Annotated in this window: 53 protein-coding genes (2 of these 53 cut by a window edge); 43 read left to right on the top strand and 10 right to left on the bottom strand. The window is 72.5% G+C overall.

Annotation, left to right across the window (positions count from 1 at the left end; genetic code table 11):
- The 3 genes from ispG to ACFE7W_RS00780 form a co-directional block, all read left to right on the top strand.
- Positions 1-77, top strand: partial view of a flavodoxin-dependent (E)-4-hydroxy-3-methylbut-2-enyl-diphosphate synthase gene (gene ispG / locus ACFE7W_RS00790; protein ID WP_375422866.1) — the final stretch only. 1,081 nt of this gene lie to the left of the window's left edge; the window shows 77 of its 1,158 coding nt (coding positions 1,082-1,158); its start codon lies beyond the left edge, outside the window; the stop codon is at positions 75-77.
- A gap of 23 nt (positions 78-100) precedes the next feature.
- Entirely contained in the window at positions 101-988 is an 888-nt protein-coding gene (locus ACFE7W_RS00785) for a GNAT family N-acetyltransferase (RefSeq protein WP_375422865.1), read from the top strand.
- 109 nt (positions 989-1,097) lie between these two features.
- Positions 1,098-3,731, top strand: coding sequence for a PEP/pyruvate-binding domain-containing protein (locus ACFE7W_RS00780; RefSeq protein ID WP_375422864.1), 2,634 nt, complete (start codon positions 1,098-1,100; stop codon positions 3,729-3,731).
- Here ACFE7W_RS00780 and ACFE7W_RS00775 read toward each other — a convergent pair.
- Together ACFE7W_RS00775 and ACFE7W_RS00770 are read right to left on the bottom strand one after the other, a co-directional pair.
- Complete coding sequence (locus tag ACFE7W_RS00775) at positions 3,655-4,413, bottom strand: VC0807 family protein (protein WP_375422863.1); 759 nt, start codon at positions 4,411-4,413, stop codon at positions 3,655-3,657. The genes ACFE7W_RS00780 and ACFE7W_RS00775 overlap by 77 nt on opposite strands.
- Positions 4,410-5,765, bottom strand: coding sequence for a carotenoid oxygenase family protein (locus ACFE7W_RS00770; protein ID WP_375422862.1), 1,356 nt, complete (start codon positions 5,763-5,765; stop codon positions 4,410-4,412). The genes ACFE7W_RS00775 and ACFE7W_RS00770 overlap by 4 nt, the downstream gene beginning before the upstream one ends.
- Positions 5,766-5,854: 89 nt before the next feature.
- On the opposite strand from ACFE7W_RS00770, the gene ACFE7W_RS00765 reads away from it, so the two are divergent.
- The 5 genes from ACFE7W_RS00765 to ACFE7W_RS00745 all read left to right on the top strand — a co-directional run bounded on the left by ACFE7W_RS00765 (position 5,855) and on the right by ACFE7W_RS00745 (position 12,134).
- Complete coding sequence (locus ACFE7W_RS00765; protein ID WP_375422861.1) at positions 5,855-6,391, top strand: PadR family transcriptional regulator; 537 nt, start codon at positions 5,855-5,857, stop codon at positions 6,389-6,391.
- 42 nt (positions 6,392-6,433) lie between these two features.
- Positions 6,434-8,209, top strand: a complete 1,776-nt coding sequence (locus ACFE7W_RS00760; protein WP_375423511.1) for a proline--tRNA ligase — start codon at positions 6,434-6,436, stop codon at positions 8,207-8,209.
- 3 nt (positions 8,210-8,212) lie between these two features.
- The gene (locus ACFE7W_RS00755; protein ID WP_375422860.1) at positions 8,213-9,004 is read left to right on the top strand and encodes a sulfite exporter TauE/SafE family protein; all 792 of its coding nucleotides are present in this window, start codon (positions 8,213-8,215) and stop codon (positions 9,002-9,004) included.
- Positions 9,005-9,296: 292 nt separating this feature from the next.
- Positions 9,297-11,579, top strand: coding sequence for an IPT/TIG domain-containing protein (locus ACFE7W_RS00750; RefSeq protein WP_375422859.1), 2,283 nt, complete (start codon positions 9,297-9,299; stop codon positions 11,577-11,579).
- A 51-nt stretch (positions 11,580-11,630) separates the two neighbouring features.
- Positions 11,631-12,134: a hypothetical protein gene (locus tag ACFE7W_RS00745; protein ID WP_375422858.1), complete on the top strand. Its 504-nt coding sequence runs from the start codon at positions 11,631-11,633 to the stop codon at positions 12,132-12,134.
- 7 nt (positions 12,135-12,141) lie between these two features.
- Here ACFE7W_RS00745 and ACFE7W_RS00740 read toward each other — a convergent pair whose 3' ends face one another.
- Positions 12,142-13,155 (bottom strand): DUF4439 domain-containing protein, encoded by a 1,014-nt coding sequence (locus ACFE7W_RS00740; RefSeq protein ID WP_375422857.1) that lies wholly within the window; start codon positions 13,153-13,155, stop codon positions 12,142-12,144.
- A 110-nt stretch (positions 13,156-13,265) separates the two neighbouring features.
- Here ACFE7W_RS00740 and rimP point away from each other — a divergent pair, with 110 nt between their 5' ends.
- The 14 genes from rimP (at position 13,266) to ACFE7W_RS00670 (ending at position 28,844) form a co-directional block, all read left to right on the top strand.
- Positions 13,266-13,847, top strand: coding sequence for a ribosome maturation factor RimP (gene rimP / locus ACFE7W_RS00735; protein ID WP_375422856.1), 582 nt, complete (start codon positions 13,266-13,268; stop codon positions 13,845-13,847).
- Positions 13,847-14,857 (top strand): transcription termination factor NusA, encoded by a 1,011-nt coding sequence (gene nusA / locus ACFE7W_RS00730; RefSeq protein ID WP_375422855.1) that lies wholly within the window; start codon positions 13,847-13,849, stop codon positions 14,855-14,857. Before rimP ends, nusA begins: the two co-directional genes overlap by 1 nt.
- 5 nt (positions 14,858-14,862) lie before the next feature.
- Positions 14,863-16,002, top strand: coding sequence for a glycerate kinase (locus ACFE7W_RS00725; RefSeq protein WP_375422854.1), 1,140 nt, complete (start codon positions 14,863-14,865; stop codon positions 16,000-16,002).
- A gap of 194 nt (positions 16,003-16,196) precedes the next feature.
- Positions 16,197-16,466, top strand: coding sequence for a YlxR family protein (locus tag ACFE7W_RS00720; protein ID WP_375422853.1), 270 nt, complete (start codon positions 16,197-16,199; stop codon positions 16,464-16,466).
- A 199-nt stretch (positions 16,467-16,665) separates the two neighbouring features.
- Complete coding sequence (infB, locus tag ACFE7W_RS00715) at positions 16,666-19,674, top strand: translation initiation factor IF-2 (protein ID WP_375422852.1); 3,009 nt, start codon at positions 16,666-16,668, stop codon at positions 19,672-19,674.
- 92 nt (positions 19,675-19,766) lie between these two features.
- Entirely contained in the window at positions 19,767-20,216 is a 450-nt protein-coding gene (gene rbfA, locus ACFE7W_RS00710; RefSeq protein ID WP_375422851.1) for a 30S ribosome-binding factor RbfA, read from the top strand.
- Entirely contained in the window at positions 20,213-21,109 is an 897-nt protein-coding gene (truB, locus tag ACFE7W_RS00705; RefSeq protein ID WP_375423510.1) for a tRNA pseudouridine(55) synthase TruB, read from the top strand. Before rbfA ends, truB begins: the two co-directional genes overlap by 4 nt.
- 93 nt (positions 21,110-21,202) lie before the next feature.
- The gene (locus ACFE7W_RS00700) at positions 21,203-22,096 is read left to right on the top strand and encodes a bifunctional riboflavin kinase/FAD synthetase (protein WP_375422850.1); all 894 of its coding nucleotides are present in this window, start codon (positions 21,203-21,205) and stop codon (positions 22,094-22,096) included.
- Entirely contained in the window at positions 22,096-23,016 is a 921-nt protein-coding gene (locus tag ACFE7W_RS00695) for an acetamidase/formamidase family protein (protein WP_375422849.1), read from the top strand. Before ACFE7W_RS00700 ends, ACFE7W_RS00695 begins: the two co-directional genes overlap by 1 nt.
- Positions 23,017-23,252: 236 nt before the next feature.
- Positions 23,253-23,522: a 30S ribosomal protein S15 gene (gene rpsO, locus ACFE7W_RS00690; RefSeq protein ID WP_375422848.1), complete on the top strand. Its 270-nt coding sequence runs from the start codon at positions 23,253-23,255 to the stop codon at positions 23,520-23,522.
- Between the two features lie 311 nt (positions 23,523-23,833).
- Complete coding sequence (locus tag ACFE7W_RS00685; RefSeq protein WP_375422847.1) at positions 23,834-26,029, top strand: polyribonucleotide nucleotidyltransferase; 2,196 nt, start codon at positions 23,834-23,836, stop codon at positions 26,027-26,029.
- A gap of 82 nt (positions 26,030-26,111) precedes the next feature.
- On the top strand, positions 26,112-27,356 hold the full coding sequence (locus ACFE7W_RS00680) for a M16 family metallopeptidase (RefSeq protein ID WP_375422846.1): 1,245 nt from the start codon (positions 26,112-26,114) through the stop codon (positions 27,354-27,356).
- A 22-nt stretch (positions 27,357-27,378) separates the two neighbouring features.
- The gene (gene dapB, locus ACFE7W_RS00675) at positions 27,379-28,119 is read left to right on the top strand and encodes a 4-hydroxy-tetrahydrodipicolinate reductase (protein ID WP_375422845.1); all 741 of its coding nucleotides are present in this window, start codon (positions 27,379-27,381) and stop codon (positions 28,117-28,119) included.
- A complete protein-coding gene (locus tag ACFE7W_RS00670; RefSeq protein WP_375422844.1) occupies positions 28,119-28,844 on the top strand; it encodes a DUF2993 domain-containing protein in 726 nt (241 codons plus the stop codon). Before dapB ends, ACFE7W_RS00670 begins: the two co-directional genes overlap by 1 nt.
- A gap of 37 nt (positions 28,845-28,881) precedes the next feature.
- Here ACFE7W_RS00670 and ACFE7W_RS00665 read toward each other — a convergent pair whose 3' ends face one another.
- Positions 28,882-29,439 carry a GNAT family N-acetyltransferase gene (locus ACFE7W_RS00665; protein WP_375422843.1) on the bottom strand — a complete coding sequence of 186 codons (558 nt, stop codon included), beginning with the start codon at positions 29,437-29,439 and terminating at the stop codon, positions 28,882-28,884.
- A gap of 210 nt (positions 29,440-29,649) precedes the next feature.
- Between ACFE7W_RS00665 and ACFE7W_RS00660 the strand changes: the two genes are divergently transcribed.
- Positions 29,650-31,335: a ribonuclease J gene (locus ACFE7W_RS00660; RefSeq protein ID WP_375422842.1), complete on the top strand. Its 1,686-nt coding sequence runs from the start codon at positions 29,650-29,652 to the stop codon at positions 31,333-31,335.
- Positions 31,336-31,547: 212 nt separating this feature from the next.
- Here the strand turns inward: ACFE7W_RS00660 and rpmB are convergent, their stop codons facing one another.
- Complete coding sequence (gene rpmB, locus ACFE7W_RS00655; protein ID WP_375422841.1) at positions 31,548-31,733, bottom strand: 50S ribosomal protein L28; 186 nt, start codon at positions 31,731-31,733, stop codon at positions 31,548-31,550.
- Between the two features lie 165 nt (positions 31,734-31,898).
- Here rpmB and ACFE7W_RS00650 point away from each other — a divergent pair, with 165 nt between their 5' ends.
- The 13 genes from ACFE7W_RS00650 (at position 31,899) to ftsY (ending at position 46,246) form a co-directional block, all read left to right on the top strand.
- Positions 31,899-33,530, top strand: a complete 1,632-nt coding sequence (locus tag ACFE7W_RS00650) for a DAK2 domain-containing protein (RefSeq protein ID WP_375422840.1) — start codon at positions 31,899-31,901, stop codon at positions 33,528-33,530.
- A complete protein-coding gene (locus ACFE7W_RS00645; protein WP_375422839.1) occupies positions 33,527-35,800 on the top strand; it encodes an ATP-dependent DNA helicase RecG in 2,274 nt (757 codons plus the stop codon). The genes ACFE7W_RS00650 and ACFE7W_RS00645 overlap by 4 nt, the downstream gene beginning before the upstream one ends.
- 49 nt (positions 35,801-35,849) lie before the next feature.
- Positions 35,850-36,467, top strand: a complete 618-nt coding sequence (gene rsmD / locus ACFE7W_RS00640) for a 16S rRNA (guanine(966)-N(2))-methyltransferase RsmD (RefSeq protein WP_375422838.1) — start codon at positions 35,850-35,852, stop codon at positions 36,465-36,467.
- A gap of 54 nt (positions 36,468-36,521) precedes the next feature.
- A complete protein-coding gene (gene coaD, locus ACFE7W_RS00635) occupies positions 36,522-37,007 on the top strand; it encodes a pantetheine-phosphate adenylyltransferase (RefSeq protein WP_375422837.1) in 486 nt (161 codons plus the stop codon).
- A gap of 107 nt (positions 37,008-37,114) precedes the next feature.
- Positions 37,115-37,654 (top strand): hypothetical protein, encoded by a 540-nt coding sequence (locus ACFE7W_RS00630; protein WP_375422836.1) that lies wholly within the window; start codon positions 37,115-37,117, stop codon positions 37,652-37,654.
- 111 nt (positions 37,655-37,765) lie between these two features.
- A complete protein-coding gene (locus ACFE7W_RS00625; RefSeq protein ID WP_375422835.1) occupies positions 37,766-38,347 on the top strand; it encodes a DUF177 domain-containing protein in 582 nt (193 codons plus the stop codon).
- Positions 38,348-38,397: 50 nt separating this feature from the next.
- Entirely contained in the window at positions 38,398-38,589 is a 192-nt protein-coding gene (gene rpmF / locus ACFE7W_RS00620; RefSeq protein WP_375422834.1) for a 50S ribosomal protein L32, read from the top strand.
- A 59-nt stretch (positions 38,590-38,648) separates the two neighbouring features.
- Positions 38,649-39,329: a ribonuclease III gene (rnc, locus tag ACFE7W_RS00615; protein ID WP_375422833.1), complete on the top strand. Its 681-nt coding sequence runs from the start codon at positions 38,649-38,651 to the stop codon at positions 39,327-39,329.
- A 24-nt stretch (positions 39,330-39,353) separates the two neighbouring features.
- On the top strand, positions 39,354-40,214 hold the full coding sequence (gene mutM, locus ACFE7W_RS00610) for a bifunctional DNA-formamidopyrimidine glycosylase/DNA-(apurinic or apyrimidinic site) lyase (protein ID WP_375422832.1): 861 nt from the start codon (positions 39,354-39,356) through the stop codon (positions 40,212-40,214).
- Between the two features lie 68 nt (positions 40,215-40,282).
- Complete coding sequence (locus tag ACFE7W_RS00605; RefSeq protein WP_375422831.1) at positions 40,283-40,876, top strand: GtrA family protein; 594 nt, start codon at positions 40,283-40,285, stop codon at positions 40,874-40,876.
- 139 nt (positions 40,877-41,015) lie between these two features.
- The gene (smc, locus tag ACFE7W_RS00600; protein WP_375422830.1) at positions 41,016-44,606 is read left to right on the top strand and encodes a chromosome segregation protein SMC; all 3,591 of its coding nucleotides are present in this window, start codon (positions 41,016-41,018) and stop codon (positions 44,604-44,606) included.
- A 153-nt stretch (positions 44,607-44,759) separates the two neighbouring features.
- Positions 44,760-44,951, top strand: coding sequence for a hypothetical protein (locus tag ACFE7W_RS00595; RefSeq protein WP_375422829.1), 192 nt, complete (start codon positions 44,760-44,762; stop codon positions 44,949-44,951).
- Between the two features lie 107 nt (positions 44,952-45,058).
- The gene (gene ftsY, locus ACFE7W_RS00590) at positions 45,059-46,246 is read left to right on the top strand and encodes a signal recognition particle-docking protein FtsY (protein ID WP_375422828.1); all 1,188 of its coding nucleotides are present in this window, start codon (positions 45,059-45,061) and stop codon (positions 46,244-46,246) included.
- A gap of 12 nt (positions 46,247-46,258) precedes the next feature.
- On the opposite strand, the gene ACFE7W_RS00585 is transcribed toward ftsY, so the two are convergent.
- From ACFE7W_RS00585 to ACFE7W_RS00570, 4 genes are all read right to left on the bottom strand, one after another.
- A complete protein-coding gene (locus tag ACFE7W_RS00585) occupies positions 46,259-46,696 on the bottom strand; it encodes an organic hydroperoxide resistance protein (protein ID WP_375422827.1) in 438 nt (145 codons plus the stop codon).
- Positions 46,697-46,812: 116 nt separating this feature from the next.
- Positions 46,813-47,394, bottom strand: a complete 582-nt coding sequence (locus ACFE7W_RS00580; protein ID WP_375422826.1) for a type 1 glutamine amidotransferase domain-containing protein — start codon at positions 47,392-47,394, stop codon at positions 46,813-46,815.
- A gap of 49 nt (positions 47,395-47,443) precedes the next feature.
- Positions 47,444-48,184: an SDR family NAD(P)-dependent oxidoreductase gene (locus tag ACFE7W_RS00575; protein WP_375422825.1), complete on the bottom strand. Its 741-nt coding sequence runs from the start codon at positions 48,182-48,184 to the stop codon at positions 47,444-47,446.
- A 69-nt stretch (positions 48,185-48,253) separates the two neighbouring features.
- On the bottom strand, positions 48,254-48,703 hold the full coding sequence (locus ACFE7W_RS00570) for a hypothetical protein (RefSeq protein ID WP_375422824.1): 450 nt from the start codon (positions 48,701-48,703) through the stop codon (positions 48,254-48,256).
- 199 nt (positions 48,704-48,902) lie between these two features.
- Here ACFE7W_RS00570 and ffh point away from each other — a divergent pair, with 199 nt between their 5' ends.
- The 5 genes from ffh to ACFE7W_RS00545 all read left to right on the top strand — a co-directional run bounded on the left by ffh (position 48,903) and on the right by ACFE7W_RS00545 (position 56,070).
- Complete coding sequence (gene ffh, locus ACFE7W_RS00565; RefSeq protein WP_375422823.1) at positions 48,903-50,456, top strand: signal recognition particle protein; 1,554 nt, start codon at positions 48,903-48,905, stop codon at positions 50,454-50,456.
- Complete coding sequence (locus ACFE7W_RS00560; protein WP_375422822.1) at positions 50,456-51,538, top strand: amidohydrolase family protein; 1,083 nt, start codon at positions 50,456-50,458, stop codon at positions 51,536-51,538. Before ffh ends, ACFE7W_RS00560 begins: the two co-directional genes overlap by 1 nt.
- Positions 51,531-54,380, top strand: coding sequence for an alpha/beta fold hydrolase (locus tag ACFE7W_RS00555; RefSeq protein WP_375422821.1), 2,850 nt, complete (start codon positions 51,531-51,533; stop codon positions 54,378-54,380). The genes ACFE7W_RS00560 and ACFE7W_RS00555 overlap by 8 nt, the downstream gene beginning before the upstream one ends.
- A complete protein-coding gene (locus tag ACFE7W_RS00550; protein ID WP_375422820.1) occupies positions 54,373-55,239 on the top strand; it encodes an ABC transporter permease in 867 nt (288 codons plus the stop codon). Before ACFE7W_RS00555 ends, ACFE7W_RS00550 begins: the two co-directional genes overlap by 8 nt.
- Positions 55,240-55,374: 135 nt before the next feature.
- Positions 55,375-56,070: a response regulator gene (locus ACFE7W_RS00545; RefSeq protein WP_375422819.1), complete on the top strand. Its 696-nt coding sequence runs from the start codon at positions 55,375-55,377 to the stop codon at positions 56,068-56,070.
- 29 nt (positions 56,071-56,099) lie between these two features.
- Here the strand turns inward: ACFE7W_RS00545 and ACFE7W_RS00540 are convergent, their stop codons facing one another.
- Positions 56,100-56,819, bottom strand: coding sequence for a dienelactone hydrolase family protein (locus tag ACFE7W_RS00540; protein ID WP_375422818.1), 720 nt, complete (start codon positions 56,817-56,819; stop codon positions 56,100-56,102).
- Between the two features lie 237 nt (positions 56,820-57,056).
- On the opposite strand from ACFE7W_RS00540, the gene rpsP reads away from it, so the two are divergent.
- Positions 57,057-57,548, top strand: a complete 492-nt coding sequence (gene rpsP, locus ACFE7W_RS00535) for a 30S ribosomal protein S16 (RefSeq protein ID WP_375422817.1) — start codon at positions 57,057-57,059, stop codon at positions 57,546-57,548.
- Position 57,549: 1 nt separating this feature from the next.
- Positions 57,550-57,671: the 5' portion of an RNA-binding protein gene (locus tag ACFE7W_RS00530; protein ID WP_375422816.1), read on the top strand. The gene runs 151 nt beyond the window's last position; the window shows 122 of its 273 coding nt (coding positions 1-122); its start codon is at positions 57,550-57,552; the stop codon falls past the right edge of the window.

Genomic DNA, 57,671 nt, shown 5'->3' with positions numbered 1-57,671 from the left:
AGGCGATGCGCCTCGCCGACTCCATGCCGGCCGGTGAGGGATCGCCCGAGGTGTCCGTCGCCGGCGCACGGGTCTGAACCTGAGCCGACGACGGAGCGAGGTGAACGAGACCGTGGGCGCCAGCTGGACCGGCGTGCACGGTCCGGCGGCCGACGGCTCCGTCCGCGTCCTCTCCCGCGAGGACCTGCCGTCGGCGATCCGGGTGCTGTCGACGTCCCCGGTCGAGAACGTCTTCGTGGCGGCACGGGTACGCGCGGCCGGGCTCGAGCAGGCCAGCCTGGGCTGCCCGGTCTGGGGGTACGAGCGGGACGGGGTGCTGCGGGCCCTCTGCCACGCGGGGTCCAACCTGGTCCCCGTCAACGCCGGTCCCGACGCCCTCGCGGCGTGGACCGAGTTCGCCGGCTCGCAGCGGATGTGCGCAAGCATCATCGGCCCCGCCGGCGTCGCCCTGGACCTGTGGCGCCGCCTCGGTGAGCGCTGGGGCCGCAGCTGGAGCGAGGCCCGCGACGTCCGCGCCTCACAGCCGGTGATGTCGATCACCACCGAGCCGGCGGTCGCCTCGGACCCGCGCGTCCGGCGCGTCACCCTGGACCAGTGGGAGGCCTACACCGAGGCCGCGATCCAGATGTACACCGAGGAGATCGGCGTCTCGCCCGTCCAGGGCAACCCGGCCGGCTACCGCTTCTACGTCCGGCAGCTGATCACGTCCGGCCGCGCGTTCGGCATCTTCGAGAACGGCCGGGTGCTGTTCAAGGCCGACCTCGGCTCGGTGTCGGGCACCGTCTCCCAGGTGCAGGGCGTCTGGCTCGACCCGTCGCTCCGAGGCCAGGGCCTGGCGGCGCCCGCGATGGCCGCGGTGGTGCGGCTGGCGCGGACGGTCGTCCCCACCGTCTCGCTCTACGTCAACGACTACAACCTCCCCGCCCGGGCCACCTACGCACGCGTCGGCTTCGCCCAGGTCGGGGAGTTCGCGACCATCCACTACTGAGTCACCACGACGGAGGCATGACTGTTCTCAGGTGGCCGGCGGGACGCCACTCCGAACCTGTGGACGCCCGTGCGGACCAGCCAGGCCTAACATGAGGCCGGAGGCGGACATGGTGGAGGTTCGTGGGCTGGCGGAGTTCGGTCGCGACGACGTGGCGCTCGTCGGCGGCAAGGCGGCCAACCTCGGGGAGCTGGTCCGTGCCGGTTTCGACGTCCCACCCGGGTTCGTGGTGACGACCGGCGCCTACCGCGACTTCCTGGCCACCCACGACCTCGGCACCCGTCTCGAGGAGCTCGCCGCCGGCGGTCCGGAACGGTCCGGCGAGATCCGGGGCCTGTTCGAGACCGGCGAGCTGCCGGCAGCGCTGCGGACGCAGGTCAGCGACGCCTACGCGGCTCTCGATTCGCCGGCCGTCGCCGTCCGCTCCTCGGCCACCGCGGAGGACCTGGCCGAGGCGAGCTTCGCCGGCCAGCAGGACACCTACCTCGACGTCGAGGCGGTCGATGCCGTCCTCGCCGCCGTCCGCTCGTGCTGGGCCTCGCTCTGGACCGACCGGGCGATGACCTACCGGGCCGAGCACGAGGTGGCCAGCGCCGGTCTGGGCCTCGCCGTCGTGGTGCAGCAGATGGTGCCGGCCGAGGTCGCGGGGGTGATGTTCACCGCCAACCCGCTGAACGGGCGGACCGAGGAGACCGTGCTCAGCGCTGCCCGGGGGCTGGGCGAGGCGGTGGTCAGCGGCGCGGTCCCGACCGAGGAGGTCGTCGTCGACCTGGCCGCCCACCGCCTGGTCCGCTCCGAGACGGCGGCGGAACCGGTCCTGAGCGACGAGACGGCGTACGGCCTGGCTGAGCTGGGCCACCGCATCGAGGCCCACTTCGGCGGCCCGCAGGACGTCGAGTGGGCGCTGGTCGGGACGCGGGTGCGGGTGCTGCAGGCCCGACCCGTCACCGCGCTGGCGCCGCCCGAGGACCCGCCGCCCGAGGACTGGTCGGTGCCGGACCCGACCTCGCTCTACGTCCGGGCGAGCATCGTCGAGCAGCTGCCCGACCCGCTGTCGCCGCTGTTCGCCGACCTGGCCGCCGACGCCGTCACCGACTCGCTGACCGCCATGATGTCCGAGCTGGTGGGCGAGGACGCCGTCCGCGCGGGCGACGTCTCGTTCCCGACCGTGAACGGGTACGCGTACTACCGCTACTCCCGCACGGGGATGCTGCGGATCACCCTGCGTACCTACAAGGCCCTGCCGGTCCTGGGCGGCGGTCGACGTAGCGGCCGCGAGCGGTGGCAGTCCTACTCCCACCCCCGCTACCGGCAGGCGGTGGCGGCATGGTCGGGGCGCCCGCTCGCCGACCTGACCGCCACTGAGCTGATGGCCGGCGTGGTCGCGCTGCTGTACGCCGGTGCCGAGTACTACACGTCGGTCCAGACCCTGATCCCCGTCGCGGCGTCGAGCGAGGTCCTCTTCACCCGCGCCTACGACGCCCTGGTGCGCCGGTCGGGCGACCCCGCGGCCGCGACGTTCCTGCTCGGCTTCGACAGCCTGCCCATCCGGGCCGAGAAGTCGCTGTACGACCTCGCCGGCTGGATCCGCGAGGAACCCGACCTCGCGGCGGCGGTGCTGGGCGCCACCAACGCCGAGCTGCTCGCCGACCGGACCTCCGCCGCCCCCCGGTGGCCCGGCCTGTGGTCCCGGCTGCGGGGCCACCTGGACGCCTACGGCCACCTGGTCTACAACCTCGACTTCGTCAACCCGGTGCCGGCGGACGACCCGGGTCCGCTGCTGGACACGCTGCGCTTCTACCTGGGCGACCGGCCGGCTGACCCCTACCGGCGCCAGCTGCGCAGCTCGGTGCTCCGGGAGGCGGCGACCACGACGCTGCTCTCGCGGCTGGGTGCCGCGCGGCGAATGGTCGTGCTGCCTCTGCTGCGCTGGGCCCAGGCGTCCGCGCCGATGCGCGAGGACGCGCTGGCCGACGTCGGTCTGGCCTGGCCGCAGCTGCGGCGGCTGCTCACCGAGCTGGGCGGACGGCTGGTCGCGGCCGGAGCCGTGACGCGGGTCGAGGACGTGTACTGGCTCACGTCCGGGGAGCTCACGGCTGCGCTGGACCAGGACCGACCCGCCTCCCTGGAGGCCGAGGTGGCCCACCGACAGCGACGCTGGCGGGGTCAGCGCCGCGTCACGCCGCCCCAGGTGCTCCCCGAGGCGGGCTGGCTCCGGCTGATGGAGCGGTGGCTGCCGGCGGCGTCCACCGCCCAGGAGGGAGATGTGCTGAGCGGGCTGGCGGGCAGCGCCGGCCGGGTGACCGCGGTGGCCCGGGTGCTGGAGCGGCCGGAGGACTTCGGCTCCTTCCGGCCCGGTGAGGTGCTGGTGGCGCCGATCACCACCCCGGCCTGGACCTCGCTCTTCGTCCGCGCCGCCGCGGTGGTGACCGACGTCGGCGGGCCGCTCAGCCACAGCTCGATCGTGGCCCGGGAGTACGGCATCCCCGCCGTCCTCGGCACCGGCATCGCCACCCGGCGGATCCGCACCGGCCAACGGGTCACCGTGGACGGCGACGCCGGGACGGTCACCCTGCTGGCGGAGAACTCCGCCGGCCACCTGGTCGGGGACGAAGGCCTCGGCCAGCACCCCGACCAACCGCGCGCGGTGGCCACGACCGGCCTCGTCATGCCTGCTCCGCCTTCGCGAGGACCGACTCCGTGGCGGAGCCGTAGTGCACCGCCCAGATCGAGGTCAAGGTGATCACCACCGGGGTGAGGACGGGGGAGAGGACGGCCATCACGTCGATCGGCAGCACGTAGATCAGCGGGATCCGGACCACCGCCTCGACCAGCAGGGCACCACCGATGACCAGGGACATGGTGCGGAAGCGAGACCTGAAGACCGGCTCGGTCTCCCAGAGCTGCGCCCACTCGTCCCGTTCCTCGGCGGTCGGCGCGGCCACCCGCTGCGACGCGTGGTAGGCCAGCGGCTTGCCCCGCAGGCAGGTCAGCACGAAGGCCAGGCCGGCGGCGCCCGTGCCGAAGGACTCCTTGACCAGCAGGAACCGGGGACTCCCGGTGACCAGCGACAGCAGCAGGCCGATCGCGAAGATGCCCATCATGAACGCGGCGAACGGGTCGATCTTGCGCTCCCGGACGACCACCCAGACGACGCGGAGGCCCGCGACCACCGTCCCGGCGATGAGGCCGACGAACGGGCTGTAGCCCAGCAGCCGGGCGACGCCGTAGGCGAGGATCGCCAGTCCGGCGTCGAGGAACAGGTTCACCATCAGGGCGCCGATCATCTGGCCCTTGCCGGGGTCCTCCCGTGGCGGGGTGCGCCCCTCGCCGGGCTCGGGCGACGGGGCTTGCGTGGGCGCGGTCATCGTGGTCTCCTTCGGGTCGATCGGGTCGATGGTCTGGACGGGGTGGCGGGCGGTCACGAGGCGGCGATCCACGAGCCGTGGAAGCCGGCGGGCACCCTGCGGGGCAGGGTGACGGCGGCGGTCGGGCCGGCGGCGGGGTCGGTGGCGTCGAGCACCACCAGGGTGGAGGCGCTGCCGTCCTCGGGGGTGAGCAGCGAGAGCAGCCACCCGTCGTCTTCGGCGCGGCCGTCCACGGCGGGCACGAAGCTCGCCTCCCCGATCACCCCGGGTAGAGCCGGCGACCAGGTGGTCGAGGAGCGCTGCAACAGGTCGTACTTGACCAGCGAGCCGCCGCGCTCGTCGGACACGGCGTAGCGGTAGCGGCTGGAACGGCCCGTCCGGTGGTCAGCCATGCTCGGGAACTCCACCGAGCGGTCGTCCAGGGCGGTCTCGGCGACCGAGCCGGTGGCCGGGTCGAGCGTCCAGCGGTAGAGGACGCTGCGCGCGGTCCGCTGGGTGGCGGTGACCGCCTCGGCACTCGGGCGGGCGCCGGTCCACGTCTCGACGAAGGACGCCGGGTCGTAGCGGACCGCGTCCAGGACGATCCGGCCGGCGGCGTCCTCGGTGGCGTTGCCGATGTGGAAGACGTAGCAGGGTTCGACGTCGAACCAGCGCACGGGCCCGCCGTCGCGGCTCATCACCCCGAGACGTGCGCCGTAGTCGTCGTCCCAGCCGTACGGCATCCCCGCGCCACCGCTGCTGAGCCAGCGCTCGAGGGAGAAGGTGACGGGCAGGTCCAGCCAGACGACGGAGTGCTCGGTGAGCGCGAAGTCGTGCATCATCGTGGGTCCGGCCACGTCGACCGTCTCGGTGTGCACGAGCCGGCCGGTCGCGTTGGCCACGTGGTAGGTCAGGTGCGGCGCCAGGGCCGAGTAGCCGAAGAAGAAGAGCTCGCCGGTCACCGGGTCGACCTTGGGGTGGGCCGTCATCGCCGTCTGCAGCCGGCCGCCGAAGTCGTAGCCGCCGACGGTGTCCAGGTCACGGGTGAGCTGGTAGGGCAGGCCGCCCTCGCACAGGGCCAGCAGGACGCCACCGTGCTCGATGACCGAGGTGTTGGCCGGGTTCGCGTCCAGAGCCGGACCCCGCTCCCCGCCCGCCGGGGCCCCGTCCAGCAGGGAGGTGTGCACCCAGCGGTTGCGGTAGCACGTGGCGCGGCCGGCTTCGAGGCCGATCCCGTGCACCATGCCCGCCCCGGTGAACCAGTGCGCGGCGGGCTGGCCCGGCATCGGGTTGGGGCCGTTGCGCAGGTAGGTCCCGCAGAGCTCGGGCGGCAGAGAGCCGCTCACCGACAGCTCGGCGGACTCGATCTCGTCGGGCACGGGAGCCAGCGCACCGAGCAGGTGGGCCGGGTCAGGCTCGGTTATCTTCATAGGTCAAATGTTACATGTCAATATCAACGTGTCAATATCAACGCGTCAACGTCGGATGGTAGAGTCGTTCGACACGAGAAGGAGCCACGATGTCGTTGCGCTTTGCCCTGCTGGGGCTGCTGGCCGAGGAGCCGTCGAGCGGGTACGACCTGACCCGACGCTTCGAGGAGGGGATCGGCACCTTCGCCTGGAGCGCGGGCCACAGCCAGATCTACCCCGAGCTGGCCAAGCTGGCGGCCGCGCAGCTCGTCGAGGTGGTGTCGGAGGGAGCGCGCGGTCGGCGGGTGTACGACGTCACCCCGGCCGGACGCGATGCGCTCCGCGACTGGCTCCTCGGCCCGCACACCGACGGGGGGACCGTCAGGAACGAGTTCGTGCTGCGGCTGTTCCTGCTGTCGGCCCTGGAGGACGCGGACGCCCAGGTGGTGCTGCGGGGCGTCCAGGAGTTCGCCGCGCAGCAGATCGCCGTTCTCGAGTCCGCCCAGCAGGAGATGGCCGCGGCCGGCCTCGCGAGGAGCGCCGGTCCGAATCTCGCCGCGAAGTTCGGTGCCCTGAGCTACCAGGCAACCCACGAGTGGGCCGGTTGGGCGTCGGAGCAGGTGGCCTGGCGGACCGAGCGCTCCTGAGCTCCGACCCGGCCCAGTAGGGTGCCTGGCGTGATCACGCGTATGTCGGAGCTGTTCGTCCGCACCCTGCGGGAGGATCCGGCCGACGCCGAGGTGCCCAGCCACCGGTGGCTCGTCCGGTCCGGGTACGTCCGCCGGGTGGCTCCGGGCATCTACAGCTGGCTGCCGCTGGGCTGGCGGGTGCTGCGGAACGTGGAGACCATCGTCCGCGAGGAGATGGACGCCATCGGCGCCCAGGAGGTGCACCTGCCCGCGCTGCTGCCGCGGGAGCCGTACGAGGCCTCAGGCCGCTGGACCGAGTACGGCGCCAACCTCTTCCGGCTGCAGGACCGGCGCGGCGGGGACTACCTGCTGGGCCCCACCCACGAGGAGATCTTCGCGCTGCTGGTCAAGGACCTCTACTCCTCCTACAAGGACCTGCCGCTCTCGCTCTACCAGATCCAGACCAAGTACCGCGACGAGGCGCGCCCCCGGGCCGGGATCCTGCGCGGCCGCGAGTTCGTGATGAAGGACTCCTACTCCTTCGACATCGACGACGCCGGGCTCGCCAAGTCCTACGACCAGCACCGCGACGCCTACATCAAGATCTTCAACCGGCTCGGCTTCGAGTACGTCATCGTGCACGCCATGTCCGGGGCGATGGGCGGCTCGGCGAGCGAGGAGTTCCTGGCCGTCTCCGAGACCGGTGAGGACACCTTCGTCCGCTCACCGGGCGGCTACGCGGCCAACGTCGAGGCGGTGCGCACGCCTGCCCCCGCGCCGGTGCCGTTCGACGACCTGCCGGCGGCGCACGTCGAGGACACCCCGGACACCCCGACCATCGACACCCTCATCGCGGTGGCCAACGAGCGGGTGCCCCGCGTGGGCCGCCCCTGGACCGCCGCCGACACCCTGAAGACCGTGGTGGTGATGCTCCGGCAGACCGACGGCGCCCGCGAGCCGCTGGTGATCGGGCTGTCCGGGGACCGCGAGGTCGACGTCAAACGACTGGCCGCGCAGGTCGAGCCGGCCGAGGTCGAGCCCTTCACCGAGGAGGACTTCGCCGACCACCCGGCCCTGGTCAAGGGCTACATCGGGCCGGGCGCGCTGGGCACGGAGTCGGTCAGCGGCATCCGTTACCTCGTCGACCCGCGGGTCAGCACCGGGACGGCCTGGATCACCGGGGCCGACCAGCCGGGCCGGCACGTCTTCGACCTCGTGGCCGGGCGCGACTTCACCCCGGACGGGACGATCGAGGCCGCCGAGGTCCGCGCCGGCGACCCGGCCCCGGACGGCTCGGGACCCCTCGAGCTCGCCCGCGGCATCGAGATGGGCCACGTCTTCCAGCTCGGCCGCAAGTACGCCGAGGCGCTCGGCCTCAAGGTGCTCAACGAGCACGGCAAGCTGGTCACGGTGACGATGGGCTCCTACGGGGTTGGCGTCTCCCGCGCCGTCGCCGCGGTCGCGGAGAACACCTGCGACGAGAAGGGCCTGTGCTGGCCGCGCGCCCTCGCGCCGTTCGACGTCCAGCTGCTGGCCACCGGCAAGGACGTGGCCGTGCTCGAGACCGCGACCGAGCTGGCCCAGCGGCTCGACGAGGCCGGCGTGAAGGTGCTGCTGGACGACCGCAAGGCCAGCCCCGGGGTGAAGTTCGCCGACGCCGAGATCATGGGCATGCCGACCATCGTGGTGGTCGGCCGGGGCCTGGCCGACGGCGTGATCGAGCTGCGTGACCGGCGCACCGGAGACCGCCGCGACGTCCCGATCGACGACGCGTTCGGTGAGGTGCTCACCGAGGTGCACGGGCGCGCGGACGCCACCCGGCCCGACCTCGCCTGACCGGTGTCCTCGCTCGACCTGCCCCTGCTCACCCTGGTCCTGCTGGTCGCGACGGCGTTCGTGGCCGGTTGGGTCGACGCGGTCGTGGGGGGCGGCGGCCTGATCCAGCTGCCCGCCCTGCTGATCGGGCTGCCGGCCTCGACGCCGCCGGCGGCAGTGCTGGGCACGAACAAGCTGTCTTCGGTGTTCGGCACCGCGACCAGCTCGCTCACCTACGCGGTGAAGATCCGCCCCGACTGGCGCACGGTGCTGCCGCTGGTCATCGCGGCGGGGGCCGGGGCGGCCGGGGGAGCCGAGCTCGCGAAGTACCTGCCCAAGACCTGGTTCACCCCGGTGGTGCTGGTGGCCCTGGTCGGGGTCGGGGTCTACACCTGGCGGCGACCCGAGCTCGGCCTGACCTCGACCCGCAAGCACCAGGGGTCGGCCCACTACGGCCGGACGGCGCTGATCGGGCTGGGGGTCGGGGCCTACGACGGCTTCCTCGGCCCCGGAACCGGCTCGTTCTTCGTCATCCTCCTGGTCAGCGTGCTCGGCTACGGCTTCCTCGAGGCCAGCGCCAAGGCCAAGCTCGCCAACCTCACCACGAACATCTCGGCGATCACCGTCTTCGCCCTGCACGGCTCCGTGCTGTGGAAGCTCGGGCTGACGATGGGGGCCGCCAACCTGCTCGGCGGCCTGCTCGGCTCCCGGATGGCCATCCGCCACGGCAACGGCTTCGTCCGCCGGGTCTTCCTGGTCGTCCTGGCCGGCCTGATCCTCAAGCTCGCCTACGACACCGCCCGCCAGTTCCTCTGAGGCGTATCGGCTGGGAGTGCAGCCGGCCCAGAGGGACTGAGGGCTCTCAGGCCGTTCTTGGATTGAATTAACCTTCGGTGGACCAACCTGTGCCATTTCTGTGCACCTTCCCCGTCGCGGTGAGGGCGCCCACTACGGTCGGCGCGACGGAGCCAGGGGGGCCCGTGTACCTCTCAGGAGTCTTGTTGTGGCGCGACCTCTTCGCTTGCTCGCTGTCGTTCTGGCCGTCCTCCTAGGCCTGCTGGCACCAGGACCTGGTTCCCTGCCCGTCGCCGAGGCGGCGGCGCGACCGGTGGTCAGGGCCACCGGCACCGGAGCCGGACCCCTCAAGCCGACGGTGGTGACGATCAGGGGCAGCCACCTCGACGGAGCCACCGCCGTGAGGTTCGGCAGCAGGAAGGGCACGATCATCCGGGTCGTCGGATCGACGGCGATCGAGGTTCGGACGCCCAGGGGGGCCCGGGCGGGCACGGTGTCGGTTCAGGTCCGCGCGCACGGCAGCTGGTCGAAGAAGTCCTCACGGGCGCGATACAGCTTCGTCGCGGCTCCCAAGCTCAGCAAGCTCTCGCCCACGAGCGGCAGCTACCACGGGGGCCAGCGCGTCACACTCAGGGGCAGCAACCTGACCAGGACCGTGCGGGTGCGGTTCGGGAGCGCCAAGGCGACCATCGTGAGCCGAAAGAAGGACCGCGTCGTCGTGAAGGCGCCGATCGGCGTGCTGGGGAGCGCCAGGGTCACCGTCACCACGCCCGGCGGCAGCAGCCGCAGCAAGAGCTACACCTACACGAAGCCGGCCGCCAAGAGCGTCACCAAGGTCACGACCTTGCCGGGGACGGCCAAGCCCAGCGCGGTGGAGTGGGTGACCGGTGGCTACAACCCCGATACGGGCAAGGCAGAGCCATGGGTGGTCGGCCTGCCGCAACGAGCCACGGTCCCGGCAGTGGGCAAACCCTTCCTGGTCAAGCCCGGCACCCGTGTGTTCCCGAGCGGGCTGGTGGGGACCGTCACCGACGTAGCCGTTCAGGCGGATGAGACCGTCCGCGTCACCGTGGCGCCCAAGGCTCTGGAGACCTCACTCGAGGGACTCCAGGTCAACTACTCCGGCCCCCTGAGGACAACGAACGCCCGACAGGGACGCAACGCCTCGGAGGTCGGCAACTCGACCACCTTCTCCATCAAGGGCCCCACGTCGCTGTTCTGCACGAGTCCGACCGGCGCCTCGGTCTCGGTCGGAGCCGATCTCTCGATGAGCATCAGCGACGTCGACGTCTCCCAGCACTTCGACTCCGGGCACCTCTGGCACCGGCCGACCTACGACGGCTCCTTCACCGCCGAGGTCAAGACCACCGGAAAGATCTCCGTCGCCGCGGCCGCCACGTGCAAGTTGAGGCCCGAGTGGCAGAAGGCCCAGCGCCGCATCATTCCCTTGGGCGCGTCCGGGGCCACGGTCTCGTTCGGGCCGTCGATGGCCTTCAAGGTCACCAGCAAGGGCACCTGGAGCGTCGTCGACCGCACCCGTACGACGTTCGCCGTGAGCGCGAAGCTCGGCAGCACGCCTGAGTTCAGCAAGACCTCCCGCAGCGTGGAGTCGAAGCAGGGTGGCGCCCTCAGCTTCTCGCTCGAGGTGACGGCCGGCGTGTCCGTCCAGTTCGGGCTCCTCGACACCGCCGGGCTGGAGGCGAAGGTGCTGCTCGGTGCCTCGGTCACGGTCACCGACACCAGGGACAACGCCTGCGTCGACGGCTCACTCTTCCTGCGGCTCACCGTGGGGGTCTTTCTCGACGCCATCGTGGCCCGCTGGGAGCGCCAGGTCTTCACGGGGACCCTTGAGCTGGCAAGGGTCCACCGGTGCGCGCTGCCCGAGGGGTCCGCTCCGCCAGGCGAGCCGGGGATCACTTCGGCACGGTTGCCGGACGCCCAGATCGGTGCTGGGTACCAGGCCACTCTCACCACCGCGGACCACCGGAACGGAACCTGGTCGCTCGTCTCGCAGGCTCTGCCTGCCGGCCTGACCCTCGACCGAGCCAGCGGCTCCATCTCGGGTACCCCCGTCGGCCCGGTCGGGGACTACCCGGTGCTCGTGGACTTCACCGATACCGACCACCAGGTCGCGACGACGACGATCCGGATCCGGATCCAGCCGAGCCGGGGGATCGGGGGTGGGGACATCCAGGTGACGCTGCGTTGGACCGGCCCTGCCGACCTCGACCTGCACGTCGTCGATCCGGCGGGGGAGGAGATCTACTACTCCCACCGGTATTCCGCGAGCGGTGGCACGCTCGACCATGACGCCAACGCCGGTTGCAACGGGCTCGCAGACGACGACAACGCCGTCGAGAACGTCTTCTGGCCGCCCCACCAGGCACCCGCGGGCAGCTACACGACCTGGGTGCATGTGTGGGCAGTGTGTGGCGGTCCGCTGGACTGGCACTTGACCGTCCGCCGCAACGGCGTGGTCATCGTGGACCAGACGGGCAGCGGGGAGTCCCCCGGCTACACCTTCGGGGTCGGGACCGGCGCCGGGGTCCGGGTCGGCCGGCAGCCCAAGGTCACGACCCACTACCCGGCCAAGTGAACCGGCGGCCAGGTTCCCCACAGCGGCACGGTGGGCTGCGGGGAGGCCCGGATGGGATTGCGTGAAAGTCTGCGCCAGCTCATCGGGCAAGTGGGCGGGGTGTCGGAGCTGGCGAGGGTCGACCGGGTGGCGGCCCTGGTGCCGACCGACGCCGAGTACGTCACCGTCGGTCCGCTGCTGGTGCTCGCCGACGCGGTCACCTTCATCGGTGGTCCGCCGGGCCACGGACCCTTCGGCCGCAGCTTGGCCGTCCTGCCCGAGATCGCGGGCCAGGCGCCAGAGCTGAGCCTGTTGGTGCTGGCGGGTCGACGGCTGCGGGTGATCAGCCCGGGCGGCGAGCGCTGGTCGTGCTCGGCCGCCGACGTCACCGACCTCGACGGCCGTCGAGACACCGGTTTCGTGCTCGTCACCCGGGACGGGGGCGGCCTGGCGGTCGCTCACCAAAGCCCCGTCCAGGTGCCCGCCGGGGCGTCCTGGCGGACGGTCCGGGGGGTCACGACCCTGTTCAGCGGCTGGAACGACATCCTCAGCCGGTACGGCGCGAGGTCCTGGTAGACCCTGCTCAGTCCCGCCAGCCGGGCCAGGCCTGAACGTCGCCGCCCCAGCGTTCGGCCCGGGCGGCGGTGTCGGCGAGCGCGTCGAGGGCCGAGCGACGGTCGGCGGGCTTGCTGGCGGCGGCGAGCCAGAGGCCGCAGAACGGCATCAGGGCCGACTCGAGGTGGCCGATCAGCCGGCCGGCGGTCGCGCTGTCGTCGACGCGGAGCGAGGGCACGTACGCGGGTTTGGCGGCCGGCACGTCGGCCCCGGCGGCGGTGAGCCGCTCCGACAGGCGTTCCAGCAGGACGCGCCGGTCCCGGAGCCCGGTGGTGGCCCGGTCGTGCGCGGCGCTGTCGGTCTCCAGCCGGCCCAGCGCCAGCTGGTAGCCGTAGACCGTCGCGTGCAGCGCTCCCACCAGGTCGGCCACGGCGGTCGTGTCGGGGACCAGGGCCATCGGCCGGTGCTGGCGCGGAGCCGAGGCGGACGGCGTGTCGTCGTCGGCGAGGGCCTTCGCGTACCGGTCGCTGGCCACGGACATGGACCCCCACAGCAGGGCGGTCAACCCGCTCGTCGCGGCCGCCTCCCGGCGGTAGCGGGTCGCCGCCGCCCGTTCGGCCTCGGCCAGCCGCTTCACGGAGCGACCGGTGCCGGGCTGCGGGTCTGCGGGCGGCGCCCCGACCGGGCGGCGGCCAGGATCGGCGGACGCCAGCGCCGAGGCCCGCTCGAGGTGGGTCGCCTGGACGCTGCGCAGCAACGCCCGCCGAGCCTTCGAAGGCTTCGGCGTGCCCGTCCGGACGCGTCCGGCGAGGTCGGCCAGCTGCCGCTCGGCGACCGCGGTGGCGGCGATCGGGGTCAGCCGGGGAGGGGCACTCGGCGTAGCGCTGCGACCCGCCGACGCGGGGGCGGTCGCCGCCGTACCGCGGATGGTCGGGTCGCTCACCGTGCACGCCGTGGCGCTCAGGGAGAGCCCCAGGACGAGCAGGGAGCGTCGCGACCAGGGGGGTCCGGCCGGACCGTCGTCCAGACGCGGGCGGGGCACCTGCCGACCGTATCCCACAGGTCGGTGCCGGTATGGTTGCTGTTTGCGCCGGGCCGTCGCGCCTGGTGCACCACAACCGCTGGACACAACCGGATCGAGGGGCGAGAGCCATGAAGGAAAGCCAGATCGCGGAGTTCGTGACGCCGATCCTGGCCCACTACGGGCTCGATCTCGACGCGGTGGAGGTGGTCCCGGCGGGCAAGCGCCGACTGCTCCGGATCGTCGTCGACGGCGACGGCCCGGACGGCACCGGCCCGCTGCTCGACGACATCGCCGAGGCCACGCGCGCGGTCTCGGCCGGACTGGACGAGTCGCCCGTGGTCGGCAGTGCCGCGTACACCCTCGAGGTCTCCTCGCGCGGCGTCAGCCGTCCGCTGGAGCTGCCGCGGCACTGGCGGCGCAACGTCGGCCGGCTCGTGGCCGTCACCCTGGCGGCGGGCGAGCCGGTCACCGGTCGAATCACCTCCGCCGACGACGAGACGGTCGTGCTGGAGGTGGACGGCGCGCCGCGCGAGCTGAGGCTGACCGAGGTGCGCAAGGCCCTGGTGCAGGTCGAGCTCAACCGGCGCCGCCCGGAGCCTGCACACACCGAGGCTGAGGACGACGACACCGACGACGACACCGACGACGACACCGACGAGCTGGACGACGACGAGACCGAGGACGACGACGAGACCGAGGACGACGACTGATGGACATCGACATCTCCGTGCTGAGGGTGCTGGAGCGCGAGAAGGAGCTGCCTTTCGAGGTCCTGGCCTCCGCGATCGAGGAGGCGCTGCTCAGCGCCTACGACAAGACCGACGGCGCGGTGTCGGGCGCGCGGGTCGAGCTGAACCGCAAGAGCGGCCACGTGGCCGTGATGGTGCCCGAGACCGACGAGGACGGCACCCGGGTCGGCGAGTACGACGCCACCCCCGAGGGCTTCGGCCGGGTGGCGGCCGCGACGGCCCGCTCGGTCATCTTCCAGCGGCTGCGTGACGCCGAGGACGAGCAGAAGTACGGCCACTTCGCCGGCGTCGAGGGCGACATCGTCTCCGGCATCGTGCAGCAGGGCCGGGACTCCCGGACCGTGCTGGTCGACCTCGGCAAGATCGAGGCGATCATGCCGCTGGCCGAGCAGGTGCCGGGGGAGCGCTACGCCCACGGCACCCGGGTCCGGGTCTACGTCGTCGCCGTCCGCAAGGAGCTCCGGGGCCCACAGGTCGTGGTCTCGCGCACCCATCCCGGCCTGGTCGAGAAGCTGTTCGCCCTCGAGGTCCCCGAGATCGCCGACGGCACCGTGGAGATCAAGGCCGTCGCGCGCGAGGCCGGTCACCGCAGCAAGATCGCGGTGGTCAGCCACCACCGCGACGTCAGCGCGAAGGGCGCCTGCATCGGTCCCATGGGCTCCCGGGTCCGGGCGGTGATGCACGAGCTGAACGAGGAGAAGATCGACATCATCGACTACCACGAGGACCCGGCCCGCTTCGTGGGCCACGCGCTCTCCCCGGCCAAGGTGAGCTCGGTCACCGTGGTGGACGCCGCCGCGCGGGCGGCCCGGGTGGTCGTCCCGGACTACCAGCTCTCGCTGGCCATCGGCCGCGAGGGCCAGAACGCCCGGCTCGCCGCCCGGCTGACGGGCTGGCGCATCGACATCCGCTCCGACACCGAGCCCCCCGCGGAGGCCGCTCCTGCCGAGGCCGCGCCCACCGGGGCCTGACCGTCGTGACCGTCGCCGCCTCTGAGGTCCGCGTCCTGGTCAGCCCCGACAAGTTCAAGGGCAGCCTGACCGCCGTCGAGGCGGCCGAGGCCATCGCGACGGGCCTGCGGCGCGGCCGCCCCGGCGTCCAGGTGGTGACGCTGCCCGTGGCCGACGGCGGTGAGGGGACGGTCGACGCCGTCGTGGCCGCGGGGTACGAGGCACGGACGGTTCGGGTGACCGGACCGACGGGCCAGCCCGTCGAGGCGGTGTTCGCCCTGTCCGGGACCACTGCCGTGGTCGAGCTCGCCGAGGCGTCCGGGCTGCGCCGGCTGCCCGACGGTGTGCCGGCGCCGCTGACCGCGACCACCTACGGCACCGGCGAGCTGGCCCGGGCCGCCCTGGACGCCGGCGCCCGGCGGATCGTTCTCGGCATCGGCGGCAGCGCGACCACCGACGGGGGCGCCGGCCTGGCGCAGGCGCTGGGCGTCCACTTCCTCGACGCGGCCGGCGCTGAGCTGGCGCCCGGTGGCGCGGCCCTGGCCGATCTGCACCACGTGGACGTCTCGGGCCTCGACCCACGCCTGAGCGGCGTCGAGGTCGTCCTCGCCTCCGACGTCGACAACCCCCTGGTCGGACCGGAGGGCGCGGCGGCGGTCTACGGGCCGCAGAAGGGAGCCACCGCCTCCGACGTCGCCCTGCTCGACGCCGCCCTGCGCCACTACGCCGACTGCCTGCAGCGCGACCTCGGAGTCGCGGTGGCCGCCGTGCCCGGCGCCGGGGCGGCGGGGGGTGCCGGTGCGGGTGCGCTGGCCTTCCTCGGCGCCCGCGCCGAGCCCGGCATCGCGCTCGTGCTGCGGACGGTCGGGTTCGCCGACGCGCTGGTCGGCAGCGATCTGGTGGTCACCGGCGAGGGCTCCCTCGACGCCCAGAGCCTCGCCGGCAAGGCGCCCGTCGGCGTGGCCTCGGCGGCGCGGGCGGCCGGCGTGCCCGTGGTCGCCCTGGTCGGCCGGCTGGCCGTCGACGCCGAGAGCCTGGCCGCCGTCGGCATCGGGGCCACGCACGCCATCCTCGATCTCGAGCCCGACCTCGCGGTCGCCCAGCGGGACGCGGCTCCCCTGCTGGCCCGGCTGGCCGAGGCCGTCGGTCGAACCCTCGGCGTCTGAGCCCTCGCGGCCTGAGCCTGCCGAAGGCCCTGAAGGACGTGAAGCCGTGCACCCTTACGGCCGTGGGACGCCCGGCCGGCCGGGCGCACCGAGGCCCCGGGCCGCACGAGCGAGACTTCTCCTGCCGGGCCGGGTCCAGCACACCGGTCCCAGAACGCCGGGCCCCGCCGGCGCCGGCGCGCTACCATGGTGGGGTGGCTCGACCCCGACGCACGTGTGTCGGGTGCCGCACCACAGCTGACAAGGACGAGCTGGTCCGGTTGGTCGCGCGGCCCTCGGTCGCGGTGGACCTTCCGCAGCGCGCATCAGGCCGGGGGGCCTACCTGCACCCCGGTCCGGAGTGCCTGGCCCTGGCCATCCGTCGGCGGGCCGTCCCGCGAGCGCTGCGGACCAGCGGATTCGACCCCGACGACCTGCTCCGTCAGTGGCAGCAGCTGGACCCCACGTCCGGAGGACTCGCTTAGGCGATCCGCGCGGAAGTGGCTAGAGTTCAACACTGGCTGCGCCGGCAACGGCGCGGCCCAGAGCCAAGCGCCCCGACTTCTCGAGGCGCCGAACCGGAAAGTGGGCTGACGCTCATGACCACTCGATGAGATTCCCTCAGTGAGCATGCACGACTAACTGGTCCGGCGACGAAGACCCGGACCGCCAACAAGGAGAGCAGTGGCCAAGGTCCGCGTCTATGAGCTCGCGAAAGAGCTCGGAGTCGAAAGCAAGACCGTCCTCACGATGTTGAAGGACATGGGCGAGTTCGTCCGCTCCGCATCCTCCACGGTGGAACCCCCCGTGGAGCGGCGGCTGAAGGAAAAGCTGGCCACCCCGGCAGCCGGCAAGGACAGCGGCCGGCCGGCGCCCAGCCCCAGCCGTGGCCCGGAGACCCGTCGTCCTACCGTGCCCAGCCCCGGTCCGACCCGGATGACCCCCAATGCGGGCTCGTCAGCACGTCCCGGCACGCCGGTGCCCAGCACGCCGGCCCCCAGCACCCCGGCGCCCACGAGGGCTCCGGTCGTCCCCGCCGCCGCCTCGGCGGCTCCGGCTCCTACCTCGCCGCCACGCGAGACCGCGCGTCCGACGACCGGAGCGCCCGGTCCGGTCAGCCGGACCCCGGCTCCGGGGCCGCGTCCGTCCACCCCGCGGGCTCCCGGTCAGCCGACCAGCCGCCCGCAGACCAACGGCGGTTTCGCCGGCAGCCAGACGAACGGCGGCCAGCACAGCGCCAGCCCGACCAACGGCAGCCAGACTGGTGCCCCCAGCGTTCCGGGCCGTCCGGCCGAGGGCCAGACCGGGACCCCCGGTCCGCGGCCCCGTCCCGGGTCGACCGGCGGCCTTCCGGGAGCCGGTGCCCCCGGTGCCCGTCGCCCCGGCGGCACGCCCCGTCCGGGCAACAACCCGTTCTCGGCGTCCCAGGGCATGGGTACGGCTCGTCCGACCCGACCGGCGGCAGCGGGGACCGGCTCCGACCCGGCCCGTCCGGGCGGTCCCCGGCCCCCGGCCGGCCGTGGCGCTCCCACCCCAGGCAGCCGTCCGGGTGTGCCGGGCATGCCCCGGCCGAACCCGGCGATGATGCCCCGCCAGAGCTCCGGGCAGCTGAGCGCTCCCGGTGCCGCCGGTCCTCGTGGCCGTGGCGCTCCCGCCGGTCCGGGCGGTCGTGGCCGTCCCGGTGCCGGTGGCGCTCCCGGCCGTAGCGGTCCCGGCAGCACCGGTGGTCCGCCGCCGAGCGGCCGCGGTGGCCGCGGTGGCCGCGGTGGCACGCAGGGTGCGTTCGGTCGCGCCGGTGGGCCGGTCCGTCGTGGTCGCAAGTCGAAGCGTCAGCGTCGGCAGGAGTTCGACCAGATGCAGGCGCCGGAGATCGGTGGCGTCCGCGTCCGGCAGGGCAACGGCGAGACCGTCCGGCTCGCCCGCGGCGCCTCGCTGACCGACCTGTCCGAGAAGATCAATGTCGACGTGTCGAACCTGGTCCAGGTGCTGTTCAACCTGGGCGAGATGGTCACCGCCACGCAGACCGTGGCCGAGGACACCCTGGCGGTGCTCGCGACCGAGCTGAACTACAAGATCGAGGTCGTCTCCCCAGAAGACGAGGACCGCGAGCTGCTCGAGAGCTTCGACATCGAGTTCGGCGAGAACGAGGGTGGCGAGGACGAGCTCGAGGCCCGACCGCCGGTCGTCACCGTCATGGGTCACGTCGACCACGGAAAGACCAAGCTGCTTGACGCGATCCGCAAGACCAACGTGGTCGCCGGCGAGGCCGGTGGCATCACCCAGGCGATCGGCGCCTACCAGGTGGCCACCGAGGTCGACGGCGACGAGCGGAAGATCACCTTCATCGACACCCCGGGTCACGAGGCGTTCACCGCCATGCGTGCCCGCGGTGCGAAGTCGACCGACATCGCCGTCCTGGTGGTGGCCGCCGACGACGGGGTGATGCCGCAGACCATCGAGGCGCTCAACCACGCCCTGGCGGCCGATGTGCCGATCGTGGTCGCGGTCAACAAGATCGACCGTGAGGGCGCGGACCCGACCAAGGTGCGCGGCCAGCTCACCGAGTACGGCCTGGTGCCCGAGGAGTACGGCGGCGACACGATGTTCGTCGACGTCTCCGCGGTGACCCGCGTCGGCCTCGACGAGCTGCTCGAGGCGGTCATCCTGACCGCGGACGCGGCGCTCGACCTGCGTGCCAACCCGGAGATGGACGGTCAGGGTGTGGCCATCGAGGCCCACCTGGACAAGGGCCGCGGCCCCGTCGCGACCGTCCTGGTCCAGCGCGGCACGCTGCACGTCGGCGACTCGATCGTGGCCGGTACCGGTTACGGCCGGGTCCGGGCGCTGCTCGACGACCACGGGCACAACGTGGACGAGGCTCCGCCGTCGTTCCCCGTGCAGGTGCTCGGTCTGACCGCCGTCCCCGGCGCCGGTGACAGCTTCATCGTCGTCGACGACGACCGGATGGCCCGGCAGATCGCCGAGCGTCGGGCGTCCCGGCTCCGGATGGCGGCCCAGGCGGCCGGCACCCGGCGCAAGACGCTGGACCAGCTGTTCGACTCGCTCGAGAAGGGCGAGGAGCAGGAGCTGCGCCTCATCCTCAAGGGCGACGGTGCCGGTTCGGTCGAGGCGCTCGAGGACGCTTTGAGCAAGATCGACGTCGGCGACGAGGTCAGCCTGCGGGTCATCGACCGCGGCGTCGGTGCGATCACCGAGACCAACGTCAGCCTGGCGGCGGCGTCCAACGCCGTCATCGTCGGCTTCAACGTCCGCCCGCAGGGCAAGGCGACGGAGCTGGCCGACCGCGAGGGCGTCGACATCCGGTACTACTCGGTCATCTACGCCGCGATCGACGAGATCGAGGCCGCGCTGAAGGGCATGCTCAAGCCCATCTACGAGGAGGCCCAGCTCGGGCAGGCGGAGATCCGCGAGATCTTCCGCTCGTCCCGCGCCGGCATCATCGCGGGTTGCATGGTCATCGGCGGGTCCATCCGGCGCAACGCCAAGGCCCGGCTGCTGCGGGAGGGCGTGGTCATCACCGAGACCACGATCGGCTCGCTGCGTCGGGAGAAGGACGACGCCACCGAGGTCCGGGAAGGGTTCGAGTGCGGCCTCACGCTGCACAACTACTCCGACATCCGGACCGGCGACATCGTGGAAACGTACGAGATGCGTGAGAAGGCACGGAGCTAGTTCCGCGGCCCCACGAGCAGGAGGTAGTCCCGGTTCCGGAGCTCCTGGAACCGGGACTGCCTACTTCTCGGCGCAGTAACAGAGGAGAAGTCATGGCATCGCCACGCGTGCTCAAGCTGGCCGACCAGATCAAGGTGATCGTGGCCGAGATGCTGGAGCGCAAGATCAAGGACCCGCGGCTGGGGTTCGTCACGGTGACCGACGTCCGGCTCACCGGGGACAGCCGTGAGGCGACCGTCTTCTACACCGTCCTCGGCAGCGACGAGGAGCAGGCGGGCACGGCGGCGGCCCTGCAGTCGGCGACGGGGCTGATCCGCTCGCAGGTCGGCAAGCAGCTCGGGATGAAGTTCACCCCGACCGTGGCGTTCATCGCCGACGCCATCCCGGAGAACGCCCGGCAGATCGACGACCTGCTCGAGCGGGCCAGGGCCGTCGACGCCCGGGTGGCCGAGGTGGCCAACGGCAAGACCTACGCCGGTGACGAGGACCCCTACCGGCACGTCGACGAGCCCGAACCTGAGGATGCGGAGCTCGAGCGCTGAGCACAGGCACGGCTGAGTCCGGGCTGGTGGTGGTCGACAAGCCGGCCGGCCTCACCTCTCACGGCGCGGTCGCCCGGGTGCGACGGATTCTGGGTACCCGCAAAGTCGGCCACGCCGGCACGCTCGACCCGATGGCCACCGGGGTGCTCCTGGTGGGAGTCAATCGGGCCACCCGGCTGCTCGGCCACCTCATCGTGACCGAGAAGTCCTACGCAGCGACGATCCGGTTGGGCGTGGGCACGCTGACCGATGACGCCGAGGGTGAGGTGACCACCGCCCCCGGTCTGGCTCCGACCAGCCCCGACCGGCTCGAGGCGGCCATGGCCCCGCTGCGAGGTGGGATCTCGCAGGTCCCCACCGCCGTCTCGGCCATCAAGGTGAACGGCGTCCGCGCCTACGCGAAGGTGCGGGCGGGCGAGGAGGTCGCGCTGGCGGCCCGCCCCGTCACCGTCTCCCGTTTCGACCTGCTCGACCGCCGCGACGCCAGCGTCGAGGGCGTGGCCTGCGTCGACCTGGACGTCGTCGTCGACTGCAGCTCCGGCACCTACATCCGGGCGCTGGCCCGCGACCTGGGAGCGGCGCTCGGCTCGGCCGGCCACCTGACGGCGCTGCGTCGCACCCGCGTCGGCCCGTTCGGCCTGGACGAGGCTCAGCTGCTGACCGACGCGACCACCGAGCTCCCGCTGATCGGCATGACCGAGGTGGCGCGGCGCTGCTTCCCCGTGCTGAACGTCGACGCCGCCGACGAGGCCGCCGTCCGGGTGGGACGCGCGCTACCGGACCACCCGCTCACCGCCGACCGCGTGGCCCTGCTCAGTGCCGACGAGGAGTTCCTGGCCCTGTACCGCCGTCGCGGCGACGCCGCGATCCCCGAGGCTGTCTTCTGCGGCTGAGGGTCGCCGGCGCCTGTCGCCGGCGATGGTTAACTGGGTCGCCGGAGCCTGCGACGTCTCGCCGGCCCCTGATCAACTCGGAAAGGTGCACCGATGACCGGCGACCCGGTGGTCGTGATCGGCAACTTCGACGGCGTCCACCGCGGACACGTCGAGCTGTTGCGCGTCGCCCGCGCTGCCGAACCACAGGCCCCACTGGTGGCGGTGACCTTCTGGCCGCACCCGATGTCGGTGATCCGACCCGACCAGGCACCGCCGCTGCTCACGTCGCTGGAGGCGCGGACCGCGCTGCTGCGCGACTCAGGCGTGGACAAGACCGTGGTCGTCGAGTTCACGTCCGAGGTCGCTGGCTGGAGCCCGGAGCAGTTCGTCCGGGAGGTCCTCGAGCCGCTGCACCCCTGCCGGGTCGTGGTCGGGGAGAACTTCCGTTTCGGGTTCCGGGCCGCCGGCACCGTGGCGACCCTGATCGAGCTGGCCGCGGGCCGGTTCGTGGTGCAGCCCGTCGAGCTCGTCACCGACGGGGCGCTGGCCAGCTCGTCGACGCTGATCCGGCACGCCGTGCTCGAGGGCGACTTCGGCCGGGTCCGCGAGCTCAGCGACTCGACCTTCCGGTCCAGCGGGGTGGTCGTGAAGGGCGACCAGCGGGGCCGGCTGCTGGGTTACCCGACCGCCAACGTCGCCGTGACCCCCGGCATGGTGGTGCCCGCCGACGGGGTCTACGCCGGCTGGGTGACCCGGCTCGACGAGGCCTCGCCGCGCTGGCCGGCCGCGATCTCGGTGGGTTCCAACCCCACGTTCGACGGCGTCGAACGCCGGATCGAGGCCTACGTGCTGGACCGCGACGACCTCGAGCTCTACGGCGTCGAGATCGCCATCGACTTCTACGCCCGGATCCGCGGTCAGGTCCGCTTCGCCGGGATGGACGCCCTCATCGAGCAGATGCATCACGACGTGGAGCAGATCCGGCACGTGCTCCAGGCACCCTGATGGCCTTGGCGATCGACCCCACCGCGGAAACCACCGCCGACGTCTTCTCCGCCGGACACGCGCCGGTGGCCACCATCGAGCCCGGCGAGCGGCTCACGGTCGGCTCCCTCGACGCATCCGGCTACCTGGAGCGGCAGCGGCACCCCGGCGAGGAGCAGCCCCGGCTGCACCCGTCGGGTCGCGGCCACTGCCTGACCGGCCCGATCGCCGTCCGGGGTGCCCGTCCCGGCCAGCTGCTGGCGCTGCGCCTGCACGCCCTGCGGCCCGGACCGTGGGGGTGGACCGTCGCCGCAGCACTCGACACGCCCATCACCCGCCGGCTCGGGATCGCCGACGGCCCGCCGTCCTGGCTGCTCTGGGAGCTGGACCCGGATGCCGGCACAGGCCGCGAGAGCCGGGGCTTCGTGCGGCACCTGGCCCCGTTCCTGGGGGTGATGGGGGTGGCGCCGGCCGCGGCGGGTGAGCACTCGACGATCCCGCCGCGCGCGGGCAGCGGCGGCAACATCGACTGCCGGGAGCTGATGGCGGGCTCGACGCTCTACCTGCCGGTCGCCGTTCCGGACGCCCTGCTCTACCTCGGTGACGGGCACGCCGCCCAGGGCGACGGCGAGGTCGGCGGCACAGCGATCGAGTGCGCCATGACCACCGAGCTGACGGTCGACCTCGTCGAGGACCCACCCCTCACGTCGATCCACGCCGAGACGCCCGCCGGTCTCATCACGTTCGGCTTCGACGCCGACCTGAACGCCGCGACGGGCGACGCCCTGGACGCGATGGTGACCTGGATGCAGTCCCGCTACGACGTCGACCGGGCCACCGCCCTCGCCCTGGCCAGCACGGCCGTCGACCTGCGGGTCACCCAGGTGGCCAACCGGACCTGGGGCGTGCATGCCGTGCTGCCCACCGGCGCTCTGAGCTGAACCATCGACACGCAAGGGGATCCTCACGCGACCACGCGTCAGGATCCACTTGCGTCCTGGAGTCAGGAGGGCCCGGACCCGAGGCGATCCCGCGCAATTCGGCCATCGGGAACCCCGCTGGTAGATTAGGGCTGCCGTTCGATCGGCCGCGGACCACCAAGAGCTCCCTGTCACACCGCGTGAACCCCAATCGGGATTCGGGGGCGCCGCGCAACGGGAAACCGAGAGGAGAGCACGTGCCTTTTGACGCTGCTATCAAGAAGCAGACCATCGAAGAGTTCGCGACCAGTGAGGGCGACACGGGTTCTCCCGAGGTCCAGGTCGCGGTCCTCACCCGGCGCATCGCGCACCTGACCGAGCACCTGAAGGAGCACAAGCACGACCACCACAGTCGTCGTGGTCTGATGCTCCTGGTCGGCCAGCGTCGCCGGCTGCTCAACTACGTGGCCAAGACCGACATCAACCGGTACCGCTCGCTGATCGAGCGGCTCGGGTTGCGTCGCTGACGTCCCTGGAGCGGTCCTCCTGCCCTCACCGGGCCGGTAGGACCGCTCTGCTGCACAACTGAATAGCAGAACCATATTCGCTGAGATCGCATCCCACCCGGCACGTTCGGGAGTTTCTCGGTCCTCGGTAGTGGTTTTCGGGTCCGCCTCGTGGAGGCTCCGCAGGCAGCCCCTGCCCGACCCGCAGACCTCGATCGAAGACCGGGCTCCATCGCCGTGGTCAGCCTGTCACCGGGGGTGGCAGGTCGGGGTGCGGATGCGATCCACACCTCCGGCGCGCCGTATCCGGCTGCGCCACAGAAAGGATTCCCGTGGAGGGACCTGAACTGCAGTACACCGAAGCCGTCATCGACAACGGCGCCCTCGGGCGACACGTCGTCCGCTTCGAGTCGGGCCTGCTGGCCCGCCAGGCCGCCGGCTCGGCGACCGTCTACCTCGACGAGGACACGATGCTCCTCTCGGCGACCACCGCGCAGAGCAAGCCGCGGGACGCCATCGACTTCTTCCCGCTCACCGTGGACGTGGAGGAGCGGATGTACGCCCTGGGGCGCATCCCCGGCTCCTTCTTCCGCCGTGAGGGTCGCCCCTCCGAGGGCGCCATCCTCACCTGCCGCCTGATCGACCGGCCGCTGCGTCCCTGCTTCGTCAAGGGCCTGCGCAACGAGGTCCAGGTCGTCGTCACGGTGATGGCGCTGAACCCCAACAAGACCTACGACGTGGTCGCCATCAACGCGGCCTCGATGTCCACCCAGCTCGCCGGTCTGCCCTTCACCGGGCCCATCGGCGGGATCCGCGTCGCCCTGATCGGTGACCAGTGGGTCGGCTTCCCCGACGTCGACCAGCTGGCGAGCTCGACCTTCGACATGGTCGTGGCCGGCCGCGTGCTCGCCGACGGCGACGTCGCGATCATGATGGTCGAGGCCGAGTCCACCGCGCAGACGTGGGACCTCGTCCGCTCCGGCAAGACGGCCCCGACCGAAGAGGTCGTGGCGTCCGGTCTCGAGGCGGCCAAGCCGTTCATCAAGGCCCTGTGCGACGCGCAGGCCGAGCTGGCGGCGCACTTCCCGAAGACCACGGCCGAGTTCCCGATCTTCGCCGACTACGCCGACGACGTCTTCGCCGCCGTGTCCGAGTCCGCCTCCGGCGAGCTGGGTCAGGTCATGTCGATCGCGGACAAGCAGGACCGTGAGGCCGCGACCGACGCGCTCAAGGCCAAGACCGTCTCCCAGCACGCCGAGCAGTTCGCCGGCCGCGAGAAGGAGATCTCGGGCGCCTACAAGGCCCTGACCAAGAAGCTGGTCCGGCAGAAGATCCTCACCGACCACGTGCGGATCGACGGCCGCGGCCTGACCGACATCCGGACGCTGTCCGCCGAGGTCGGCGTCCTGCCCCGGGTGCACGGCTCGGCGCTGTTCCAGCGCGGCGAGACCCAGATCCTGGGCGTCACCACGCTGAACATGCTGGGCATGGAGCAGAAGCTCGACACCCTCGCTCCCGAGACGTCGAAGCGCTACATGCACAACTACAACTTCCCGCCCTACTCCACCGGTGAGACCGGGCGGGTGGGCTCGCCCAAGCGGCGCGAGATCGGCCACGGAGCGCTCGCCGAGCGCGCCCTGCTGCCGGTGCTGCCGACGCGCGAGGAGTTCCCGTACGCCATCCGTCAGGTCTCGGAGGCGCTCGGCTCGAACGGCTCCACCTCGATGGGCTCGGTCTGCGCGTCCACGCTGGGGCTGCTGAACGCCGGGGTGCCGCTGCGCGCGCCGGTCGCCGGCATCGCCATGGGCCTGGTGTCCGACACCGTCGACGGGGAGACCCGCTACGTGGCGCTCACCGACATCCTCGGGGCCGAGGACGCCATGGGGGACATGGACTTCAAGGTCGCCGGCACGCGGGACTTCATCACCGCCCTGCAGCTGGACACCAAGCTCGCCGGTATCCCCGCCTCCGTGCTGGCCGGTGCGCTGACCCAGGCGAAGGACGCCCGGAACACGATCCTGGACGTCATGTACGAGGCGATCGACGCCCCGGACGAGATGAGCCTGTTCGCGCCGCGGATCATCACGATCCACATCCCGGTGGACAAGATCGGTGAGGTCATCGGCCCGAAGGGCAAGGTGATCAACCAGATCCAGGACGACACCGGCGCCCAGATCTCGATCGAGGACGACGGCACGATCTACGTGGGCGCGGACTCCGGCGACAAGGCCGAGGCCGCCCGCGCGCTGATCAACGCCATCGCCAACCCGACGATGCCGGAGAAGGGCGAGCGCTACCTGGGGACGGTCGTCAAGATCACCGCCTTCGGCGCGTTCATCTCGCTGCTGCCCGGCAAGGACGGCCTGCTGCACATCTCCAAGCTGCGCCCGCTCGCGGGCGGTGCCCGCGTGGAGAGCGTCGAGGACGTGGTCAGCGTCGGCCAGAAGATCCAGGTCGAGATCAACGAGATCGACGACCGGGGCAAGCTCTCGCTGATCCCGGTGGTCGAAGAAGAGGTCTCCGTCTAGGTTGACCGGCACCTCCTCGAGCTCCGGCTCCGCCGGCTCCCGTAGCCGGTCCGCACGGCGTCACTCCCTCGGGGGTGGCGCCGTGCGCCGTACCACCATGCCGAACGGCGTGCAGGTGGTCACCGAGCACATGGCGGCTGCCCGCACGTGCTCGGTCGGCGTCTTCGCCGGTGTCGGCTCCCGGCACGAGAACCAGACCCTGCACGGGGCCTCCCACTTCCTCGAGCACGTGCTGTTCAAGGGTACGAAGCGGCGGAGCGCGGAGGAGATCTCCGCGGCGGTGGAGGCGGTCGGCGGCGAGCTGAATGCCTACACCACCAAGGAGTACACCTGCTTCTACGCCCGGGTGCTGCGCGACGACGCGGCCCTGGCCGTGGACGTGCTCAGCGACATGATCAGCTCCTCCCTGGTCACCACGGCCGACGTGGACGCGGAGCGGGCCGTGATCCTCGACGAGATCGCGATGCACGCCGACGACCCGGGCGAGGTCGTCTCCGAGCTGGTCAGCGACCGCGTCTTCGCCGGCTCGGGTCTGGGGCAGGCGGTGATCGGCTCACCCAGCTCGATCGGCGCGCTGACCCGGGACCAGATCGTCCGGCACTGGCGCCGGCACTACGCTCCCGGGTCGCTGGTGGTCGCGGCCGCCGGGCACGTCGACCACGACCGGCTGGTCGAGCAGCTGGCGAGCCTGGACGCGCGGCCGACCCCGCGCGGGCGGCCGCGGCCGGGCAGCGCCGCCACCCCGGAGCCGGGTCTGGTGCACGAGCACCGTCGGGTCGAGCAGACCAGCGCCGTCCTCGCCTATCCCGGGGTCGGCGTCTTCGACGACCGCCGCTACCCGATGGGCCTGCTGTCGCTGGTCGTGGGCGGGGGCATGTCGTCGCGGCTCTTCGTCGAGGTGCGCGAGCGGCGGGGGCTGACCTACGGCATCGACGCCGGGGACACCTCCTACTCCGACGACGGCCTGTGGAGCGTGGACTGGCAGTGCGCCCCCGGGAAGCTCGCCGACATCGTCGCCCTCGTCCAGGGGACGCTCGCCGAGGTCGCCGAGCACGGCGTCACCGAGGCCGAGCTGATCCGCGCCCAGGGCCAGATGCGCGGCCAGACGGTGATCTCCTACGAGAGCCCGTCCAGCCGGATGAGCCGGCTGGGCGGCAACACGGTGCTGGGCGACGACCGTTCGCTGGCCGACGTGCTGGCCCGCTTCGACGAGGTGAGCACCGAGGACGTGCAGGCCGAGGCCGCCCTGCTCTTCTCCCGGGCTCCCGTGCTCGGCCTGGTCGGACCACGCGTCCCTCGTGCGGTGCTGAAACACTGGACGGCATGAGCACGGGGCACGAGGTGGAGCGGTGACGCGGGTCGCGGTCTTCGGGGCGCGCGGCCGGATGGGGGCCGAGGTGTGCCGGGCGGTCGAGGCCGCCGACGACCTCGACCTCGTCACCGGGATCGACGCCGGCGACGACCGGGCGCCCGCCGAGGCGGCCGACGTGGTGGTCGACTTCACCCACCCCGACGCGGTGATGGACAACCTCGCCTGGTGCGTGCAGCACGGGATCTCCGCGGTCGTCGGCACCACCGGCTTCGACGACGCCCGGCTGGACCAGCTGCGCACGCTGCTCGCCGACCGGCCGACTGTCGGGGTGCTCGTGGTCGCGAACTTCAGCATCGGCGCCGTGCTGATGATGCGCTTCGCCGAGCAGGCTGCCGCCTTCTACGAGAGCGTCGAGATCATCGAGCTGCACCACCCCGGCAAGGCCGACGCGCCGTCCGGGACGGCCACGACCACCGCGCGCCGGGTCGCCGTCGCCCGGGAGTCCGCCGGGCTGGGACCCGCTCCCGACGCGACGGTGCACGCGCAGGACGGCGCCCGCGGTGCGGAGGTGGCGGGGGTCCGGGTGCACAGCGTCCGGCTCCGCGGCCTGGTCGCGCACCAGGAGGTGCTGCTGGGCGCCGAGGGCGAGACGCTGACGCTGCGGCACGACTCACTGGACCGGGTCTCGTTCATGCCCGGCGTCCTGGCCGCTGTCCGGGCTGTCGGTTCGCGTCCGGGTCTGACCGTGGGCATCGAGCCCGTGCTCGGGCTCACCTGATGGCGGCCGGGCGTCGTCACGGCGGCAGCGTCGTCCTGGTCGTCTTCCTGCTGCTCGGCGTCCTCGTGGCGCTCGGCCTGTACGCCGGGGACGGGTACGCCCTCCGCCGAGCGGAGAGCGCCGCGGGCAGCCAGCTGCAGGGTCGGCTGGGCACCCCGGCGGCACCGACGGTGGACATCGAGGGCCGGCCCTTCCTCACCCAGGTGGCCGCCCGCCACCTGCGGACGGTGCACGTGGTCGCCGACGACCTGGGAGCGGCGGCCGGTACCGGCAGCACGGTGCCGGTCCAGCACGCCGACCTGGTGCTCTCCGACGTGACGACCACGGACTGGTTCCAGTCCATGACGGCCAAGCACGTCGACGGCACCGCCCTGCTGGCGTACGGCGACCTCGGCAGCCTGTCCAGCGTCCCGCTCAGCTACGCCGGGGACGGCCGGCTGCAGGTCGTGCAGGCCACCTCGATCTTCGGCGCCACCTTGTCCGCAACCATCACCGGCACGCCTCAGCTCGACGTCGGCGCGCAAACCCTCACCCTCGCCGATCCTGCGATCAGCCTCGGCTCGGTGAACCTTCCGAAAGCCACCGCCGACGCCCTGATGCAGAGCCTCCTCAAGCCCATCCCCGTCGAAGGTCTGCCGTTCGGGCTCACCCTGAGCTCGATCAGCGCCGAGGACGACGGCCTGCACGCAGGCCTGACGGGGAACGACATCGAGTTCCGCCGCTGACTGCCACGGCCGTTCCCTGAGCCTGTGGACGGGCGTCCTACTCGACCGACAGGTCGGTGTGCAGCCGGATCTGGGACAGCCGGACCGACTCGTCGTCGGAACCGATCTCGCGGCTGCTGCCGTCCGGCACCCAGCCGGCGGCGGCGAGGAACCCGCGCAGCTCCTCGTTCGCCTCGCCCACCCACCACCGGGCCTGCCGAAACCCATCAGCCCGCAGCGTGTCGGCGCAGGCGTTCAGCAGCCGCGAGCCGTGGCCGCGGTGCCGGGCCGGCGGGTCGACGGCGAACTCGCCCACCTCACCGTCGGCGGCCTCGTCCGCGTCCGGGTCCTGGCCGGGGACCGTGGTGGCGAAGCCGACCACGCGGGCGTCGGCCACGGCCACGAGCACCCGGTAGCGGGCCTGCGGGGGCCGGCTGATCGCCTGCTCCCAGGCCAGGGTCATGTCGGCCGTGGAGACCTCGGCGAGCAGCGCCTCGGCCACGTCGGCGGCCAGCTCGCTGTCCCAGACCCGTCGCTGCAGCTCGGCGACGGCCGCCGCCTCGGCCGGCCAGGCGATCCGTACGGAGTCGGCGAGAGGGCCTGAGGTCGACGTCACGTCCGCGATGTTAGCCGTCTGCTGGGGTGTGAAGCAGATCACACGGGCGCGTCGTAACGGGGACGGGGCGGCTGACGATGTAGGGGTTGAGTCCCGCGGCTTCCTGAACCCCCGAGCAGGTAACCGCGGGACTTCTTGCTGTCCCGGGGTGGTGACCGCAGGTCCTTCGAGCGCGGAGGAGATCACGCGGTCCCTGTAACGTGGTTCCTCGTGGCCGCCAGCAGCTTGAAGACCCCCCCGCCCCTCGACGACAACGCGTTGCGGGTGATCCCGCTCGGCGGCCTCGGTGACATCGGCCGCAACATGGCGGCTCTGGAGTACCGGGGTCAGCTGCTGCTCATCGACTGCGGGGTGCTGTTCCCCGAGGAGAACCACCCCGGGGTGGACCTGATCCTGCCCGGTTTCGAGGTGATCGCCGACCGGCTCGACGACGTCGTCGGCCTGGTCCTCACCCACGGTCACGAGGACCACATCGGCGCCGTGCCCTACCTGCTGCGGCAGCGCCAGGACATCCCGCTGATCGGCTCCAAGCTGACGCTGGCGCTGGTGAGCGAGAAGTTCCGCGAGCACCGCATCCGCAACGTCGTCAAGCGTGAGGTCGCCGACCTCGAGCGGGTCACCATGGGCCCCTTCGACCTCGAGTTCATCGCGGTCAACCACTCGATCCCGGACGCGCTGGCCGTCATGGTCCGCACCCCGGCCGGCACGCTGCTGCACACCGGCGACTTCAAGATGGACCAGCTGCCCCTGGACAACCGCATCACCGACGTCCGCTCCCTGGCCCGGTTGGGCGAGGAGGGCGTCGACCTGTTCCTGGTCGACTCCACCAACGCCGAGGTGCCCGGCTTCACCACGCCCGAACGCGACATCGCCCCGGCCCTGGAGCGGGTGTTCAGCCGCAGCCGGCAGCGCGTCATCGTGGCCTGCTTCGCCTCGCACGTCCACCGGGTCCAGCAGGTGATGGACGCGGCGGCCGAGCACGGCCGCAAGGTCGTCTACGTCGGCCGCTCGATGGTCCGCAACATGGGGGTGGCGCGGGACCTGGGCTACCTGAAGGTGCCGGCCAACACCTTGATCGAGATGCGCGACATCGACCGGTACAAGCCGCAGGACGTCGTCATCATCTCCACCGGCTCCCAGGGTGAGCCGCTGTCCGCCCTGTCCCGGATGGCCAACCGCGAGCACCAGGTGATCTCGCTCAAGCCCGGCGACACCGTCGTGCTGGCGAGCTCGATGATCCCCGGCAACGAGAACGCGATCTACCGCGTCATCAACGGCCTGACCAAGCTGGGCGCCAAGGTCGTGCACAAGGGCAACGCGATGGTGCACGTCTCCGGTCACGCGAGCGCCGGCGAGCTGTTGTTCTGCTATAACGTCGTCCGCCCGCGCAACGTCATGCCCGTGCACGGTGAGAGCCGGCACCTGATCGCCAACGCCGACCTCGCCGTGGCCACCGGCGTGCCGCGGGAGCGCACCATCATCGCCGAGGACGGCGCCGTGGTCGACCTGCAGAACGGCCGGGCCCGGATCGTCGGCAAGGTCGACGCCAGCTACATCTTCGTGGACGGCTCGACGGTCGGCGACGTGTCCGAGGCGGCCCTGACCGACCGCAAGATCCTCGGCGAGGAGGGCTTCATCTCGGTGGTGACCGTGGTGAACACCCACTCCGGCCGGATCGTCAGCGGCCCCGACATCCACGCCCGCGGTTTCGTGGAGGGCGACGCCGTCTTCGACGACGTGCGTCCGCTGGTCGCCGCCGCCATCGAGGAGGCCCTGGCCGAGGGCGTCGACGACGCCTACCGGCTGCAGCAGGTCGTCCGCCGCCGGCTGGGCAAGTGGGTCAACGACACCCACCGCCGTCGCCCGATGATCATTCCCGTCGTCATCGGCGCCTGACCCGCCAGACGCCGACCGTCACCGGCCCCCGCCCCCGCCCGGCCCCGCCCCGGGAGGTCTGACGGTCACTTCACACCCCTAGGGTCCGATTTTCGCGGCTCCGGCGGGTGTGATGTGGGCCGCCGGGCTGTGAAGTGACCGTCCCCCGGGGACCGGTGGAGATGACGAAAACCCGCCCTCCAAGGGGAGGGCGGGTCAGGTCAGGCCGGGGGTCAGCGGGTGACTTTGCCGGCCTTGATGCAGGAGGTGCAGGCGTTCAGCCGCTTGGGGGCGCCGGACACGATGGCCCGGACGCGCTGGATGTTGGGGTTCCAGCGTCGGTTGGTCTTCTTCTTGGACCAGGGGACGTTGTGGCCGAAGCCCGGTCCCTTGCCGCACACGTCGCATACCGCTGCCACTGGAGTTGCTCCCGTTAGATCATCTGGCTGAGGGCCGCCCCGTCGTCGAGCAGGAAGGGCGGCGTGTTGAGGGGTCACCCGCTCGCGGGCAACCGGACAAGAGTACCCGACCTGGGTCGGGCCCGGCCAATCGAGCGGGGCAGGCGTCCCCACTAGGGTGTTCGGGTGTCCGAGTCCCCCCAGTCTGCGCCCGCGCCGACGCCGCGCACGCTCAGCGCGGGTTCGGGCGTCTGGGAGGTTTTCGACGCGTGGCTGCGCCGGGCCAGCGAGGTCATCGGCGCGTCCACCGAGGCGCTCAACGCGCTCAACGTCTTCCCGATCTCCGACGCCGACACCGGCTCCAACCTGCAGCTGACCCTGGCCGGGATCGCCCGGGCCGTACCCGACGTGAACCGGGCCAGCATGGACGCGGTCGTCCAGGCGGCGATCCTGTCGGCCCACGGCAGCTCCGGGGCCATCGTCGCCGAGATGTTCTCCAGCGTCTGCCGCAGCCTGCAGCACCCGACGGCCGGCCTCGCCGGCGCGGGGACCGGCCACCGGATCGCCCTGCTGCTCCGCACCGTCGCCGACGCGGCCCACCGGGCGGTGGCTCAGCCGGTGGCCGGCACCATCCTGACCGTGGCCGCCGACGCCGCCCGGGCCGCGGAGGGCGCCGCCCGTACCAGCCCGGAGAACGGGCTGGCCGTTGCCCGCGCCGCGCAGGCCGAGGCGCGGCTGGCCCTGCAGCGGACCCCCGACCAGCTCGACGTGCTGGCCGAGGCCGGCGTGGTGGACGCGGGCGGCCAGGCGTACGCGCTGCTGGTCGACGCCCTGGTGGAGGTGCTCGGGGGCGAGCCCGCGCTGCCGCTGACCGCCGGCGAGACCGCCCGGCCGGCCCGGTCCACCGGCGACCCCGAGTACGAGGTGATGTACGCGCTGCACGACGCGGCGCCCGAGGCCCTCGTCGCGCTACGCGAGAAACTGTCCGACCTCGGCCATAGCGTCGTCGTCGTGGGGGAGAGCGGAGCCGGCGTGGCCCAGGTGCACGTCCACCTCGGCGAGCCCGGCGCCGCGGTCGAGGCGGCGCTGGGGCTGGGTCGGCTCTCCCAGGTGCGGATCACCGTCCTCGAACCGACCGAAGCGCCGACCCGGACCGTGGTCGCCGTGGTGGCCGGTGCGGGCCTGGCCAGGGCGGCTCTGGCCGCCGGCGCCGTCCCCGTCCTGGTCGACGGGGACGAGCCCGTGCTGAACGCGCTCGTCCAGGCGCTGGGCCGCGCCGAGGGCGACGTCGTGATCCTGCCCAACGACATGGAGACCCTCGAGGCCGCGCACCACCTGGTCGCCCGGCGCCGGGCCGCGCCGCGGCCGAGCCGTCCGGCTCGACGGATGGCCGTCATCCCGACGGTCGCGCAGGTGCAGGGGCTCGCCGCCCTGGCCGTGCACGAGCCGGAGGCCGACTTCGACACCGCGGTCGCGGCGATGAGCGCGGCCGCCGGCCACGCCCGCCACGGCGCGGTCACCGTGGCCGAGAGCGACACCCGGACCATGGCCGGTCGCAGCGTGCCGGGCGAGGTCCTGGGGGTGGTGGAGGGCGACTTCGTGGAGATCGGGGACCGGCTCGTCGAGGTGGCCTGGCGCGTGGTCGAGCGGCTGCTCGCCGGCGGCGGTGAGCTGCTGACGCTGGTGCTCGGTGCCGACGCGCCACTGGCCCTCGCCGACGAGCTGACCCACCGCAGCCGCGAGCAGGCCGCCGGACTCGAGATCCAGGTCATCGACGGCGGCCAGGCGCGCTACCTGCTGCTGGTGGGGGTGGAGTGAGCGAGAGTGTCAGCCCCGCCGCGGGCCTGTGGCGCACCGACACCTACCGGCGGTTGGCTACCCGCCTCGACGCGTTGCTCGGCGGCAGGACGGCCAAGCAGTTCGAGTCGCTGAAGGTCCGCACGGTCGACGACCTGATGCACCACCTGCCGCGTCGCTACTTCTCCGCCACCGAGCTCAGCGACCTGTCTGCGCTGGAGCCCGAGCAGGAGGTCGCCGTCGTGGCGAAGGTGGTGGACTGCCATGCCTACAACCTGCCTTCGACGGGCTACCGCACCACCAAGAAGCCGCGCCTGGAGGCCGTCATCACCGACGGCCGGGGCTCGCTCACGCTCACCTTCTTCGGTGCTCCGCGGTTCATCACCTACTGGCAGAAGGACCTGCAGCCCGGAGCCCGCGGCATCTTCGCCGGCAAGGTGAAGGAGTTCAACAACCGACTGCAGCTCGCGCACCCCGACTTCGTCATCGTCGACGAGGAGGGCCGGGTGGTCGGCGGGGCCCAGCGCAACGCGGACATGGTGACCGCCGCGCAGTCGCCCCTGGTGGGCCTCTACCCCATGAGCGGCAAGCTGCGGACCTGGACCATCGCGGCCTGCGCCGGTCTGGTGCTCGAGCACCTCGACGGGCTGTCCGACCCGCTGCCCGACTGGCTGCGCGACGAGGCGGAGGTGGTCGACCTGCTGACGGCCTTCCGGGCCCTGCACCAGCCGGCGGACCGCGCCGGGATCGAGGCGGGCCGGGAGCGGCTCCGCTTCGACGAGGCGTTCGCGCTGCAGCTGACCATGGCGCGACGCCGGGCCGACGCCGCGGCGCACGGGGCCGTGCCGCGTCCCCCACGCGCGGGAAGGCTGCTCGAGGCCTTCGACGCGCGGCTGCCGTTCACCCTCACCGACGGCCAGGTCGAGGTCGGTGAGGAGATCATGGCCGAGCTCGCGCTCGAGCACCCGATGCAGCGGCTGCTGCAGGGCGAGGTGGGCTCGGGCAAGACGCTGGTGGCCCTGCGGGCGATGCTGGCCGTCGTGGACGCCGGCGGGCAGGCCGCGCTGCTGGCGCCGACGGAGGTGCTCGCCGCCCAGCACCACCAGACCATCACCCGAATGCTCGGTGACCTGGCCGGGGGCGGGATGCTCGGCGCCGCCGAGCACGCGACCGCGGTGACGCTGATCACCGGCTCCCAGAATGCGGCCGCTCGGCGGTCGGCGACGTTGCTGGCCGCCTCGGGTGAGGCCGGGATCGTGGTCGGCACCCACGCGCTGCTCGGGGCCGGCGTCCAGTTCGCCGACCTCGGGCTCGTGGTGGTGGACGAGCAGCACCGGTTCGGGGTGGAGCAGCGGGCCGCGCTCAGCGCCAAGGCGGCCGGACGGCCGCACGTCCTGGTCATGACGGCGACCCCGATCCCGCGATCGGTCGCCATGACGGTCTTCGGCGACCTCGAGGTCTCGACGCTGCGCGAGGTGCCGGCCGGACGCGCCGACGTCAGCACCGTCGTGGTCGACACTCGTCGTCAGCCCAGCTGGGTCGACCGCGCCTGGCAGCGGGTCACCGAGGAGGTCGCGGCCGGGCGGCAGGCGTACGTGGTCTGCGCCCGCATCTCCGCCACCGCCCCGATCAAAGCCGACGACCTCGAGGTGCTCAGCGAGGAGGGAGCCGAGGAGCTGCCACCGGCCGCCGCGGTCGAGGACCTCTACGCCGAGCTGACCGCCGGCCCGCTCGCCGCGCTGCGGGTCGAGATGCTGCACGGGCAGCTCGCCGCCGAGGACAAGGACGCCGTCATGCGGCGCTTCGCGGCCGGCGAGACCGACGTCCTGGTCGCGACGACGGTGATCGAGGTGGGGGTGGACGTGCCCAACGCGTCGGTGATGGTGGTCTGCGACGCCGACCGCTTCGGGATCTCCCAGCTGCACCAGCTGCGCGGGCGGATCGGCCGCGGCGGCCACCCCGGGATCTGCCTGCTGCTGAGCGGGATGCCGACGGACACGCTGGCGGGCCAACGGTTGACCGCGGTCGCCTCCACCCGCGACGGCTTCGCCTTGGCCGACGTCGACCTCGAGCAGCGACGCGAGGGCGACGTGCTGGGGGCCAGCCAGTCGGGGCACCGGTCGAGCCTGCGGCTGCTGCGGGTGCTCGACGACGCCGAGGTGATCACGATCGCCCGCGACCTGGCCGAGCGCTGCGTGACCGAGGACCCCGAGCTCGCCGATCCGGGGCTGGCCGACATGGTCACCTACATGGAGCTGCAGGCCGCCGGGGACTGGCTGGAGCGCTCGTGAGGGCCGGTGGGAGCGCAGCCGGTACCCGCCGGGCCGACGAGGTCGGCCCGTGAGCCGGATCATTGCGGGTTCTCGGGGCGGTCGCCGGTTGACCATGCCGGCGGGGTCGCGGACCCGGCCGACCACCGACCGGGTGCGGGAGGCGCTGTTCTCCGCCCTCACCGCCTGGGCCGGGACGGCCGACGTGCCCGCCGACGCCGCGCTGGCCGGCCTCGCGGTGGCCGACCTCTACGCCGGGTCCGGCGCGGTGGGGCTGGAGGCCGCCAGCCGGGGCGCCGCACCGGTGCTACTGGTGGAGTCCGACCGCAGGACGTCCCAGCTGGCCGGCCGTAACGCCGGCGAGCTGGGCCTCCGGGTGCAGGTGGACACCGCCAGGGTCGAGTCGCTGGTCGGCTCGCCGGCTCCTCGCGGCTACGACGTCGTCTTCCTCGACCCGCCGTACGAGCTGCCCGGCCCGGCCCTCGACGGTGTGCTGGCCGACCTGGCCCGACAGGGCTGGCTGGCCCCGGACGCGATGGTCGTGGTGGAGCGCAGCCGCCGCGGTCCGGGACCGGGCTGGCCGGCCTCGGCGGGGGAGAGCTGGACCAAGAGCTACGGCGAGACCGCGCTGCACTTCGCCACCTTTCCCGGACCCGTCGAGGCGCCCGTCAGCGGGCATGACCGCTAGCCTCGGGAGCGCCCCCGCGGGCCCGTCGGCCCGCGGCCGACCGAGGAGGTGCGCATGACCAGAGCGGTCTGTCCCGGGTCCTACGACCCCGTCACGCTGGGCCACCTCGACGTCATCGGCCGGGCGGCGGCGATGTTCGACGAGGTCGTCGTCGCGGTGGGCAGCAACATGGCCAAGCGGGGCTGGTTCAGCCCCGAGGAACGACTCGCCCTGCTGCGGGAGGCGTGCTCAGCATGGCCGGGCGTCAGCGTCGCCCTCTTCAGCGGCCTGCTCGTCGACTTCTGCCGTGCCGAGGGCATCGGTGTGGTGGCCAAGGGGATCCGGACGGCCGCCGACGCCGAGTACGAGCTGCCGATGGCGCAGATGAACCGCCGGCTGACCGGCCTCGACACGGTCTTCGTGCCCTGTGCGCCCCCGTGGTCGTTCGTCTCCTCCTCACTCGTCCGGGAGGTGGCGGGTCTCGGCGGCGACGTGGCGCCCTTCCTGACTCCTGCCGTCGCCGAGCAGGTCCGGCGACGGGCGGTCGAGCGCGCCGGCTGACCGACGCTGCCCGCGAGGCGTTTGCGGGCCAGGGCACTACGATGGCCGTTTGAGACCCCATCGGACGGCACGTGGGGGCGTGCGGCCCACATGCTTCAGGGAGTGCCATGTCTGACCGGACCACCACGACCGCACGGACGACGTCGCCCGCTGCCCCGACGTCGGAGGAGCGGCTGGCCAAGCTGCGCGAGATCATCCTCGCCGCGCGGGCCATGCCGATGTCGGCCTCCTGCGTGATCAACCGCGGCGACGTGCTGTCGGCCATCGACGAGGTCATCGACCACCTCCCCGACGAGCTCGGTGACGCCCAGCGGGTGATCGACCGTTCCTCGGCGAAGATCGCCGAAGGCGAGGCCGAGCGTGAGCGGCTGGTCGCCGAGGCGAAGAACGAGGTGGCCCGGCTGGCCCGCGAGAGCGAGATCGTGAAGTCAGCCGAGGGCAAGGCTGCGCAGATCATCGCCGACGCCGAGCAGGAGGCCGCGGCGCTGCGCAAGGAGACCGACCTGTTCATCGACTCCCGGATGGCCTCCTTCGAGTCGGTGCTCCACAAGACCTCGAGTCAGGTCCGGACCGCGCGGGCCCGGCTCGCCGAGCGCAGCAACCTCGACCCCAGCCGGAAGACCGCGGCGGGCGCGCCCGGAGCCTGAGCGGCCCAGCCGGCGACGCTGGGCCACCGGTTTGGTCGCCGGTCGTTCCGGACGGTAACGTAGGACGTCGGTCATGACGCTGTCAGGACTGCTCGGCTTGGAAGGATCGCGATGAGCTCCCCGCATCGCCCGTTGGACCGCCGCTCCGGCCTGGTCCTCGACACCTATGAACTGGGTCGTCGCGCGGGCGCGATGAAGGTGGTTCGGACGACCACCCCGGCCCCGGCAGACCTCGGCATCGACGTGATCGCGGTACCACCCGGGTCACCGGTCGAGCTGGACGTCCGGCTCGAGTCGGTGGTCGAGGGAGTGCTGGTCACCGGTACCGCCACGGTCGAGGTCCGTGGGGAGTGCGTGCGGTGCCTGGCCGAGATCTCCGACTCGATGGAGATCGACATCCAGGAGCTGTTCGTCTACCCCGAGAACGAAGCCGAGGAGGACGAGGCCAGCAGGCTGGAGGGCGACCTGCTCGACCTCGAGCCGTTGCTCCGCGACGGCGTGGTGCTGGATCTGCCGTTCCAACCGTTGTGTCGTGAGGACTGTCAGGGTCTGTGCGTCGAGTGTGGCGCCAACCTCAACGACGATCCTGACCACAGCCACGAGGCGACGCTCGACTCCCGCTGGGAGAAGCTGCGTGGGCTCGAGGGCGGATCGGACGGTCACTACGATGTGCACAGTCAGTTCCAGGATTAGCTAGTTCCAGATGTGCCGCCCCCCCGGGGCGGAGAAGCGAGGAGATCACCGTGGCCGTTCCCAAGAGGCGGTTGTCACGCAGCAACACGCGGCACCGCCGTTCGCAGTGGAAGGCCACGGTGCCGACCCTGGTGACCTGCGCCAACCCGGCGTGCCGCGAGAAGCACCTGCCCCACGTCGCCTGCCCGTCTTGTGGTCAGTACGGGCCGCGCGCAGCTCGCCGTCAGGTCCTCGCGTCCTGATCCGGACTGAGGTCGGCTCCGGCCACCTCTCGGTGGTCGAGCTGCTCGACGAGCTCGGGATGGCAGTGGGTCCTGAGCTGATGACCCGTGCCCTCACCCACCGCTCGTACGCGTACGAGCAGGGCGGGCTGCCCACGAACGAGCGGCTGGAGTTCCTCGGCGACTCGGTCCTGGGACTCGTGGTCACCGAGCACCTGTTCAGCACCTACCCCGACCTGTCCGAGGGCCAGCTGGCCAAGTTCCGTGCGGCCGTGGTCAACTCGCGCGCTCTGGCCGAGGTCGCCCGCGGGCTGGAGCTCGGTTCCCTGGTCCGGCTCGGCCGGGGCGAGGAGACCACCGGAGGGCGGGACAAGTCCTCGATCCTCGCCGACACGATGGAGGCGGTCATCGGGGCCGCTTTCACCGAGCACGGCATCGACGCGGCTCGCGTCTTCGTGCACCACCTCTTCGACGAGCTGATGGTCGACGTCGCCACGCGTGGCGCCGGCCTGGACTGGAAGACGAGCCTGCAGGAGCGCGCCTCGCTCGCCGGACTCGGCGTCCCGCTGTACGAGGTGGGCGAGTCCGGCCCCGACCACGCCAAGACCTTCCAAGCGACCGTCGCGCTCGAGGGCCACCGCTACGGGCCCGGCGCCGGGCGGAACAAGAAGGAGGCGGAGCAGAACGCGGCCGCCATCGCCTTCGCCGCGATCAAGGACGCGCCGCCGGCCGGCAGCGCTGCCGCCGCCGCGTCGAGCTGACCCTCCTCACGGTCTGGTCCCCGCGTGCCTGAGCTGCCCGAGGTCGAGGTCGTCCGCCGTGGCCTGGCCGGTGGGATCACCGGCCGCCGAGTCGCCGCCGTCGAGGTGCTGCACCCCCGGCCGGTCCGTCGGCACCTGCCCGGGCCGGAGTCGTTCGCCGCCGAGCTCGTCGGTCGGACGTTCGCCGAGCCCCGACGCCGCGGCAAGTACCTGTGGCTGCCCTTCGCCGACGGCGACGCCCTCCTGGCCCACCTGGGGATGAGCGGTCAGTTCCGGCTCGACCCGCACACCGCCGCGTTGGCGCCCAACACCCGCGTGCTGGTCACCTTCGCCGACGGCGACCCGCAGCTCCGGTTCGTGGACCAGCGGATGTTCGGCGGCCTGTCTCTGTCTCCGGGTGGTGCCGAGCTGCCGACCGAGGTCGCCCACATCGGCCGCGACCCCTTCGACCCGCAGTTCGACCTGGCCGCCGCCGTCGCACGGCTGCGACGCAAGCGGACCGGGGTCAAACGGGCCCTGCTCGACCAGCAGCTGGTCTCGGGCATCGGCAACATCTACGCCGACGAGGCACTGTGGGCGGCCCGGCTGCACTACGCCCGCGCCACCGCGACGCTGCCGGCGGCGCGGGCGGTGGCCCTGCTGACGGCGGCCCGTGAGGTGATGCAGACCGCGCTCGCGGCGGGCGGCACCTCCTTCGACGCGCTCTACGTCAACGTCAACGGGTCGAGCGGGTACTTCGACCGCTCGCTCGCGGTCTACGGGCAGGAGGGCAGGCCCTGCCCGCGCTGCGGGACGGCCGTCCGGCGCGAGCCCTTCATGAACCGGTCAGCCTTTCGTTGCCCGCGCTGCCAGCGGACCCCGTCCGGCACCTCCTACGCAGGCTGAGCCGAGACTGAGCACCGGCCCCGGCTCCTGGGTCGCTCGGGACCCGCGCGGGTATCCTCTCTGGCATCGTGAAGCGGCTGAAGGAGTTCCTGTTCGTCCGGCACGGTCACAACTGGATCCTGCTGCTCCGGTTCGGCCTGGTCGGCGGCTCCGGCGTGCTCGTCAACGTGCTGACCACGGTGATCGTCAACAAGCTCGGTCCGGCGGACGAGAACGGCATCGCCCTCGGCCTGCCGCTCACCGACTTCAACGTCCGCTGGTACCACGTGTTCTCCACCATCGCCTTCCTGGTGGCCAACCTCTGGAACTTCCAGCTCAACCGGCTCTACACCTTCCGCAGCGCCAAGCACTCGAGCTGGCTGCGGGAGTACGGGCCGTTCCTGGCCGTCGGCGTGCTGGGCCAGGCCGTGGGGCTCGGGATCTTGACCCTGCTGATGCACCCGGGCTCGGTCTTCGCCCTCTCGACCACCTACTTCGACGACTCCAGCGGCTTCCGCACCCGCTTCTACTGGGCGCAGCTGATCCAGATCGCCCTGGTCACGCCACTGTCCTTCGTGCTCAACAAGGTCTGGACCTTCTCCTCGGTCCGCAGCCGGCCGGCCCTGCCGCCGGAGGACGACGAGGTGTCCGTCGAGCCCGCCCCGCAGCGCTCCATCACCTGACCCGGTTCCCTGAGCCTGGCGGAGGCCCTGGACCCGGGGCGCGCCGGTCCGGCTGCCGCGAACCGTCTCCGCGCGCGGTTACAGTGACTGCGCCTTCCCCGGCAGGTCCGAGCCCGATCCCCCAGCCGAGAGGCCGACGGTGTACCTCAAGACCCTGACCGTACGGGGCTTCAAGTCGTTCGCCTCGGCGACCACCCTGAACTTCGAGCCGGGCATCACCTGCGTGGTGGGTCCGAACGGCTCGGGCAAGTCGAACGTCGTCGACGCCCTCAGCTGGGTGATGGGCGAGCAGGGGGTCAAGTCGCTGCGCGGCGGCAAGATGGAGGACGTCATCTTCGCCGGCACGGCCGCCCGGAGCCCGCTGGGCCGGGCCGAGGTGTCGCTCACCATCGACAACACCGACGGCGCGCTGCCGATCGACTACTCCGAGGTGACCATCAGCCGGACGATGTTCCGCAACGGCGGCTCGGAGTACGCCATCAACTCCTCCCCGGCCCGGCTCCTGGACGTCCAGGAGCTGCTCAGCGACTCCGGCATCGGCCGCGAGATGCACGTCATCGTCGGGCAGGGCCAGCTCGACGGGATCCTGCAGGCCACGCCCGAGGGCCGCCGCGGCTACATCGAGGAGGCGGCTGGGGTCCTCAAGCACCGCAAGCGCAAGGAGAAGGCGCTGCGCAAGCTGGAGACCTGCGAGACCAACCTCAACCGGCTGTCGGACCTGATCAACGAGATCCGACGCCAGCTGAAGCCGCTCGGCCGACAGGCGGAGGTGGCTCGCCGGGCGGCGGTGATCCAGGCCGACCTACGGGACGCGAAGGCCCGGCTGCTGGCCGACGACCTGGTCCAGGCCACGCTGGCGCTGGAGTCCGAGCTGGCCGACGAGCGGGCCCTCAAGCAGCGCCGGCTGGAGCTGGAGCAGGCGTTGACGAACGCCCGCGACCGTGAGCTCGCCGCCGAGGAGGCGGTTCGCCAGGCGTCGCCGGCGCTGGCTGCCGCCCAGGAGAGCTGGTATGCGCTGGCCGCCCTGCGCGAACGCGTGGCCAGCACGGTCTCGATCGCCCGTGAGCGTGTCCGCAACGCCGCGGCCGACCCGGGGGAGGTGCGGACCGGTCGCGACCCCGAGGATCTCGACCGGGAGGCGGCTGCTGTCGCGGACCAGGAGCGCGAGCTCGCCGCCGAGGTGACCGCCCGTGCCGAGGCGTTGGCGGAGGCGTCCCGGGCCCGGGCCGAGGTCGAGGACGCCCACCGCGCGGAGGAGGCTCGGCTGACCGCCCTGCTGCGGGCGGCGGCCGACCGTCGTGAGGGGCTCGCCCGGCTGACCGGTCAGGTGAACACGCTGCGCAGCCGCTCCGACGCGGCGGGCGCGGAGATCGGCCGGCTGACCACCGCCTCGGCCGCGGCCGCCGAGCGTGCCGGGCAGGCGCTGCGGGCGTTCACCGCGTTGGAGAGCCGGGTTGCGGGCCTGGACGACGGCGAGCTGGGTCTGGATGCCGACCACGAGTCGGCCACCGAGGCGCTGGAGGCCGTCGAGGCCGAGCTGGCCGAGCTGCGTCGCGAGGAGGTCGAGGCCGGCTCCGAGCGGGCGGCCCTGGCGGCCCGGGTCGAGGCGCTGCAGGTCGGTCTGGTCCGCAAGGACGCGGCGGCCGCCCTGCTCGCCGCAGCGGAGGAGGCGGACGGCCCCCGTGAGGTTGCGGGCGTGCTGGGCCCGCTCGCCGCCCTGCTGAGCGTCGAGCCCTCCTACGAGGTGGCGGTCGCGGCGGCGCTGGGACGGGCGGCCGACGCCGTTGCCGTCACCGGGCTGGACGCCGCCGTCGACGCCTTCGGTCACCTCAAGCGCGAGGACCTGGGCCGCGCCGACCTGCTGCTGGCGGGGTCCTCGACCCTCGACGAGGCGACGTGGCCGGAGCTCCCCGAGGGAGCCCGGTACGCCGTCGAGGTGGTCACCGCTCCTGCGGAGCTGGTCACCGCCGTCCGGACGGTGCTGGCCCGGGTCGCCCTGGTGCCCGACCTCGATACCGCCCGCGCCCTGGTGGGCGCCCACCCCGAGCTGGTGGCCGTCACCTACGACGGCGACCTGCTGGGCAGCGCCCGCGCGTCCGGTGGCTCCTCAGCCCAGCCCAGCCTGCTGGAGCTGCAGGCGGCGGTGGAGGACGCCGAGCAGCGACTGGCCGCTGCCGGTCACCGCTGCGAACGGCTCCGCTTCGCCACGGTCGAGCTCGAGGAGCGCTACCGCAGCGCCGAGCAGGGTGTCGAGCAGGCGCTGGCCAAGCTGCACGAGTCCGACGCGGCGATGGCCGCGATCGCGGAGGAGCTCGGCCAGCTGAGCAGTACCGCCACCTCGGCGACGGGAGAGGCCGAGCGGCTGCGGCAGGCCATCGTCGACGCCGAGGCGGCGCGCGACCGGGACCTGGCCGGGCTGGCCGAGCTCGAGCAGCGGCTGGCCCTGGCCGAGGAGAGCGAGGGGGAGCCCGAACCCGACCCGGTCGAGCGCGACCGGCTGGCCGAGGCGGCGCGGGCGGCCCGCGGGGCCGAGATGGACGCCCGGCTGGCGTTGCGGACCCAGGAGGAGCGGTCCCGTTCGCTGGCCGGCCGGGCCGACGCGCTCCGCCGGGCGGCGGCGAACGAGCGCCAGGCGCGGGCCAAGGCCGCGGCGAGGCGGGAACGGATGCAGCGGGAGGCGCGGGACGCGGCAGGAGTGCAGACCGCCGGTACCTACCTGGCCGCCCAGCTCGAACGCTCGCTGACCCGGGCGGCCGTTGTCCGGACCGAGGCCGAAGCGGCCCGGACCGACGCCGACACCGCCTTGCGGGACGTCCGGGCCGAGGTCCGGCGGCTGGGCGGCGACTTCGAGCACCTCGTGGACGCCGTGCACCGGGACGAGCTGGCCCGGGCCGAGCAGCGGATGCGCGTCGACACCCTCGCCGAGCGGGCGATGGCGGAGCTGGGTCTGGAGGCGTCTGCCCTGGTCACCGACTACGGTCCCGACCGCGACGTCCCGGTGCTCGCCCGCGAGGACGGCACCGCGCTCGGTCCCGACGACGAGGTGCCGCCGCCCGTCCCGTACGTGCGCGAGCAGCAGCAGGCCCGGCTGCGCCGGGCCGAGAAGTCCCTCGGGGTCCTGGGTCGGGTCAACCCGCTGGCCCTGGAGGAGTTCGACGCACTGGCCGAGCGGCACCAGTTCCTGGCGGAGCAGCTGGAGGACCTGCGGAGGACCCGGCGGGACCTGCTGGACATCATCACCGACGTCGACGCCCGGGTGGAGCAGGTCTTCGCCGAGGCGTACGCCGACGTCGAGGTGGCGTTCGCCCGGGTCTTCTCCCGCCTGTTCCCCGGCGGTGAGGGCCGGCTGGTCCTGACCGAGCCCGGCAGCTGGCTGACCACCGGCGTCGACGTGGAGGCCCGGCCGCCCGGCAAGAAGGTCAAGCGGCTGTCGCTGCTGTCCGGCGGCGAGCGGTCGCTGGTCGCCGTGGCCTTTTTGGTCTCGCTCTTCCTGGCCCGGCCCAGCCCGTTCTACATCCTGGACGAGGTCGAGGCGGCCCTGGACGACACCAACCTCGGCCGGCTGCTCGAGATCTATGAGGAGCTGCGCGAGAGCAGCCAGCTGCTCGTGATCACCCACCAGAAGCGGACGATGGAGATCGCCGACGCCCTGTACGGGGTCACCATGCGCGGCGACGGGGTCTCCGCCGTCATCTCCCAGCGGCTGCGCGAGACGACCTCGGTCGCCTGACCCCCGGGCTCGCCGGGAGCTCGCCCCGACCGTTATCCGATCGAGAGCGACACCGCCGTCCGGCCTCCCCGGTACGCGCCGGCCCGGTGCCAGCATGGCCCTTGCGTGACAGTCCCTTCCCCGGGCTCTGCTCGACTGTCGAGAGGCATTCTCATGACCGCAGTCATCGTCGCCATGGTCCTCACCCTGGCTCTGGTCGCCGGCGTCGCCGGCCTCGTCCTGATGGGTATCGAGGGCCGCTGGCGACAGCGTGCGCCCCGGCTCGCGGACCGGATGGCCCGCGCCGCCCAGCACCTCAACGGCGACGGCCAGCCGCCGCGCTCGTTGACCCGCAGCTCCTCCTGAGGGTCACTCCGGACGCGCCCTGAGCCTGTCGCCATCGCCTCTGAGCTTGTCGAGGGCCTCCAAGAGGTTGCGCGTCGACCCCCTCGCCGGCCCCCTAAGATGTGCCGGTGGATCCGGTAACCCTGTGGATAGTCGTCGGTGCCATCATCCTGGCGGCCTTCGTGGCTGTCGGCGTGATGGCTACCCGTCGTCGGAGCGCCCTCCAGCGGAGCCGTCAGACGCCCCAGCTGCCGGGCGAGCCGGGAGCGGCCGCGCGGGGCGGAGCCGACGGTGACGTCGACCTCCTCGACCGTCCGGGCGGCGGCGTCGGGACCGAGCCGGCCGCGGACACCGAAGTCGTCGAGCCCGAGCTGGTCCCGCTCGACCGGCCGGACAGCCGCGAGAGCCGACTGGCCCGGCTGCGGCGGCGGCTCTCCGGGTCCAACAGCGCGCTGAGCCGCGGTCTGCTGATGCTGATCAGCCGGGACCGGATCGACGAGGACACCTGGGAGGACTTCGAGGAGGTCTTGATCACCTCCGACCTCGGGGTCGGGCCGACCACCGAGCTGGTCGAGGCGCTACGCGCCAAGCTCCGCGTCGACGGCGTGGCCGACCCCGTCCAGGCCCGGGAGATCCTTCGGACCGAGCTGGTCCGGCTGGTCGACCCGACGCTGGACCGGACCGTCCACGCCGAGCGGGGCGAGGTGCCGGCTGTGGTCATGGTCGTCGGCGTCAACGGCACGGGCAAGACCACCACGGTGGGCAAGCTCGCACGGGTGCTCGTGTCGGAGGACAAGGACGTCGTGCTGGGCGCGGCCGACACCTTCCGCGCTGCGGCGGCCGATCAGCTGGCCACCTGGGGTGACCGCGTCGGCGTGCCGACGATCCGGGGAGCCGAGGGTGCGGACCCGGCCAGCGTCGCGTTCGAGGCCGTCAAGGCGGGCATCGAGCAGGAAGTCGACGTGGTGCTCATCGACACCGCCGGCCGGCTGCACACCAAGACCGGGCTGATGGACGAGCTGGGCAAGGTCAAGCGGGTGATCGAGCGCCAGGCCCCGGTCGGGGAGGTGCTGCTGGTCCTCGACGCCACCACCGGTCAGAACGGGCTGACCCAGGCACGCATCTTCCGCGACGTCGTGAACATCACCGGCATCGTGCTGACCAAGCTGGACGGTTCCGCCAAGGGCGGCATCGTCGTCCAGGTCCAGCGCGAGCTGGGCGTCCCGGTCAAGCTGGTCGGCCTGGGGGAGGGCGTCGACGACCTGGCGCCGTTCGACGCCGAGGTGTTCGTGGACGCCCTCCTCGACCAGGGCTAGTCGCGTCCCGCGTCAGGCGGCCGCGGCGACAGCCTTCACGGTGACGGGGACGTTGCCACGGGTGGCCTTGGAGTAGGGGCACACCTGGTGCGCGCCCTCGGCCAGCTCCTGCACCTGCGCGAGCTCGAGGCCCGGGATCGCCACCTCGATGTCGCCGGTGATCGCGTAGCTGTCGCCCTCGGGGCCGAAGCCGACGTTCACGGTGACCTGGGCGGCGGAGGCGTCCACCTTCGCGGCCTTGGCCACCATCATCAGCGCGCCGTTGAAGCAGGCGCTGTAGCCCGCCGCGAACAGCTGCTCGGGGTTGGTGCCGGTGCCGGGGCCGCCCATCTCCTTCGGCGCGGTCAGCTGGAGGTCGAGGACGCCGTCACTGCTGACGGCGTGACCCTGCCGCCCGCCGGTGGTGGTGGCGGACGCGGTGTAGACGATCTTGCTCGGGATGTTGGTCATGCCCGGCACAACCGGTGCTGGACGCCGCCTCTTCCCTGATGTGACCGAGGGAACTGCTGAGAGATGGGGCTGATCCTGCCCCGGGGGCGGCCCCGCCTTCCGCAGTTCCCGTCCGCTCAGGCCTCGCTGACCGACTGGGCGCTGCTGACGCCGTGGTTGACCGCCTCGAGGAGGGCGTTGTTGAAGGCCGGGATGTCGTCGGGGTTGCGGCTGGTGATCAGGTTGCCGTCGACGACGACCTTCTCGTCCACCCAGTCGGCGCCGGCGTTGCGCAGGTCGGTCTGCAGGCTCGGCCACGAGGTGAGGGTCCGGCCGCGGACCACGTCGGCCTCGATCAGCGTCCAGGGGGCGTGGCAGATCGCCGCGACCGGGCGACCTGAGTCGAGGAACTCCTTCACGAAGGCCACCGCGTCCGCGTCGAGCCGGAGCGCATCGGGGTTGGCGACCCCGCCGGGCAGCACGAGGGCGGCGAAGTCCTCGACCGAGGCCGACGCGACGACCTGGTCGACGGGCCGGGTCTCGGACTTGTCGAGGTGCTCGAACAGCTGGACCTCACCGGCCTCGGGGCTGAGGAGCACGGCCTCGTGGCCGGCGTCGGTGACGGCGGTCCAGGGCTCGAGCAGCTCGGCCTGCTCGATGCCCTCGGCCGCGACGAGGAAGGCGATCTTCTTGGTGGGGGTGGTGGTGTTGTCAGGCATCCCTCCACCGTAGGCGGACCCTTGCGCCACCTGGCCGCGGGTCAGCTGCTCAGAGCACGTGGCCCCCGTTGACGGTGATCTTCTGCCCGGTGACGAAGGCGCCGGCGTCCGAGACGAGGTAGGCGACGAGGCCGGCCACGTCGTGCGGCTCGCCCATCCGGCGGAGCGGGACCTCCGACTCGTACGTGGTGGTGTCGGCGCCGGAGTGCCGCTCGACGGGGATCCAGCCCGGCTGGACGAGGTTCACGGTGATCTGGTCCGGCCCCAGCTCCTTGGCCCAGACCTTGGTCAGGCCGATCTGCGCGTTCTTGGCCGCGACGTAGGCCGACCAGCCGGGGGCCGCGCGGTCGGCGAGGTCGGAGCCGATCAGGATCACCCGTCCCCGGCCGAGCCGGCGCATCGACGGCAGGGCGGCCTGGACGAGCAGGGTCGGGCTGAGCACGAAGAACTCGAGCTGGTCCAGGTACGCCCGCCAGGTCAGGTCCTCGAGCCGGGCCTCGGGCTGCGGCCCGGTCGCGTTGGCCACTACGACCTCGACCGGGCCGAGCCGTTCCCCGGCGGCGGCGACCAGGGTCGCGACCCCGACCTCGTCGGTGGCGTCGCCGTGGAAGGACTCGGCCGTGCCGCCCGCCGCCCGGATGTCCTGCACGACCCGGTCGGCGGCGGTGGCGTCGGAGCGGTAGTTGACCGCGACCGCCCAACCGTCCGCGCCGAGCCGGCGCGCGATGGCTGCGCCCAGGCCCCGTGAGGCGCCGGTCACGACACAGGTCCGACGCTCGCTGGAGGGCATGCCCTCAGGGTAGGTGAGGGGCTGCCGGGCCCCCGAGTCCCAGCAGCCCCCGCTCTCAGGGAAGGCGGCTCACTTGGCGCCGCGGTCGGCGATCCGGTTGGCCGTGACGGTCGAGCCCTTGTGGGTGGCCACGACGCGGACCCGGTCGTGGATCTTCACCGCGGCGATGGTGGCGGCCTTCTTGTCCGACCGGACCTTCGTCTTGGCGCTGACCCGGTACGTCTTGGTGAAGCCGTCGGCACTGTGCACGGTGATCGAGGTGCCGCTCACCGTGGAGACGGTGCCACGCTGGAAGTCGACGACGCGGTGCTTCTTGCCGGCCAGCGTGACCTCGCCGTGCAGGGAGCGGGCGATCAGAGGACGGTGCTTCTTGGCGTCCGTAGTCGTGGCGGTGGGGGATGCGCTGCTGCCGGGGGTCGGCGCAGGCGTCGGGTCGGCCGCCGCGATGCCGACGCCGACCGTGCCGGCCAGGGCCAGGGTGGCCAGCGCAGCGGTGGCGATCTTCGTGGAAGTCTTCATCGGTGTCCTTGCGGTAGGGGCGGGCCCGGAGCTCGGACCGCGGCCCATCCTGCAACCAGATCCGTCCCGATCCGCTGATCGAGCCCACGCCTTCAGGAACCCTTCAGTACGCGCCGTCTGTCGATCCAGCGGACCGGCTGCACCCTGTCCCTTGAGTAGGCTGGGCCGAGCAGTACCGCCCCGAGGACAAGGACCCTGCGTGTTCGACACCCTGCAAGACCGGCTGGCCGCGACGTTCAAGACGTTGCGCGGCAAGGGTCGGCTCTCCGACGCCGACATCGACGCGACCGCGCGTGAGATCCGGGTCGCGCTGCTCGAGGCCGACGTCAACCTCGCCGTGGTCAAGGACTTCGTGGCGGCCGTCAAGCAGCGGGCGCGGGACGAGCAGCTGTCGGGGGCCCTGAACCCGACCCAGCAGATCATCAAGATCGTCAACGACGAGCTGGTCGCCATCCTCGGGGGCGAGACCCGCGTGATCCGGTTCGCCAAGCGGCCGCCGACGGTGATCATGCTCGCCGGCCTCCAGGGCGCCGGCAAGACGACCCTGGCCGGGAAGCTGGCCCTCTGGCTGAAGAACGAGGGCCACTCGCCCCTGCTGGTGGCCTGCGACCTGCAGCGGCCGAACGCGGTCAACCAGCTGCAGGTGGTCGGTCAGCGGGCCGGCGTCCAGGTGTACGCGCCGGAGCCGGGGAACGGCACGGGTGACCCGGTCGCGGTGGCCAAGGCGTCGATCGCGGAGGCCGAGCGTCGACTCTTCGACGTGGTCGTCGTCGACACCGCCGGCCGGCTGGGCGTCGATGCCGACCTCATGCAGCAGGCTGCCGACATCCGCGACGCGGTCAGCCCGGACGAGATCCTCTTCGTCGTCGACGCGATGATCGGCCAGGACGCGGTCAACACCGCCTACGCGTTCTCCGAGGGCGTGGGCTTCGACGGCGTCGTGCTGACCAAGCTCGACGGGGACGCCCGCGGTGGCGCCGCGCTGTCGATCGCGCGGGTGACCGGCAGCCCCGTCATGTTCGCCTCCAACGGCGAGCAGCTGAAGGACTTCGACGTCTTCCACCCCGACCGGATGGCCAGTCGCATCCTCGGGATGGGCGACATGCTCACCCTGATCGAGCAGGCCGAGAAGACCTTCGACGCCGAGCAGTCGGCCAAGGCGGCGGCCAAGCTCACGTCCAAGGGGGGCGGTGAGTTCGGGCTGGCCGACTTCCTGTCCCAGATGCAGATGGTCCGCAAGATGGGCCCGCTCTCCAAGATCTTCGGGATGCTGCCCGGGATGGGCGAGATCAAGGACCAGATCAGCAACATCGACGAGCGTGACGTCGACCGGATCGAGGCGATCATCCACTCGATGACCCCGGCCGAGCGGGACAACCCCAAGATCATCGACGGCTCCCGGCGTGCCCGGATCGCCAAGGGCTCCGGCGTCGAGGTCAGCGAGGTCAACGGGCTGGTGAACCGGTTCTTCGAGGCCCGCAAGATGATGAGCTCGATGGCCAACGGCGTGATGCCGGGGATGCCCGGCCTACCTGGCGGCGGCGCCAAGAAGCAGCCGGTCAAGGCGGCCAAGAAGAAGAACGCCCGGGGCGTCTCGGGCAACCCGGCCAAACGCAACGCCGTGGCGCCCGCACCGGCCGCGGTCGACCCCGCTGCGGCGTTCGGCGGTGAGCAGCTGGACGAGGCCGCCTTGGCCAAGGCGATGGCGGACTTCCAGCTGCCGCCGGAGCTGCGCGGCCGGCTCGGACGCTAGTGCCCCGAGCCCCACGGCTGCACCTGCAGGGTTGCGTGCTGCCCGCGGGCGACCGGCGTGACCTCTGGGTGGTCGACGGGGTGGTCCGGACCGAACCGGTCGCCGACGCCGACACGCTGGCCACCGGCGTCTGGGTGATGCCCGGGCTGGTCGACGCGCACTGCCACGTCGGGCTCGAGATGTCCGGGGCCGTTCCGGACGAGGTCGCCGAGCAGCACGCGCTGGCCGAGCGGGCCGCGGGGGCGCTGCTGCTGCGCGACGCCGGCTCGCCGGCCGACACGCGTTGGATCGACGACCGTGACGACCTGCCCCACCTGATCCGGGCCGGCCGGCACATCGCCCGGCCCAAGCGCTACCTCCGCAACTACGCCGACGAGGTCGAGCCCGACGAGCTGGTCGCGGCCGTCGAACGCCAGGCCGCCCGGGGGGACGGGTGGGTCAAGATCGTCGGGGACTGGATCGACCGGGCCGTCGGGGACCTCACCCCGCTCTGGCCGACCGAGGTGGCCGCGGCCGCGATCAGCCGGGCCCACGAGCTCGGCGCCCGGGTGACCGCGCACGTCTTCGGCGAGCAGGCCGTCGCCGAGCTGGTGGCCGCGGGCATCGACGGGATCGAGCACGGCACCGGGCTGACCGACCCGGTGATCGAGGCGATGGCCGAACGTCAGGTCGCGCTGGTGCCCACGATGGTCCAGCTGGAGAACTTCGAGAGCATCGCGGCCAGCGCGGAGGAGAAGTTCCCCGCCTACGCCGCGCACCTGCGGTCCCTCTACGCCGGCCGGCTGGAGGTCTTCGCCCGGGCGTACGAGGCGGGGGTGCCGATCTACGCCGGCACCGATGCGGGCGGCTACCTGCCGCACGGCCTGGTGGGCACGGAGATGGCGGCCCTGGCCGGCTTCACCTCGGCCGAGTACGCGCTGGGCGCGGGCTCCTGGCGAGCAAGGGATTGGCTGGGCCGCCCGGCCGAGCTGTCCGAGGGCGCGCCGGCCGATCTCGTGGTCTTCGACGCCGACCCCCGGACCGACCTGGCCGTCCTGCAGCACCCCTCGCACGTCGTGCTGCGCGGACGCCTCGTTGACTGACCGGAGCGCGGCGGCCCGTGCCCTGAGCCGGTCGAGGGGCACCCGCAGCGCGGTCTTCTGGCTGGCGCTGCTCTGCGGGTTTGTGGGCAGCTGGCTGCTGCCGGTACCGGCTAACGCTGCGGTCCCGGTGGTCGAGACGGTGTTCACCGTGCCCGGCACTCCTGAGACCGACGGCCGGCCGGTGGACCTGGACGTCACCCTGCTGACCACCAGCCCCACCACGCCCCAGCCAGCCGTCGTGCTGGCCCACGGCTTCGGCGGCACCAAGGCCGACAGCCTGCCCGTCGGGCGCGACCTGGCCCGCGCCGGCTACACCGTGATCGCCTACACGGCCCGCGGCTTCGGCGCCTCGGGCGGCACCATCCACCTCGACGCCCCCGCCTACGAGGGGGCTGACGCGAAGAGGCTCGTCGACTTCGCCGCCACCCGGCCCGAGGTCCGCTCGACCGACGGGGACCCGGTGATCGGCTTCGCCGGAGCCTCGTACGGCGGGGCGCTCTCCCTCGTCGCTGCCGCCCTCGATCCGCGGATCGACGCGGTGGTGCCCGCGTTCACCTGGAACAGCCTGGTCCAGTCGCTGTTTCCCCAAGACGCCGTCACCGGCGCGCCCGTGTCCCTGGCCGACGTCAGCTCCGAGCAGCCGGGGGTGTTCAAGCAGCGCTGGGCGTCGCTGTTCTTCCTCAGCGGGTCGGCCGGCGGGACCGCGGGCCGGGACGCGCTCTGCGGCCGCTTCGACCCGACGCTGTGCCGGGCCTACCTGCGGACGGCGCAGACCGGGCGACCAGACGCCGAGCTCGTCCGGCTGCTCGGGGCGTCGGGACCGGCCGGTCTGCTGTCCCAGGTCAGGGCGCCCACGCTCCTGCTCCAGGGCGAGCAGGACACCCTCTTCCCGTTGGACCAGGCCGACGCCAACCTGCGCGGTCTGCCCGCCGGGACGCCGGCCCGGATGAGCTGGGTCGAAGGGGGCCACGACGCGTCGGTGTCGGTCACCGACCAGCTGCCGCTGATCGAGAGCTGGTTCGGCCGGTACCTGAAGGACGACCACACCCCGGCCGACTCCAGCTTCAGCGTCGTGGTGCCCCAGACCTCGCTGGTCACCGACACCGGCAACGAGGAGCCAACCACCCTGGTGGCGCCGGCCTACCCCGGTCGCGGCGCCCCGGCGACGGCAGAGGCCGTGACCTTGACGGGGCCGCCGCAGAGCGTGCTGTCCCCGCCCGGCGGCACTCCGGCGGCGTTGACCAGCCTGCCCGGGACCGGGGGCGTGCTGGCTGCGGTGGCCGGCGTCGCCGGGTACGGCCTAGGGGTGCTGCCCGGCCGGTCCGCCACCTTCACCACCGCACCGCTGACCAGCCCCCGGCCGCTGGTCGGTAGCGGCCGGGTCGAGCTCGAGGTGACCAGCAGCACCTCGGCGGCGACGCTCTTCGTCTCCCTGTGGGACCTCGGGCCGGACGCCGAGCCGTCGGACGGCGCGACTCCCGACCCGAGCGGTCAGACCGCCACCCCGTCCCAGCGCAGCTCCGCCGCCCAGCCCAGCTCCGCCGTCCTGCCCGGAGGCGCCGTCGCCCCGGTCCGGCTCGCCGGGCTCACCCCCGGCCGGCCAGAGCGGGTGCAGGTGGCCCTGCCCACCGTCGCGCACCAGGTGCCCGTGGGGCACCGGCTGCAGGTCGTGGTCTCCAGCACCGACCAGGCCTACGCCGTACCGGCTGCCGCCGCGGTGTACCAGGTCGCGCTGGCCCCCGGCAGTCCGCTGAGCCTGCCCCGGCTCACCGCCGAGGCCTCCGGCGGCAGCCGGCTGCGGGTGCCGTTGGCGCTGGTGCTCGCGGTCGGGCTGCTCGTGCTGGCGGCCGTGGCGGCTCTGGTCCTCAGCTGGCTGCGCCGGCGCGCCCGGCACCCGCGTCCCGACCTCGCCGGCCTGCCGCTGGCGGTCGAGGGTCTGGTCAAGACCTACGGCGACGGCTTCCGTGCCGTCGACGGCGTCTCGTTCAGCGCCGGTCCTGGCCAGGTGGTCGGGCTGCTCGGCCCCAACGGGGCGGGCAAGACCACGACGATGCGGATGCTCGTGGGTCTGATCAGGCCGGACGCGGGGGAGGTCTACGTCGGCGGCGAGCCGGTGCACGCCGGCTCCGACGTGCTGGGCTCGGTCGGGGCGCTGATCGAGGGGCCAGGCTTCCTGCCGCACCTCACCGGCCGGGAGAACCTGGCGGCCTACTGGCAGGCGACGGGCCGGCCGCTCGCGGACGCCCACCTGGACGAGGCACTCGCCATCGCCGACCTGGGCGGCGGCCTCGACCGCCGGGTCCGCGGCTACAGCCAGGGCATGCGGCAGCGGCTCGGGATCGCCCAGGCGATGCTGGGCCGGCCCCGGCTGCTGCTGCTCGACGAGCCGACCAACGGCCTCGACCCGCCGCAGATCCTCGCCATGCGGACCGTGCTGGCCGAGTACGCCGCGGGGGGCCGGACCGTCCTGGTCTCCAGCCACCTGCTGTCCGAGGTCGAGCAGAGCTGCTCCCACGTGGTGGTCATGAACCGCGGCCGGGTGGTGCTGACAGGGTCGATGGAGGAGCTGACGGCCACCGATGACGTCACCCTGGTCGGCCTGACCGCGGGCGCGGACGTCGGGACCGCGCGGTCGGCCCTGGCCGGGCTCGGGCTGGTGGTCGCACTCGAGGACGGCCTGCTGCGGGTCAGTGGCGACGCTCCCCGTGCCGGGATCGTCGCGGCCCTGGTCGGGGCCGGCGTCGGGGTGGAGAGCGTCGACGGTCGGCGCCAGCTCGAGGAGGTCTTCATGAGCCTGGTCGGGGCGCCGGGTGCTGCACCACGGGAGGACGAGGATGGCTGAGCGGTCGACCGTCGACGCCGGGCCGGTCCGAGCGCTACGAGCCCGGCCGTTGCCGCTCCGGGCGGAGATCCGCCGGCAGCTGCGCCGGCGGCGGACCCAGGGGGTCGGTTGGGTGATCCTGGCCCTGCCGCTGGTGCTGGTGGCCGCGTTCGCCATCGGCAGCAGCGACCCTGGCTCGGGCACCGGCGCGCCCGGCTTCGTGGACCTGGCTCAGGAGAGCGGAGCGAACCTCACGGTGTTCACGCTGTTCGCCTCCACCGGCTTCCTGCTCAACGTCGTCGTCGCTCTGTTCGCCGGCGACGCCGTCCCGGCCGAGGCGAGCTGGTCGAGCCTGCGCTACCTGCTGGCCGCGCCCGTCCCCCGCGGGCGGCTGCTGCGTCAAAAGCTCACGGTCGCCGCGCTGTCCAGCGCCACCGCCCTGGTCCTGCTGCCGGCGTGGACCCTGGTGGTGGGCGGGGTCGCCTACGGCTGGGGCGCCTACGTCGGCCCCACCGGCGACCAGCTCGGCTGGCCCGTGCTGCTGCTGCGGTTCGCGGTCATCGTGGCCTACCTGGCCCTCGAGCTGACCGTCGTCGGCGCCGTAGCGTTCGCGCTGGGGGTGTTCACCGATGCCCCGCTCGCCGCGGTGGGTGGGGCGGTGCTGCTGATGATCCTGTCCGCGATCCTGGACAGCATCACCGCGCTGGGCAGCCTGCGCGAGGCCCTCCCCGGCCACTACGCATACGCCTGGGCCGACGCTCTGGCCCCCTCGATCGACTGGTCGGACATGGCCACCGGGGCCCTCTGGTCGATCGGCTACGCCATCGTCGGGGTCGGCGTCGCCGTCTGGCACTTCCTGCGCAAGGACATCACCAGCTAGCGGGCTGGCCTTTCGCTGAGACGTTCGCGTTCTGGCTCTTGCGTGACGGCTGGGGCGCGATGTACCTATATCTCCTCGAAAGCGTCGGGCACGACTCATGTTCGTCTCCGGCAGGGGAGAAAGGTCTGCGTCAGCATGGATCCGAGCAGTGTGGCCGCCCCTACCCGGGTCTTCGTGCTGGACGACCACGACGTCATCCAGCGCGGGATCGCCGACCTGATCACCACCCGGTCCGACCTGGTCCTGGCCGGCACCGCGATGACGGCTGCCGAGGCCGTGACCCTGGTGCCCGACGTGGCGCCGGACCTGCTGGTGTTCGACGTCAACCTGCCCGACGGCAACGGCGTCCAGGTCTGCCGTCGGCTCCGGTCGGAGATGCCGCAGCTGAGGTGCCTGCTGATGACGGCGGGCACCCAGGAGGACGCGCGGTTCGCCGCCCTGCTCGCGGGGGCCGCCGGCTACGTGACCAAGCACGCCCCCTCGGACCAGATCCTTGAGGCCCTGATCCGGGCCGCTCGCGGGGACGTCGGCATGGACCGATCCGCCGCCGCCCAGCTGTTGGCCCACCACCCGGGCGAGGACGCCGACAGTCCTGTCGCGCCCCGCCACCTGATCGGCGCGACCGAGCTGGCCGAGCTCACCTCGCGGCAGCGCCAGGTCCTGGAGCTCGTCCTCCGCGGCCGCACCGACCGGGAGATCGCCGACCAGCTCGCGATCGCCGAGCCTGCGGTCGCCAGCGAGATCTCCGTCCTGTTCGTCACCCTCGATCTCCGGCGCCGGCTGCGCGACGCGTTCGACGAGGCCAGCCGCATCCCCACCGAGGGGGAGTAGCGGTCCCCGGAGCGCCCGCCCACCCGCCACTACGAGGCGGTGCCGCTGCCCAGGTGTTCGCCGAAGAACGCCTCGATCCGTCGCCACGCGTCGGCGGCGGCGGCCGGTTCCGGCCCGGCGTGGCCCAGCCGCAGCAGCGGGCGAACCAGCACCGGTGCGTTGTTCTGCTGGTTCAGGAAGCTGTGCCCGGCCGTCGGGTAGACCTCCAGGTCGTGGGGGATCCCGAGGTCGACCAGGGCGGCCTGCAGCCTGGGCACCTGCTTGACGAGCTGGGTGTCGCGGCCCCCGTAGCTGGCGACCACGGGGCAGGAGCCGCGCAGCACGTCCGAGACGTCCTCGGGAATCATGCCGTAGTTCACCGAGCTGGCGTCGAAGCCGTCGGATCCCATGAGCAGCGCGAAGCCGCCGCCCATGCAAAAGCCCAGGACGCCCACCTTGTCACTGGTCTGGGCGTCAGCGCGCAGCTCGTCGCGGGCGCGGCCGATCAGGTCGAACGCCGGTCCGGAGCGAGCGCGGAGGGCTTTGAAGACCGAGATCATGCACCTCAGCCGCGGCCCCTCGCCGAACATGTCGGGGGCCATCACGACGAAGCCGGCCGCGGCGAGCCGGTCCGCCTGTCGGCGCAGCTCGTCGTCCACTCCCCAGATCTCGTGGATCATGACCACACCGGGCCAGCCCTCGCCCGTCGTGGGCCTCACCACGACCGCGGCCCTCTCGCCCAGCCGGATGTCTGTCGCGACGGTCTCCATGTCGGCACTGTAGGCGCCGGGTCCGCCGTGGCCCGGGATCGGGCGCCGGTTAGCGTCCCGGGCTCCGCTCTGGCAGACTGTTGGCCGCATCTGAGTCGTGGGCGCCCTCTCATCGTCCGTACGGCTCGGGTTCACCCGAGGCTCCTCGCCGGTGCTTTCCCCGCCGTGGCGAATGCGTCTCACCCATCTCGTGGTCGGGCTAGCCCGACCGCAGCTCACACAGGAGAAACCACACACGTGGCTGTCAAGATTCGTCTGAAGCGCCTGGGCAAGATCCGGTCGCCGCACTACCGCATCGTGGTCGCCGACTCCCGCACCAAGCGGGACGGTCGCGCCATCGAGGAGATCGGCAAGTACCACCCGAAGAACGACCCGTCGGTGATCGAGGTCGACTCCGAGCGTGCGCAGTACTGGCTGTCGGTCGGCGCGCAGCCGACCGAGGCCGTCGTGGCGCTGTTCAAGCGGACCGGTGACTGGCAGACCTACTCCGGTGACACCTCGCCGTCCGGTGTGCTGCCCCAGGCCGAGAAGAAGAACAAGACCGACATCTTCAACGCGGCGTTGGCCGAGGCCGGCAGCGAGCCGTCCTCCGCGGCCATCTCCCGGCGCGGCGGCAGCAGCCGCGGCACCGTGGAGGGCACCCCGGCCGAGGCGTCGGACGCGGCCGAGGCCGGCGTGAGCGACGCCGCGACCGCCGAGACCTCCACCACCAAGAGCACCGGAGCCTGACGTGCTGGCCGACGCCCTCGAGCACCTGGTCCGCGGCATCGTCACCCACCCGGACGACGTCGTCGTCTCGGACAAGGACCTGCGCCGCGGCCGGATGCTGGAGGTGCGGGTCAACCCGGAGGA

It is taken from the genome of uncultured Friedmanniella sp. (assembly GCF_964244285.1).
In the GTDB taxonomy this organism is placed as follows: Bacteria; Actinomycetota; Actinomycetes; order Propionibacteriales; family Propionibacteriaceae; genus Microlunatus.
This window is presented reverse-complemented; position numbering and strand designations above follow the sequence as displayed.

Bases quoted from the DNA above. Each gene is read 5' to 3' on its own strand.
- ACFE7W_RS00570 (WP_375422824.1), bottom strand. From the start codon at position 48,703: ATGAAGACTTCCACGAAGATCGCCACCGCTGCGCTGGCCACCCTGGCC.
- coaD (WP_375422837.1), top strand. From the start codon at position 36,522: ATGACCAGAGCGGTCTGTCCCGGGTCCTACGACCCCGTCACGCTGGGC.
- ACFE7W_RS00670 (WP_375422844.1), top strand. From the start codon at position 28,119: ATGGCGGCCGGGCGTCGTCACGGCGGCAGCGTCGTCCTGGTCGTCTTC.
- ACFE7W_RS00745 (WP_375422858.1), top strand. From the start codon at position 11,631: ATGGGATTGCGTGAAAGTCTGCGCCAGCTCATCGGGCAAGTGGGCGGG.
- ACFE7W_RS00575 (WP_375422825.1), bottom strand. From the start codon at position 48,184: ATGCCCTCCAGCGAGCGTCGGACCTGTGTCGTGACCGGCGCCTCACGG.
- ACFE7W_RS00695 (WP_375422849.1), top strand. From the start codon at position 22,096: ATGGCCTTGGCGATCGACCCCACCGCGGAAACCACCGCCGACGTCTTC.
- ACFE7W_RS00700 (WP_375422850.1), top strand. From the start codon at position 21,203: ATGACCGGCGACCCGGTGGTCGTGATCGGCAACTTCGACGGCGTCCAC.
- ACFE7W_RS00630 (WP_375422836.1), top strand. From the start codon at position 37,115: ATGTCTGACCGGACCACCACGACCGCACGGACGACGTCGCCCGCTGCC.
- rbfA (WP_375422851.1), top strand. From the start codon at position 19,767: ATGGCATCGCCACGCGTGCTCAAGCTGGCCGACCAGATCAAGGTGATC.
- ACFE7W_RS00780 (WP_375422864.1), top strand. From the start codon at position 1,098: ATGGTGGAGGTTCGTGGGCTGGCGGAGTTCGGTCGCGACGACGTGGCG.
- ACFE7W_RS00585 (WP_375422827.1), bottom strand. From the start codon at position 46,696: ATGACCAACATCCCGAGCAAGATCGTCTACACCGCGTCCGCCACCACC.
- rimP (WP_375422856.1), top strand. From the start codon at position 13,266: ATGAAGGAAAGCCAGATCGCGGAGTTCGTGACGCCGATCCTGGCCCAC.
- nusA (WP_375422855.1), top strand. From the start codon at position 13,847: ATGGACATCGACATCTCCGTGCTGAGGGTGCTGGAGCGCGAGAAGGAG.
- ACFE7W_RS00580 (WP_375422826.1), bottom strand. From the start codon at position 47,394: ATGCCTGACAACACCACCACCCCCACCAAGAAGATCGCCTTCCTCGTC.
- ACFE7W_RS00550 (WP_375422820.1), top strand. From the start codon at position 54,373: ATGGCTGAGCGGTCGACCGTCGACGCCGGGCCGGTCCGAGCGCTACGA.
- ACFE7W_RS00760 (WP_375423511.1), top strand. From the start codon at position 6,434: ATGTCGGAGCTGTTCGTCCGCACCCTGCGGGAGGATCCGGCCGACGCC.
- rnc (WP_375422833.1), top strand. From the start codon at position 38,649: ATGGCAGTGGGTCCTGAGCTGATGACCCGTGCCCTCACCCACCGCTCG.
- ACFE7W_RS00765 (WP_375422861.1), top strand. From the start codon at position 5,855: ATGTCGTTGCGCTTTGCCCTGCTGGGGCTGCTGGCCGAGGAGCCGTCG.
- ACFE7W_RS00770 (WP_375422862.1), bottom strand. From the start codon at position 5,765: ATGAAGATAACCGAGCCTGACCCGGCCCACCTGCTCGGTGCGCTGGCT.
- ACFE7W_RS00595 (WP_375422829.1), top strand. From the start codon at position 44,760: ATGACCGCAGTCATCGTCGCCATGGTCCTCACCCTGGCTCTGGTCGCC.
- ACFE7W_RS00545 (WP_375422819.1), top strand. From the start codon at position 55,375: ATGGATCCGAGCAGTGTGGCCGCCCCTACCCGGGTCTTCGTGCTGGAC.
- ACFE7W_RS00540 (WP_375422818.1), bottom strand. From the start codon at position 56,819: ATGGAGACCGTCGCGACAGACATCCGGCTGGGCGAGAGGGCCGCGGTC.
- ACFE7W_RS00625 (WP_375422835.1), top strand. From the start codon at position 37,766: ATGAGCTCCCCGCATCGCCCGTTGGACCGCCGCTCCGGCCTGGTCCTC.